Here is a 56,538-nt window from a genome sequence, read left to right on the forward strand (position 1 = left end):
TCTGCCGCAGTGCCGGTGAGGTCGTCGGTTTCTACAGCCTCGCGGTAGGCAGCGTTGATCCCGAGTCGGCACCTGCGCGGGTGATGAAAGGCCTCGCTCGACACCCTGTCCCGGTGATGATTCTGGCAAGGCTGGCGGTGGACAAAAATCATCAGGGCAAAGGGCTGGGTCAAGCGCTGCTCAAGGACGCCCTGCAGCGCACCGCCCAGGCGGCCGACATCGCGGGCATTCGATGCTTGCTGGTGCACGCGAAGGACAACGCGGCGCGGCAGTGGTACGAGTCCTGGGAGTTCGAGCCGAGCCAGACCGACTCTTATCATTTATTCTTGATGCTCAAGGACTTGAAGGCTTTGTTAACGTGAAGACCCCCGAATCAGGCGAAATACCCCAAGCAGCGAGGGACTATCTGCCGGACGCCGCGGACGGACTCCACAGCGGATCTCGCCCCGCCGAACCGTGAGGCGATCGCTACGCGATGCTCTTCGCGATCGACGCGACGGTTTCGTCGATGAGCCGGCGCGCGATGCTGAAAGGATGGGGCAGGCGCGGCAGGCGGTCGATGCCGAACCAGTCGGCGGCTTCGATCTCGCCCGGCTGCGGGACGATCTCGCCACTGACGTAGTCGGCGACGAAAGCGATCATCAGCGAGTGCGGGAAAGGCCACGGCTGGCTGTCGAAATAGCGCAGGTTCGTGATCTCGACGCCGACCTCTTCGCGCACTTCGCGCTGCAGCGTCTGTTCGAGCGTTTCGCCCGGCTCGACGAAACCGGCGAGCGCGCTGTACATGCCTTCCGGAAAATGCGGCGAGCGCGCGAGCAGCAGTTCGCGTCCGCGCCGCACCAGCCCCATCACCGCCGGCGACAGGCATGGATAGCCCGCCAGCCCGCAGTCCGGGCACACGCGCGCCCGCTCCCCCTGTTTCAGGCCCGTGGCCGACCCGCAGCGGCCGCAATATCGGTGCGTGTCGTCCCACTCGATGATCTGGACCGCGCGCCCGGCGATCGCCAGTACCGTTTCGTCGATCCGCCCGAAAAGCCTGCGCAGGCCCTGCCATTCGGCGCGCTCGGGCAGCTCTGGCGATGCTTCGAATGCAGCCGTGAAGCAGTCCCGCTCGCCGAGCCGGCCGAGATAGTGGCGGCAACGCCCGGCGGCGACACCCAGTTCCTCCAGTTCGCCGCGACTCGGGACGCGCGCTGACTCGCCTTCGCCGATCACGAGCAGGCGGTCCGCGTTGAACACGAACCACAGGTCGCTGTCGCTCGCCTGCGAAGGTTCGGTGATTCCCGGCACAAAAATATCCATGCACATTGGTCGATTCCCGCTGTTCGTCGTCGTTCGGCGACAGTCTCCACGCTTTGCGCGGCCGCTGGAAGTGCCGGAGCATCTTCAGCGCGGGACAGGCTCGCGCGGCAGAAACATGCCGAACGTCGTGACGCCGTCGATCGACTCGGCGCTCATCGTTCCGCCGTGCGCCTCGACGATCGTGCGCGTGATCGCGAGCCCGAGCCCCGCCCCTTCGCCGTGGCGCTGCCGGTCGGCACTGGCGCGATGGAAGCGCTCGAAGACCCGCGACAGCTGGTCGGACGGAATCGTGTCGCCGTGGTTGCGCACGCGCAGCGCGACCTGCGGGCCTTCGTCCGCGATCGTGATCTCGATCATCCCGCCCGCCTGCGTGTGACGGATCGCGTTCGACAGCAGGTTCGAGATCGCGCGGCGCAGCATCAGCGCGTCACCGCGCACCCGGGCGTCGCCGCGCACGTCCAGCGTCACGCCGCGCTCCTCCGCGAGCGCTTCGTAGAACTCGACGAGGGCGCGGGCCTCGGCGGCAAGCTCGACGGTTTCGTCAGGATGCGGCAGGCGGCCGTTCTCCGCTTTCGCGATGAACAGCATGTCGCCGACCATGCGCGCGATGCGCTCGTATTCCTCGAGGTTCGACGCCAGCACGTCGCGGTATTCGTCGGCGTTGCACGGCCGAGACAGGCACACCGCGGTCTGCGTCATCAGATTCGAGACAGGCGTGCGCAGCTCGTGCGCGATGTCGGCGGAAAAATCGGAAAGACGCTGGAACGCGGACTCGAGACGGTCGAGCATGCCGTTGAGCGCTTCGACGAGCTCATGCACTTCGGCCGGCGCATCGGCATCGTCGAGACGCTCGCCGAGCCGCGCGGCCGACAATGCACCGGCAGTCGCCGTCACGCGGCGCAACGGCGCCAGGCCGTGATGCGCCGCCCACCAGCCGAGCATCGCCGCGACTGCCGCCGCGACCGAGATGCCAAGCCACAACCCGCGCCGGGTCGCATCGAGGAATCGCGCGTGGTGCGTGATGTCGAGGCCGACCAGCGCGGTGACGCGGCTCGCCTCTCCCGCCCCCGGCAGCGCGAACGTCCTTTCCCTGCCGACGTAATGGCGCCCGTCCTTTTCCCAGCTCGCGACGCCCGCCGGAAGGCGCTGCCCCGCGAGCTGCGGCGCACTGAAGAGGCCCGGATGGACGGCGTAAATGACGCTGCCTTCGGCGTCGCGCAGCAGCACACCGACCATGTCGTGGCCGACGAACGCGTCATCGAGGCGCTGCCCGAGCGTGTCCCTGGCCTCGGGCGCCGCCGACGTCAGCAGGTGGTTCTCGATCAGCGCGAACTTGCCGTGCAGCTCGTGGTTGTCGAGTTCGATGAAATGCGCCTCGACCGCGCGCCCGAGCACCACGCCGACGACGATCAGCAGGGTCGCAGTCATCGCCGCGAACAGCAGCGCGAGCCGCGCGGTCAGCGACAGCGGCCGTTTCACCGCGGCTGCGGCGCTTCGAGCACGTAGCCCATGCCGCGCACCGTGCGGATCAGCTTCGGCTCGAACGGGTCGTCGACTTTCGCGCGCAGCCGCCGCACCGCGACTTCGATGACGTTGGTGTCGCTGTCGAAGTTCATGTCCCATACCTGCGACGCGATCAGCGAGCGCAGCAGCACTTCGCCCTGGCGCCGCAACAACAGCTCGAGCAACGCGAACTCCTTCGACGTCAGGTCGATCTTCACGCCGGCGCGCGTCACCCGTCTACGCAGCAGGTCGAGTTCGAGGTCTCCCGCGCTATAAACCTCCGGCTCCTTCGCCTTACCGCGGCGCAGCAGCGTGCGCACGCGCGCGAGCAGCTCGGAAAACGCGAACGGCTTGACGAGGTAGTCGTCGGCGCCAAGCTCGAGCCCCCGCACGCGGTCCTCGACCTGATCGCGCGCGGTCAGGAACAGCACCGGCATGTCGCGTCCGCTGCGCCGCACCGTCTGCAACACGCCCCAGCCATCGAGCGACGGCAGCATCACGTCGAGCACCATCAGATCGTAGTCGCCGTCGAGCGCGAGATGCAGGCCGTCGAGCCCGTCGCGCGCGAGATCAACGACGAAGCCCGCCTCGGCCAGCCCCTGGCGCAGGTAATCACCGGTTTTCGGCTCGTCCTCGACGATCAGGATTTTCATTGCTCGTGTCCCCGCTCTATCCGCCGCTGCGCGACCGCGAGCACATTCTGCCTTGGCACACGTCTGCTGATGCGGAGATTACAAAGATGTAATCGCCGCGTCAGCATCCCGACTGCTGCCGTCGTGCCGGCGCGACGAACGCGAACGCGCCAAGGTGGCGTCGCCGGTCGCCGGCACGCTGCAGCCCCCGTCCGGGTATATCTCGTGCCGAGGCGTCCGCCGCGCGCCAACGAGGCGCGAGACACACCCGGACGGGGGCGGGCAGAAACCGGCGATGCCGAAAAGGGAAGGATCCGCCGCTACTCGATGATCCCCAGCAGCCGCGCGCGATCCACCGCATGCCGGCGGTTCGCGGCGTTGAGCTTGGCGAGGAGGTTCTTCATGTGCCACTTGATCGTCTCGGCGCCGACATCGAGCATTTTCGCGATTTCCTTGTTCGAGCGGCCGAGCGACAGCGCGCCGAGGATTTCCATCTCGCGCGCGGAAAGCTGCGCCGGGCGGTTTTTCGGGTCCGCGGTCTTCTGCCCCGTCGCTTCCGGCACCCAGCCGAAGCGGCAGCGTTCAGCGGCGCGCTCGACGAACGCCGGCGTGATGCCGGCGCCCTTCGCGAGGCCGGACCGGTCGAGCTCCGGCAGGCATTCGAGCGCCGCCGGCCAGTCGTCGGCGATGACGCGCACGAGCCGGAAGGATTCAGCAAGGCTCAGCGCCTCGGCGAAGAGCCGCGCCGCGGCATCGTCGCCCGACCCCTCGCAGCACGCGGCGAGCAGCTTGACGGTGAGCTGGTCGCGCCCGCGCCGCAGCCGGGCGGCGATTCCACCCGCGCGCTCCAGCGCGAGCACGGCCCCCTCGTCGTTGAAATCGAGCAGCGCGACGCGCGTGGCGGCGATCTCGCGGACCAGGCGCAGCTCCGCCTCCAGCCCATGATCCGGGCGGTCCGCGCCGGCGACGATCTCGTCGATCGCCCCGAGCAGCATGCGGCACGACACGATCCGGTTGCGGATCGCGTGCTGGCGGAGCTGCTCGCCGAGGCTCGCGACGACGAGGCGCGGCTGGCCGCGCAGCTCGCCGATCGCGGCGAGGCTGTTCAGCGCGTCGAACGCCTTCCCTTCGCGCCCTTTCTGGTTCTCGTAACGCGCGAGCGTCAGGTAGGCGAGCATCACCGCGTCCGGTAGCGCCGCCTGCTCGATCAGATCGAGCCGGTTCGCGAGCAGCGCGCGCGCTTCGTCTTCGGCGCCGAGCTCCCAGCACGCCGCCGCGAGCCCCGCCGCCTGCACCGCTGCCGGCAGCGAGCGCCAGCCAGTGCTCGCCTCGGCGCGCTCGAGCGCAGCGCGGAAAACGCCTGCCGCCTCGCTCGCCTGGCCTTCGATCAGGTAGCTCAGGCCGACTGCGAACGCGCCGTACATCGCGTCGTAGAAGTTGCGCACGCCGCGACCGCGACCGTCGGAAATCTGCTGGTAATAGCGCGCGCGGTCGGGGAAGCCGGTATGGATCGCGACGAACGACAGGGTATTGCAGTACAGCGGCCCGAGCTCCGGGTCGTAGCTCTCGATGCAGCCGCGCGCGCGCGTGTAGTCGTCGCAGTGGATCGCGACCGCCGAGCGCACGATGTTCGCCTGCAGCGCGATCTCGGGCGTGACGCCCGGCCGCGCGAGGATCACGTCGGCCAGGCGCTCGGCGTCCTGCGGGCGGTAGCACAGCGCGCACGCCCACGCGGCCGTCAGCTGGATGCCTTCGCGCCGGGTGATTTCCTCCGGCGGCAGGCGGTCGAGCCACGCGAGGACTTCGACGATGCGGCCCTGCACGCCGAGGTGGCGCAGGCGCTTCTCGATCCAGTCCATCGCCTGCGTGCGCATGCCGGCGACGAACGCGTGGTCGGCCGCCTGCTCGAGCATGTTGTGCGCGGCGAACCACTCGGCCGCGGTCGCGTGCAGCACCCGCAGCTCTTCGGCCGGCAGCGCGTCGAGGAGGCTGTGCAGGTACTCGATGAACAGCGGGTGCATGCGGTAGTTGTCGCCGTCTCCGCCGACCGACGTCACGAGCCCGGTGTTCTGCTCGAGCCGCGACAGGATTTCGCCGCTGTCGGCGACGCCGCTCAGCGCCGCGCACAGCTCGGGGTGCTGCGTCTTCAGGATCGACGCGCGCACGAGCATCGCGACGGCATCCGGCTCCAGGCTTTCGAGCACGAACTGCGAGAAATAGCGCGCGATGTCGCCCGTCGCGCCCGAAAGTCCCGCAACCGTGCCCGCGATGTCGCTTTTCCGCGCCATCGCGGCGGTGACGATCTGCAACGCCATCGGCCACCCTTCGGTGCGCTCGTGCAGCCGCGCGCACGTCTCGATGTCGATGTCTTCGCCGAGGCGCCGGCGCAGGAAACCGATCGTGTCGTCGAGCCGCAGGCGCAGGTCCTCGGTGACGAACTGGGTGTACAGGCCGTGGGCGTTCAGCTCCTCGACCGGGAACGGCGGGTCGGCGCGCGAAGTGGCGACGACATGGAAATTCGGCGGCGCGTTGCGGATCAGGTAATAGACGAACTCGACCGCATGCTCGTCGGACAGCTGGTGCAGGTCATCGATGAGGACGTAGGTCGGGCGCGCGAGTTCGTGGATCTGCACGAGGACTTCGCTCGCGATCCACAGGTCCGCGCCCGACTGGCCGAGCTGGTCGAACGCGCGCGCCGGCACGTCGAGCCCGACTGCGACGCGGATCGACGCGACCAGCGCCGGGATGAACGTCGCGCTGTCGTCGCTCGCGTCGACCGTCAGCCACGCGACGGCGGCGCCGGTCGCGAGCAGCTCGCGGCGCCACTGCACGAGGAGCGACGTCTTGCCGAAGCCCGCCAGCGACGTGACGACGACCAGCGGCTGTTCGGCCGTCTCGCGCAGGCGCTCGAGCAGGCGCGCCGGCGCGAGCGCCTGCTTCGCCGAATGCGGCGGCATCGTCTTGAGGGCAAAACGATACGGGATTGCCTCGGTGGTCTTGTTCCTCATGCAGCGTCCGGGCGTCGGTGAGGCGAGAGAACGCCACGATACCAGCGCTTCCCTCCGGGCCGAAGCTTCACGCGTCGGCGGGCGGCTTCGCTCCCGGCACGGCTGCCGACCCTTCCTGGCCGGCATTTTTCGCCCAGAACGCCTGCAGCGCCCGGTCGAACTCGGCGATCGCTTCGGCGGGAACCTGGCTGCCGCATTCGTAGCACGTGCCATGCATGCGATCGAACCAGCGGCAGCCGCACTGCTCGCACGCGAGCTCCGGGGCGCCGGACGGGTTGTGGAAAATCATCGGCACGCTCCGAGGAAAGCCAGGCCGAGCGTGTCGAGGAACTCCTCGTAGCCCGCGTCCTGCAGTTCGAACTTCGTGCGCAGCACGAAGAACATGATGTTGCCCTGGCGGATCAGGCGCTTGATCGACGACAGCGTGTCGCCGTCGAGCGAGGCGTGCATCACCGCGAGCGCGACGTCGTCGGCGACGAACAGCAGGTCTACTCGCGCGCCCTGGAAGCCCGGGTAAGGCTCGACGCTCGCGACCATGCCGCTGCCATCGGCCATCCAGCGCATCATCGCGACGTCGCTGCCGCTGTCGACGAGCCCGGCGACGTGCTTGCCCGGCTGGATGCCGGACCCCGTGCGCGGCACGAAGCCGACTGCCGAGCCCGGGATCATCTCGGTGAAAAGTTCGCAATGCCGGTCGAGCATCGCCTGCCATACCGGCGGTTCTGCGAACACGCGCGACGCGGTCGCGGGCGGCGCCTCCAGTTCAATCTGCATCTGAACCTCCATGCCTCATCGGGACAATTGCCTTCATCACCCTTTCCCCTCGCTCGAACAGCCGTTGCGGCAGTAGCGCGCGAGGCTGGCGCGGATCTCCGGCGGGATCGGGACCGATTTCATCGTTTCCAGGCAGCACATCACGAGCGTCTGCCGGGCTTTCAGCCGTATTTCGTCGCCGACGCGCCCCTGCACGTCGAGGTCGATCGCGCTGTTGCCGATCTTCGTCACCGTCAGCCCGAGCACCAGCCGGTCGCCGAGACGGCTCGGGCGGGAAAACGTACAGTCCATCCTGGCCGTCGGGGTTCCCATCTTGCGCACCGTCACGAGTTCCGCGGAATCCGCCCCCAGCCCGTCGGTGAACCAGTCCTCGACGAGGCCGTTGAGGAGGACGAAATACTGCGGATAGAACACGATCCCGGCCGGATCGCAGTGCGCGAACCGGATCAGCTCCTCGCGCTCGAACATCGCCGACACGGCGTACGGTTCGACGCCCGGCTGCACGTCCGGCTGCACGTCCCGCTGCGGCGCCGCGGCAGGCGTCGCTGCCGGCACGAACGGCAGGAAACCGAGCAGCGTCTTCCACACCGACGTCATCACTGCCGCTGCCGGTTTGGCGCCGGCGTCCGCAAAACGCTCTCCACCCCGCGCGTTGCGCGCCGCCCCTTCGGGCACGACTCCCGTCGCCATCGCGTTGCCCAAAGCTGTCATGGTTTTCCTCCTTGCACGAGCCACCGGGAGACCGGGGCTGCTGAACATGGAGTGAATATAACGACGCGCCGTCGCCGCCACCCCCCCCACCCGGGAGGGGTGAAGCGTGCCCGGGGCGAATGCTCCGTCGCGCCTCAGTGACGGGGGTGCTATCCTTCGCCCCATGAGCACGATCACCTTCGATACGCACAAGTTCGTCAAGCAGCTTGAATCGGCGGGTATTCCGGCCGCGCAAGCGGAGGCGTTCGTCAACGCCCAGCGCGACATCCTTGCCGAGGCGCTCGATTCCGCGTTGGCGACCAAAGCCGACGTAGCAGATCTCAGATCCGACTTGAAGTTGGAGGCAGCCGGTCTGCGCGGAGAACTGGGGACGATCCGCTGGATGATCGCCGCGCTCATCGCTCTGGCTGTCGCCAATTTCGCCAAGCAGTTCTTCTGACGTAATTGTTTCTCGCACGTTCATGCGCGACTATGCATTAGCGTATTACGGCGTCTTCGTGAAGTCCGGCTTGCGCTTTTCCTGGAACGCGGTAATGCCTTCGCGCGCGGCGTGGGTGCAGGCGCTCTCGCCGAACGCGCGATAGCCGACTTCCAGCGCCTCGTCGAGCGTGCGGGCCGAGGCCGCTTCGTGAATCGCGGATTCCATCAGGCGGATGACTTCGGCGCTCAGCACCTGGCCGTTCGCAGCTTTCGGCTCGATGCGGTCGAGCGGCGCGATGTCGATCGCACCGCTCGGAATCCCCGCCACTTTGCCCGACAGCCCTCTGACTCGCGCGACCGCTGCGCGCACCAGCCCCGGGTAGTCGGCGGCGAGTTCGTCGATGACGCCAAGTTCGAGCGCGCGGGCGGCCTTGAGGCGCTCGGCGCGGCGCAGCATGCCGTTGAACTCGCTCGACGCCTGCGGCCAGCGCCGGTACGGCACGACCATCGCGCCGATGCCGTGCACGATGCCGAGCGTGACTTCGGGCAGCTGCATCCACGCGTCCTGCAGCGCGACGATGCCGTGGCAGCGGATCGCCAGTTCGAAGCCGCCGCCGAGCACCATGCCGTTGAGCGCGGCGACGACCGGCTTCTTCATGCTGTCCAGATACACCAGGAGGCGCGAGCAATCGCGCGCGTACTGCGCGGCGCCCGCTGCGTCACCCAAGAGGCGCGGGAAGCGGCCGATGTCGGCGCCGGCGCAAAACGCGCGGTTGCCGTAGCCGGTGATGACGAAACCGGTGACTTCCGGGTCGTGTTCATGCCGGCGGATCACCGACAGGATCTCGTCCGTCATCTCGTCGTGCAGCGCGTTCATCGCCTCGGGGCGGCGCAGCGTGATGACCTTGACGCCGTCGACATCGTCGACGAGCACGTGGCGCAGGAAGGCTTGGTACGCGGCAAACGAGCGTCGCGGCTCGGGCATTCCCGGCCGCTCCGCGCAGAAGCGTTCGACGATGCGCCCGGTCGTGTCGTCTCCGAGGTCGCGCATCAGATCGAGCGGTCCCTTGCGGAATCCGAGCGCCTGGCGGCAACCGAAATCCAGATCCGCCGGTTCGCCGATGCCGCGGTCGAGGATGTCCGCGCTCTGCGAGAACAGCACGCCGAGCAGGCGCTCGCGCACCGCCGCGGCGGTTTCGGGCGACACCGGCACCGACTTGCCGGGCGCCACCGTGAGCCAGCGATCGACCGAGCGGAAGACCGGCGCAGGTCGGTAGTGCGGGCCTTCGATCTCGGCCTGCAGCGTGTTCGTCTCGGTGATGATCGGGTTGCCGTTCGCAAGGTTCAGCACGAAGAACGGCCCGGCGTGGACGAACTCGGCGGCGACGCTGTCGATCTCGGCCGCGCTCGCACGCTCGAGCAGCAGCGCGGACTCGTTGCACCAGTTGTCGAAAATCCGGTCGAGCATGAAGCACACGACGTCGTCGGTGACGAGCGGCACTTTGCCGGTGCTGCAGAAGAGCCACCGCAGGTATTCGACGACTGCCGGCTCGGCCTTCTCCCAGCGCACGACTTCGACGACCGGGTTGCGCCACGCCGGGGCGAAGAAGTGCGTCACGGTGGCGCGCTCGGGGTGCCGCAGCTCGGCGAAAATCTGCGCGGCCGGCAGCGAACTGGTGTTCGACGTGATCAGTGCGTCAGGGCGCACAACCGCTTCGACGTCGGCGAAAATCCGGCGCTTCAGCGCGATGTTCTCGGTTGCCGCCTCGAGCACCCAGTCGGCATCGGCGATGTCGCCGTAATCGAGCGTGCCGGCGAGGTTCGCCGTCACCGCTCGGGCTTCGGCTTCGCTCATCTTGCCCTTCGCGACCGCCTTGGCCGCGTAATCGTGGAAGCGCTGCAGCGCGCGGTCGAGCGCCGCCTGCGACACATCGACGAGCGTGAGCTTCAGCTCCGGCAGCGCGCTCTTGAGGTAATAGCCGATGTCCGGCCCGATCGTGCCGGCCCCGATGACGGCGACCGCGCGCGGCATGGGGCGGGACGAGCCCGCGAGCAAGGGATTGGCGAACGGGAGTGCCATGCGTGGGTTCCTTTGGTGTCGAGTGGGTCCGTGACCGGATCGCGGCGATGCGAGCCGCTTCCAGCTTTTTGTGTATACAGTATCCCGTACTCTTCCGCGAAAACGCAACTTCGATGTATGCCGGCAATCGCTGCGGCAGATCCTCTGCTCGCTCGCGCCCGCCTGCCGTATGGCCAAACGGCTAGGCGTCGCGCCGCTATGGCGCTCGCTCGACGCCGTGGCGCAGCATGTCCACCATCGCGTCGGCGATCTCCTTCGGCGAGCGCCGGCCTTCGCGATACCAGATGTACACCCAGTTCATGCCGCTGAGCAGCAGCAGGCGCAGCAGCGTGCGGTCGGTGCCGGGTGCGAGCGGCAGCGCGTCGATGAGTTCGCGGTAGATGTTTTCGTAGGCTTCGCGCACCGGACGGATTTTCGCGAACAGCCCGTGGTGGCGGATCATCGCGAGGTTGTGACCGGTGACGCGATCGACCGGAGAGCCGGTCGCGATGCCGCCGACATGGACTTCGCAGGCTCGCATGAGGCGTTCCCACGGGTCGCGCGTTTCGCCGATCGCCGCCGTGACCGCTACCGTCAGGCGGCGGAAGCCTTCGCCGTGCACCGCCAGATAGAGCTCATCCTTCGATGAAAAATAGTGATAGACCGAGCCGGGCAGGAGCCCGACTTTGCGCGCGATGTCGCGGATCGAGCTGCGGTCGTAGCCCTGCTCCGCGAACAGCTCGGCGGCCGCATTGAGGATCACCTGGCGGCGGTCGATCGGTTGGTCGACCGCATCTCCCGCTTCCCGGGACGAGGCACCGCGGACGAGCCGTGCGGTGAGCGCGCCGCGTTCGAGCAGCCCGCGCTGCGTGTCGGTCAGCGCCGCGAGCCCTTCGCCCGAACTGCCGGCAAGCGCCCGCAGACGCTTGACCGCAGTCTCGAGGCCGTGCTTCTGCCAGATATAGCGCACACCGGACGGCGAGATCGGCAGCCCGGCCTGGCGCAGCCGCTCGGCAACCGCCGCCTGCCCTAGCGCCGGCTCATCGCGCGACAGCCGCAGGATCTCGGCTTCGACCGGGGAAGGCTGCGCGGCGCTGTGTTCGGAAACGGTCGGGGGCTCAGTCATCGAAACCGGGGCATGGGAAGTCGGATTGGGACAGGATCATAGCGAGCGCCGCATCCCGGCGCAGCAAATCGCGCAACAGTCCCGGGATAAGGCCTGCCGGGAGCCCTGCCGAACCGGCGCCCGTTTCGGCCTCCGCAGCGATTGCGCCTATTCGTCCGCCGCCTCGACTTTACACGCAAAAAAATACTGTATACAGTATTCATTCATCGGCCTTCGGCCCCGCATTTGCCCTACAAGGTTCTGCCCATGGTTCCGTCACTCAAACCTGTCGAACGCCCCCTCGCACTCGGCGAGCAGGTGTATCACAAACTGCGTTCGCACCTGCGCAACGGCATGATCGTCGCCGGCCAGCCGCTGCAGGAAGTCCAGCTCGCCGAGCAGCTCGGCGTGTCACGCACACCGGTGCGCGAAGCGCTGCGGCGCCTGTCGAGCGAAGGCCTGCTGGTTTCCGACGGGCGCAGTTTCGTCGTCCCGGCGCTGACCCTCGACGACGTCAACGACATCTACGAGATCCGTTTCCTCGTCGAAACGGCGGCGATCCGCCGCATCGCCGCCTTCACGCAATCACCGGCGATGCGCCGCTCGATCGATGACGCACTCGCCGCGGCAATGCGCGCGCACGAGGCGAACGACGCCGATGCCTTCCGCGAAGCCAACATCAGCTTTCGCGCCGCGTGGCTCGCGCTGGTGCCCAATCCGCGCCTCGTGCGGATCGTCGAACAGTACGCCGACCACATGCAGCGCATCCGCACGCTGACGCTCGGCGATGCGCAGATCCGCACGATCGTGCTGCGCGGGCTGAACCGCATCACCGCGGCGCTCGCCGTCGGCGATGGCGACACGGCGGCGGCGGCGATGCTCGAACATCTCGGCGAAGCCAAACGCTCGTTCATCGCCGCGGTCGGCCTCGCCGACGAAGACCCGCAGCACCGGTAACGGGAACGCCCCAGAGGTCAGCCGCACGAACGGCGCCCGGGGACGTGAAACATACAGGAGGAGACAGACGATGCACAGCAACCGCACCCGCGCCCCGAAGCGCGCGCAAACATGAGCTACAAGGCCGAAATTCCGTACGGCGCGTACTGGAGCACGCCGTTCGCGCGCTGGCAGGGCAGCTTCGCGAATCTCCACAGCGTGCGCTTCGCGGCGCACGTCGCGCGCGAGGAGCTGGGCCGGCGCGCGATCGACCCCGCGCTGTTCGACTACGGCGTGCTCGGTTTCTCGGTGCCGCAACAGCACGCGTTCTACGGCCTGCCGTGGCTGACCGGCATGATCGGCGCGACCCGCGCCGGCGGCCCGACGATGATGCAGGCCTGCGCGACGGGCGTGCGCACGCTGCTCGCGGCGGCGCAGGAAATCGAGTCGGACATGGCGAGCGTCGCGCTCGCGATCAACTGCGACCGCACGTCGAACGGACCGCACCTCTACTACCCGAATCCGCGCGCTCCCGGCGGCACCGGCAGCGCCGAGAACTGGGTCATGGACAACTTCGGTTGCGACCCGCTCGGCGGCCATTCGATGCTCGCCACTGCCGAGAACGTCGCGTCCAAACACAATGTCACGACCGCGCAGCAGCACGAACTGGTGTTGCGGCGCGAGCAGCAGTACGGCGACGCGCTGCGCGACGATTCGGCGTTCCTCAGGCGCTTCATGACGCTGCCTTTCGCAGTGCCGTGCGCGGACTTCCGCAAGACGGCGGCGACGCTCGACGGCGACGAAGGGACGTCCCGGTCGACGGCCGACGGGCTGGCGAAACTGCGGCCCGTCGTCGACGGCGGCAGCGTGACGTTCGGCGCGCAGACGCACCCGGCCGACGGCAACGCCGCGATCGTCGTCACGACACCGGACAAGGCGCGCGAGCTGTCGGCGGACCCGAAGATCGCGATCCGCCTGCACGGCTTCGGCCTCGCCCGGGCGGAACTCGCGTACATGCCCGAAGCGATGATCCCGGCTGCGCGCCGCGCGCTCGACCAGGCCGGACGCAGCATTGCCGACCTCGCCGCGATCAAGACGCACAACCCGTTCGCGGTGAACGACATCGTCTTCGCCCGCGAGACCGGCGCGGACCTCGCTTTGATGAACAACTACGGCTGCTCGCTCGTCTGGGGTCATCCGCAGGCGCCGATGGGCACGCGCGCGATCATCGAGCTGATCGAGGAGCTCGCGCTGCGCGGCGGCGGCTTCGGCCTTTTCACCGGTTGCGCGGCCGGCGACACGGCGATGGCGGTGGTGATCGAAGTATGTGACGCATAGGCAACGAAAGCTGCACGAGCTCCCCCGACGGGGAGCCGCGAGAGGCGCAAAAGCGCCCGGACAGACGTGTATCCCCGACCAGAGTGAAAGCGTGTTTATAGAGGCGCAAAAAGCGCCCGTGACGAGACAACTGGAGGAGGAGTGGGCATGGAGCTGTCCGAATGGATAGACCGCCACGCCGGGCTCGAGCCCGGCAAGACGGCAATCCGGTTCCCGGAGCGCGACCTGTCGTACGCGCAGCTGGCCGGGCTGGTCGAGCGGCTCGCGTCGGCGCTCAAGGCGTCCGGCGTGGCGCATCGCAGCTGCGTCGCGTATCTCGGCTACAACAGCCCGGAGATGCTCGCGACGCTGTTCGCCTGCGCGCGGCTCGGCGCGCTGTTCATGCCGTTGAACTGGCGCCTGGCCGGGCCGGAGCACCGGCAGCTGCTCGCGGACTGTCCGCCGTCGGTGCTGTTTGTCGAGCCGCGCTTCGTTGCGCAGATCGACGCGTTCCGCGACGCGCTGGCGGACGTGACGCTGGTCGCGTTCGACGCACCGCCGCAAGGCTGGATCTCGTACGAGGCGCTGCTCGAGCGCAGCGGTGACGCAGTGCCGCGCGATCCGCAGGTCGGGCCGCAGACGCCGCTACTGATCTGCTACACGTCGGGCACGACCGGCAAGCCGAAAGGGGCGCTGCTGTCGCAAGGCGCGCTGGCGTGGAACGCCGTGAACAGTATCGACCTGCACGAGCTGAGCGCCGACGACCGGATCCTGACGACGCTGCCGCTGTTCCACGTCGGCGGGCTCAACAACCAGACGACGCCGGCGCTCTCGGCCGGCGCGACCGTCGTGCTGCATCCGAAGTTCGACGCCGACGCGACTTTCGACGCGATCGAACAGGAACGCATCACGCTGACCGTGCTCGTGCCGGCGCAACTCGAGATGATGATCGCCCGGCCGCGCTGGCAGAGCGCCGACCTGTCGAGCCTGCGCATGATCACGACCGGCTCGACGATCGTCCCCGAGCGGCTGATCCGCGAAGTGCACCGGCGCGGCGTGCCGCTCGTGCAGATCTACGGCTCGACCGAGACTTGCCCGATCGCGGCGTACGTCAAGCCCGCAGACGCGCAACGCAAGGCCGGTTCGGCCGGTCGCGCGGCGCCGCACTGCAGCCTGCGCATCGTCGGCGATGACGGTCACGACGTGAAGCCGGGCGCGACCGGCGAAATCCTCGTGCGCGGCCCGAACGTCATGAACGCTTACTGGAACGACCTGCAGGCGAGCGCCGCGGTGCTCAAGGACGGGTGGTTCCGTACCGGCGACATGGGCCACCAGGACGGCGAAGGCTATCTGTGGGTCGACGGGCGCAAGAAGGAAATGATCATCTCCGGCGGCGAGAACATCTATCCCGCCGAGATCGAGAACCTGCTCGGCGAGTCGCCCGACATCGCCGAAGTGGCGGTCGTCGGCCGGCTCGACGAGCGCTGGGGCGAAGTCGTCGTCGCCGTCGTCGTGCCGCTCGAAGGCCGCACGCTCGACGCGGGGCACGTGCTGCAGCTGCTGGAAGGCCGCATCGCCCGCTACAAGCTGCCGAAAGAGGTGGTGTTCCTCGACGAACTGCCGCGCACCGCGCTCGGCAAGGTCAGGAAGGATGACGTGCGCCAGCTGGTCGCACGGAAAACGTTCATGGAGCAGACCTGATGACATTGAAGATCGGAATCGACGTCGGCGGCACCTTCACCGATTTCGTCGTCACGCGCGACGGCGCCGAGCCGGCGATATTCAAGTCGCTGTCGACGCCGGCCGACCCGTCGATCGCGGTCGTGAACGGTCTCGCCGACATCGCCGCAAGCATGGACCCGCCGCTGTCGCTCGAAGCTTTCGCACCGCTGATCGACACGATCGTCCACGGCACGACGGTGACGACGAACGCGACGCTGACCGGCTCCGGCGCGAAATGCGGTCTGCTGACGACCGAAGGCGTGCGCGACGCGCTCGAGATGCGCCGCGGCGTGCGCGAGGAGCAATACAACAACCGCCATACGAACGTGAAGCCGCTCGTGCCGCGTTATCTGCGCGCCGGCATTCCGGGACGGCTCGACCGCGACGGCCAACAGACCACGGCCCTCGACCTCGATGCAGTCGCGCAGGCGATCGAACTGTTCCGCCGCGAAGGCGTCGAGGCGGTGTCGATCTGCTTCATGAATTCGTTCGCGAACCCGGCGCACGAACAGGCCGCAGCCGAGCTCGTGCGCCGCGAACTGCCCGACGCGTATCTGTCGGTATCGACCGACTTGCTGCCGTCGATCCGCTTCTACGAGCGCGTCAGCACGACCGCGCTCAATTCCTACGTCGGCCCGAAGCTCAACCACTACCTCGACCAGCTCGTCGGCCGCTTGAAAGGCATCGGCTTCGACGGCCTGCTGCTGATCATGCAGTCCAACGGCGGCGTGATCTCGCCGCAGCTCGCGCGCGAAAAAGCGGCGCTGACGCTGCTGTCGGGCCCGGCCGGCGGACCCGGGGCCGGCCTTTTCTACGTCCGCACGCACGGCCAGGACCGCTGCATCATCACCGACATGGGCGGCACGAGCTTCGAAGCGTCGGTCGCGGTCGGCACGCCGATGATCAAGAACGACGGCGAGATCGCGCGCCACAAGATCGCGCTGCCGATGCTCGACATCCACACCATCGGCGCGGGCGGCGGCTCGATCGGCTGGCTCGACGAAGGCGGCCTGTTGCGCATGGGCCCGCAGAGCGCCGGCGCCGATCCGGGACCGGCCTGCTACGGCAAAGGCGGAAAGCTGCCGGCGACGACCGACGCGAACGTCGTGCTCGGCTACCTCGACCCGGAGTTCTTCGCAGGCGGAAAAATGAAGCTCGACGTCGCCGCCGCGCGCGCCGCGATCGAGGAGCACATCGCGACGCCGATGGGGCTCACGGTCGAGGAAGCTGCAGCCGGCATGTATCGCGTCGCGTGCAACAACATGGCGCAGGGCGTGCGCGAAGTGACGATCAAGCGCGGCTTCGACCCGCGCGAGTTCCCGTTCATCCCGGCCGGCGGCGCCGGCCCGATCCACTCGTGCCTGATCTGCGACGAACTCGAGATTCCGCTGCAGATCGTGCCGCGTGAGTCGTCCGTGCTGTGCGCGTTCGGCATGCTGATGAGCGAACTCAAGCACGATTTCGTGCGCACTTTCGTGGCGCGCCTCGACGCGCTCGACTGGCCGAAGCTCGGCGCCATCATCGACGAGATGGCGCTCGACGGCGCGGGCCAGCTGACCGAAGAGCGCATCCCGGACGCGCGCCGCCGCTTCGACGTCAAGCTCGACTGCCGCTACGTCAAGCAGTACCACGAGGTGTCGTTCATCGTGCCGCACCGGCTGATCCAGGCGGGCGACGCGGCAGCGATCGCGGCGGCGTTCCACACCGAGCACAACCGGCTGTACGGCTACTCGCTCGAGCAGGAGGCGACGCCGGTCGAAGTCATCAACGTACGCGTGCAGGCGATCGGTGTCACCGACAAACCGGTCGCGCGCGAGGAACCGTGGGCCGGCGACGACGCGGCGCACGCGCTGAAAGGCCGGCGCGCCGTGTATATCCCCGAGACGAAGACGTTCCGCGACGTGCCGGTCTATGACGGCCATCGCATGCGCCACGGCAACCGCATCGACGGTCCCGCGATGATCGAGCAGGAAACCACTGCGATCTTCGTCAGCGCGGCGTACGACTGCGTGGTGGACGCGCTCGGCTCGTTCGCGCTGTTCAGCAAGGGGCGCGAGGACCTCGTGAAGTCTTGCATTCAGGAAAAGGAGGCTCTGGCATGAGCCCAACGGCTTTCGGCACTTGCTCGAGCGGCTGTTCCGCGACCCCAGCCGTAGGGCGGATGAGCCGCGTAGCGGCGTTATCCGCCGGATGCGATTCGGCGGAAGGCGCCTGCGGCTTTTCCGCCCTACGTTCTCTGTTCAGGAAAGGCCGCGAGGACCTCGTGAAATCGTGCATCAAGGACAAGAAGGAGGCCCTGGCATGAGCGCCGCAACTATCGATCCCATCCTGCTCTCGGTCTATGCGCGGACGTTCCGCTCGATCACCGACGAGATGAGCATCTCGATGGAGCAGACGACGCGCTCGCCGATCCTGTGCGAAGCGAAGGACTACGTCACCGGGCTGTACGACGGCGACGGCAACATGCTCGAGCAGACCGAGAACCTGCCGATCCTCGCGTTCTCGCTCGCGCCGGTGTGCAAGTACATCAAGGAATATTTCGGCGACGAGATCTACCCCGGCGACGTGATCTTCCACAACGACGTGTTCAGCCTCGGCAACCAGAACAACGACGTCGCGGTGTTCAAGCCGGTGTTCTTCGAAGGCCGGCTCGTCGCCTGGACTGCGGTCAAAGGCCACCAGGCCGACATCGGCGGCAACGTCGCCGGCGGCTACAACCCGAACGCGGTCGAAGTGTGGCAGGAAGCGCTGCGCATACCGCCGGTGAAAGTCGTCGAGAAAGGCAAGCTGCGCAAGGACGTGTGGAACCTGATTTTCGCCAACGTGCGGCTCGACATCGTGCAGCACGACATGAAAGCCGAGATGGGCGCCTGCACGGTCGGCGAGCGGCGGCTGCTCGAGTTGCTCGCCAAGTACGGCGTGCCGAGCTACGAGGCGCACAAAGAGGCGCTGTTCGACGCGACGCGCAAGATGATGGAAGCCGAGATCGCGAAGATCCCGAACGGCAGCTACTCGGGCGAAGGCAAGGTGTTCTACGACGGCCGCCACGTCGGCTCCGAATTCACGATCCGCGTCGACATCGAGGTCAAGGACAAGTCGATCCGCTTCGACTATTCGCGCACCGACCCGCAGACCAATGGCTTCGTCAATGGCACGTTCACGTCGAGCGCGTCGGCGACGATCCTCACCTTGCTGCAGATGGTGAACCCGGACATCCCGCACAACGAAGGCATGGTGCAACCGATCGAGATCGTGATCCCGGAAGGCACGATCCTGAACGCCGCGTACCCGAAAGCGACGACGTTCGGCAACCACCTGTGCCCGCCTAACGCCGATGCGATCCAGCGTGCGCTGGCGCCGGTGATGCCCGAGCGCGTGACCGCCGGCTGGAACAACCTGCTCGCGAGCCTCACGACCGGCATCGATCCGAAGACCAACGAGAAATACGTCGACATCGGCTTCATGGGGCTCAAGGGCGGCTCGGGCGCGATGCTTGGCACCGACGGCTACGACCACATCGGCATGATCGACGCGTCCGGCGGCGTGCTCGACCAGGACTACGAGATGTTCGAGCAGCAGACGCCGCACCGGCTGATCCGCCACGAACTGCTGACGGACTCGGCCGGCGCTGGCGAATGGCGCGGCGGGCTCGGCGTCGAGACGATCTTCGAGATCGGCTCCGACGACACGCAGCTCGTGACGTTCGGCGACGGCGACTTCGAACCCGCGTTCGGTCTCTTCGGCGGCGGCAGCGGCGGGCTGAACTTCATCCGCCTGCACTACCCGGACGGCACGACCGTCGTGCCGAAGAACAAGGATCTCATCACCGGCGTGCCGCGCGGCACCGTCTACCACCAGGTCGCGAGCGGCGGCGGCGGCTATGGCGACCCGCAGCGGCGCAGCCGCAAGCTGCTCGCCGAGGAGATCCGCAACGGCGTGATCTCGGAGCAGGCCGCGCGCGAGAAATACGGCTACGAAGCGCAAGAGGTCGCCTGATGGACTTCGATCTCACCGACGAACAGCGCGCGATCCAGGACACGTTCGCGCGCTTCAGCGACGAGCGCATCGCGCCGCAGGCGGCCGCGCTCGACGAGGCGCGCGCGTTCCCGCGGGCGCTGTTCCGCGAGCTCGCCGAGCTCGGCTTCTTCGGCATGCGCTATCCCGAGTCGGTCGGCGGCTCGGGGCTCGCGCTGAGCGAGTTCTGCCTCGCGCTGAGCGAAGTCGCGCGCGGCTCGATGTCGCTCGCCGGCGCGGTCGCGATGCAGTCGCTGATGGGGACGAAGTTCCTGCAACTCCTCGGCAACGCCGACATCGTCGAGCGCCTCTTCAAGCCGGCGCTTCGCGGCGACAGGATAGGCGCAATCTGCATGACCGAGCCGAATGCAGGCTCCGACCTCGAATCGATTGCGACGACGGCGACCCGGGTCGACGGCGGTTATGTCATCAACGGCCAGAAGACGTGGATCACCTCCGCCCCGGTCGCGGACTTCTTCACCGTGTTCGCACGCGCCGGCGATGAGAAAAAGCTGACGATCTTCCTCGTCGAGAAGGACGTCCCGGGCATCACCGTCGGGCGCGAAATCCACAAGATGGGCGTGTGGGCGCTGCCGACGTCCGAAGTCGCGTTCGACGGCTGCTTCGTGCCGGACAGCCACCGCCTGTCGAAAGAGGAAGGCGACGGCGAAGGACATTTGAAGAAGACGCTCGCCGAGATCCGCATCATCACCGGCGCGATGGCGCTCGGCGTCGCGCGCGCGGCGCTCTTTGCTGCGGTGCGCTACGCCGGCGAGCGGAAACAGTTCGGCAAGCCGATCAACCGCTTCCAGGCGATCCAGCTCAAGCTCGCCGACATGGCGACCGGGCTCGAAGCGGCGACCACCCTCGTCCACCGCGCCGCGTGGCTGTGCGACATGAAGCGCCCGCATCACAAGGAAGCCGCGATGGCGAAGCTGTTCGCGACCGAAACGGCGGCGGGCATCTGCGACGACGCGGCGCGCGTGCTGGCGTCGTACGGCTACGCGATGGAATACCCGGTGCAGCGGTATCTGCGCGACGTGCGCTTCACGCTGATCGGCGGCGGCACCAGTGAAATCCTGAAACTCGTCATTGCGAAGGAAGTGAGCTCATGAACGACACAGGACAGCAACGCAGGATCAAGGTCCTGCTCGCGAAGCCCGGCCTCGACGGCCACGACCAGGGCGCGAAGATCGTCGCCCGCGCGATGATGGACGCGGGCTTCGAAGTCATCTACACGGGCCTGCGCCAGACGCCCGAACAGGTCGGGCGAATCGCGCTCGAGGAGGACGTGGACGTCATCGCGCTCTCCAGCATGGCGGGGTCGCACCTGCCGTTCTGCCGCAAGTTGAAACCGCTGCTCGAAGAGAACGGCCTGCACGACAAGCTGTGGCTGATCGGCGGCAACCTGCCGGCGCAGGACCACGACGCGTTGCGCGAGCTCGGCTTCAGGGGCATTTTCCCGACCGGCTCGAAGCTCGACGCGATCGTCGCTTATATCCGTGAGAACGTCCGGGAGCACGTCGCATGAACGACCGCGCGCAATCGACGCTGAAAATCGTCACGAACGAATCCGGGCTCGAAGTCAAGCCGCTCTACACCGCGGCGGACGTCGAGGAGAGCGGCGGCACGACGATGCTCGGCGAGCCGGGCGAATACCCTTTCACGCGCGGCATCCACCACGAGATGTACCGCAAGCAGCCCTGGACGATGCGCCAGTACGCCGGCTTCGGCAATCCGCATGACACGAACCAGCGCTTCAAGTACCTGATCGCGAACGGCCAGACCGGCCTGAACGTCGCGTTCGACCTGCCGACGCAGATCGGCCTCGACTCGGACGACCCGCTCGCCGCCGGCGAGATCGGCCGCGTCGGCATGTCGATCGACACGCTGCGCGACTTCGAGATCGCGTTCGACGGCATCGACCTCGATAAGATCACCGTCTCGATGACGATCAACGGCGCAGCGGCGATCGCGATCGCGATGTACCTCGCGATGGCCGAGAAACGCGGCTACGACGTGAAGAAGCTGCGCGGCACCGCGCAGAACGACATCCTCAAGGAGTTCATCGGCCGCGGTACGTGGATCTTCCCGGTCGAGCCGTCGATCAAGCTCGTCGGCGACACGATCGAGTACTGCGCCGAGCACGCGCCGAAATACAGCCCGGTGTCGGTGTGCGGCTACCACATCCGCGAATCCGGGGCGACCCCGGCGCAGGAGATGGCCTACGCGTTCTGCATCGCGAAGGCCTACGCTGACGAAGTCATCGCGCGCGGCCTGGCGGTCGACGAGTTCGCCGGGCGGCTGTCGTACAACTTCAACATCTTCGGCAACCTGTTCGAGCAGGTGTGCAAGTTCCGCGCCGGCCGCAGCCTGTGGGCGAAGATCATGAAGGAGGAGTACCACGCCGAAAAACCCGGCTCGATGTGGCTGCGCATGATCGCGGCCGGCGGCGGCGGCGGGCTGACCTTCGAGCAGCCGGAGCTGAATATCGTGCGCGGCGCGTACTACGCGCTGATCAGTGCATTGTCCGGCACGCAGACGATGGCGCTGTGCTCGTACGACGAGGCCTACACGATCCCGACCGAGTATTCGGCGCGCATCTCGCTGCGCACGATGCAGATCCTCATCGAGGAGATGGGGATGACCGAGACCGTCGACCCGCTCGGCGGCTCGTACTACGTCGAGACGATGACGAACCGCATGCGCGACAAGATGGAAGAGATCATCGCCGAGACCGACGCCCAGGGCGGCATCGTCAAGCTCGTGTCCGAAGGGATCATCCAGGCGAAAGTCTCGGCGCAGGCGTACCAGATGCAGCGCGACATCGAGTCGGGCAAGTTCCCGAAAGTCGGCGTCAACCGCTACCGCAACGACAACGAGGAAGACCACCCGGTCGAGTTCCACCCGTACAACGAGGACGACGCGCGCGTGCAGGTGGACGGGCTGAACAAGGTGCGCGCCGAGCGCGACAGCGAGCACGTCGCGCGCACGCTCGCAGCCGTCAGCGAGGCCGCCCGGGCCGGGGCCAACGTCATGCCGGCGATCGTCGAGGCGGTCAAGGCCTACGCCAGCGTCGGCGAAATCACGAAGGAACTGGTGAAGGTCTATGGCCGCTACCAGGAACCGATCCGCTTCTGAGGAATTGCGAATGACCCCAATCGAACAATATCTCGCGCCGGCCACTCTCGACGAGGCGGTCGGCATCCTGCAGCAGGGCGAAGTCACGATCCTCGCCGGCGGCACCGACGTGATGCCGCAGAGCAAGGCGGGACGGCTCGCGATCAAACGCACGCTGATGAACATCCGCCGCATCCCGGAACTGAAAGGCATCGCGCTCGACAATGACGCGATCCGCATCGGCGCGCTCACGACGATCACCGAGATCCTCAACGACCCGCTCGTCAAGGAATACCTGCCGGTGCTCGCCGAGGCCTGTGACCACTTCGCGAGCGACCAGATCCGCAACGCGGGCACGCTCGGCGGCAACATCGGCAACGCCTCGCCCGCCGGCGACACGCTGGTGCCGCTGATCGTGCTCGACGCGGAGGTCGAGCTCGCATCGAAGCCGAATGGTTCGGTGACGACGCGCCGCATGCCGCTCGCCGAATTTTTCACCGGCCCCGGGAAGACGAAGCGTGCGGCCAACGAACTGCTGACCGCGGTGCGCATCCCGCTGCCGAAGCCGGGCCACGTCGCGCGCTTCTTCAAGTTCGGCACGCGCCCCGCGCTCGACATCTCGGCGATCTCGATCGGCATCGCCGGCGTGATCGACAACGGCGTGATCTCGCAGGCGCGCGTCGCGTTCGGCGCCGTCGCGCCGACGCCGATCCGCGCGGCGCGCACCGAAGAGGCGCTCGAAGGCCGGCGCCTCGACGAGGCGACGATCGAAGCGGTCGCGAGCGCCGCGCGCGACGAGGTCAACCCGATCGACGACGTGCGCGCGACCGCGTGGTACCGCAAGGAACTGATCCACAACATGACGAAAAGGATGCTCGACCATGTCGCTCAAGCATGACATCGGCTTTACCCTGAACGGCGTGAAGAAGCGCGTCACCGTCGACGTCGGCATGACCGCGCTCGACATGCTGCGCGACGTCGTCGGGCTCACCGGCACGAAATACGGCTGCGGCGAAGGCGAATGCGGCGCGTGCACGATCCAGGTCGACGGCCTGTCGATGAACTCGTGCCTGATGTTCGCGGTGGACTGCGACGGCCGCAGCCTCGTCACGATCGAAGGTCTTGCCGCCGACCCGCGCGCCGACGCGCTGCGCGAAGCGTTCGTCGAGCACGGCGCGGTGCAGTGCGGCTTCTGCACGCCGGGCATGGTCGTGCAGGCCGCCCACATCCTCGCGACGCATCCCGACGCGGACGCCGAGACGATCAAGCGCGGCATCGAAGGCAACCTGTGCCGCTGCACCGGCTACAAGAAGATCGTCGACGCGATCGAATCCGCGTGCTGCGGCGGAAAATGAGGAGCGACGCGATGAATGTTGCAGAGAAGACCCATTTCATCGAGGCCGACACGCTGATCGGCAAGCGCATCCAGAAAAAGGACGCGCCCGAGAAGGCGGCCGGCAAGACGCGCTACATCCAGGACATGGTGCTGCCGGGCCAGCTGCACGCGAAGATCCTGCGCTCGGCGCGCGTGCATGCGCGCATCGTCTCGATCGACACGTCCGCGGCGAAAGCGCTGCCCGGCGTGCATGTCGTGCTGACCGCAGCGGACGTGCCGGACCAGCAGCCGATCGGCGTCGCGCGCGACCACCTGCCGCTCAAAGGCGAGCGCGTGCGCAGCCTGCGCGACGAGATCGCCGCGGTCGCCGCCGACTCCGAGGAGATCGCCGAAGCCGCGCTGAAACTGATCCGCGTCGAATACGAGGATCTGCCGATCATCAGCGACCCGCAGGACGCGCTGAAGCCCGGCGCGCCGCTGATCCATCCGGAACCGCACGGCCCCGACGGCAAGCATCTTCATCTGAAGCCGAACGCGCCGATCGCATTCGCCGGCAAGCCCGACAACATCGCGATGCAGTTCGACTACACGCACGGCGACATCGCGCAGGCCGAAGCCGAGTCCGACGTGGTGTTCGAGGACACGTTCAAGCTGCATTACGTGACGCATTGCTGCATGGGCGTGTCGGGCATCATCGCCGAGTTCGACGCGTCCGGGAATCTCCTGATGTACTCGAACACGCAGGTGCCGTTCCTGCACAAGCGCGAGTTCGCCGAATACCTGCACATGGACCCGAGCCGCATCCGCATCATCCAGCCGCCGATCGGTGGCGGCTTCGGCTCGAAGCTCGACATCTACCCGTTCGAAGTCATCTGCATCTTCCTCGCGCGCGCCGCGCAGCGGCCGGTGAAGATGGTGTTCTCGCGCGAAGAGGAGTTCCTCGCGTCGCCGACGCGCCAGCCGGTGCTGCTGACGCTGCGCTCGGGCTGCAAGAAGGATGGCACGCTGACGTTCCGCCAGGTGCACACGCTGCACGACAACGGCGCCTACACGTCGTGGGGCGCGACGACGCCGTTCGTCATGATGCAGACGTTCTCGTCGCTGTATCGCGTGCCGGCATGCGACTACCACACCACCGCGGTGTACACGAACAACCCGTACGCCGGGTCGTTCCGCGGCTACGGCAACCTGCAGGCGACGTTCGCGATCGAGCAGCACATGGACATGCTCGCCGAAGCGATCCAGATGGATCCGCTCGAGTTCCGCCTGAAGAACGCGCAGGACGCCGGCGAAGTCACCGGCCAGGGCATGGTGTTCAAGAGCTGCGGCTTCAAGGAATGCCTGACGACCGCGGCCGAACGCAGCGACTACCAGGCGAAGCACCGCGACAACATCGCGCATCGCGGCGACGCCGGCCCGATCAAGCGCGGCATCGGCATCGCGTCGATGCTGCACGTCGGCGGCGGCGCGAAGATTTATCCGTCGGACGGCTGCGGCACGATCCTGAAGCTCGACGACTTCGCGAACGTCACGCTGATCACCGGCGCGTCCGAGATCGGCCAAGGCTCGGAGACGGTGCTGTCGCAGCTCGTCTGCGAGGAGCTCGGCCTGCCGATCTCGGCGGTCACGGTCGTCAACAACGACACCGCGATCACGCCGTGGGACGTCGGCGTGCATGCGAGCCGCACGACTTTCATCGCCGGCAATTCGGCGATCGGCGCGGCGAAGAAGGCGAAAGCGAAGATCCTCGCGGCGGCGGCGAAGAAGCACGGCTGTGACGAGACCTCGCTCGACCTGCGCGGCGGCTTTGTCATCCACGCCGATACCGGCGAGCCGGTCGTCGAGCTTGCGCGGCTGATGCGCAACCTGCACTTCTCCGACAAGGCCGAGCTCGTCATGACGACGTTCTACTACGAGCCGCCCAGCGTGCATCAGGACAAGGGCTTCAAGGGCGACGTGTCGGCGGCGTACGCGTGGGCGACGCAGGTCGTCGAAGTCGAGGTCGACACCGACACCGGCATCGTGAAGATGACGAAAGTCACCGGCGCGCACGACGTCGGCCGCGTGCTGAACCGCCTCGGCATCGAAGGCCAGATCGAAGGCGGCGTCGTCATGGGCCAGGGCTACGCGCTGACCGAGAACCTGATCGTCGACAACGGCGTCACGCGCAATCCGAACTTCCGCGACTACAAGCTCGTCACCGCGCCGGAAATCCCCGAGATGGACATCTCGTTCATCGAGTCGATGGACGGCGAAGGCCCGCAGGGCGCGAAAGGCGTCGGCGAAGCGCCGTCGATCTGCATCGCCGCAGCTGCCGCGAACGCGATCTACAACGCGACCGGCGTGCGCATCTTCGCGCTGCCTTTCACGCCGGAAGCGGTCTACCGGGCATTGCGCGGCAAAACACCGAAACCCCATTGGCAAGCGTGGAGACCGGCATGAGCGTCGATCACCATGGGGCAACCGTAGGGCGGATGAGCCGCGCAGCGGCGTTATCCGCCGTATGCCATTCGGCGGAAGGCGCTTCGCTTTTCCGCCCTACGTCCTGCGGTGCCCGGGCAAGCTCCAACGAATGGAAGGCAGTCGAATGAAGCGCAGAACGGTCCTCTCGATGGAGCAGGCGCTGTCGATGCCGTACGCGACGCTGCGCTTCGCACAGCTCGGCTGGCGCGTGATCCGCCTCGAATCGACGCCCTCCCGTGGCGGCCTGCCCGGCGACCCGAACCGCTACATCGGCGCGAACGTCGTCGATGACGACCGGCGCACGTATTTCATCGCGCCCAACGTCGGCAAGGAGGCGATCGCGATCAACCTGAAGGAGCCCGACGGCCAGGCGCTGTTGCGGCGCCTCCTCGTCGAGCTCGACGTCGACGTGTTCTGCTGCAACACCGTGCCGCGCCGCTATGAGCAGCTCGGCATCGACTACGAGACGCTGAGCCGCACGAAGCCCGACCTGATCTGGGCCGGCATCTCGGCGATGGGCCCGGACTACCCGGACGCGCCGGGCTACGACCCGGTGCTGCAGGCGATGGCAGGCTACATGGAGCTCACCGGCGACGCCGACGGCCCGCCGACGCTCGCCGGCGTGCCGATCGTCGACCTCAAGGCGGGCGACGAAGTGTTCGCCAACGTCATGCTCGCGCTGCTCGAACGCGCCGAGACGGGCAAAGGCAGCCGCATCGACGTGTCGATGCTGCAGGCCGCGGCGTCGTGGCTCATCACGACGCTGCCCTTGCTCGACTTCGACTGCCAGCCGGCGGAGATCACGCGCTGCGGCAACGCGCACCGCAAGTTCATCCCGACCAACGTCTACCCGACTGCGGACGGCTTCATCTACATGGCGATCGGCAGCGACGTGCAGTGGCGCCGGCTCACCGAGATCCCGAAGTTCGCCTCGCTCGGCGCGGCCCCCCGCGCGACGAACGAAGGGCGCCACAAAGAGCGCGACGCGATCCACCGCGACATGGCGGCCGTGACGACGCGCTTCGCGACGGCGGAGATCGCCGCGGATTTTCGCGACGCGACGATCCCGCACGCGCCGATCCACGACATTCCGGCGGTGCGCGACATGGAAGCGGTGCGCCGCCGCCTGACGACGACGCGCACCCCCGACGGCCGGCTCGTGCACATGCAGCCGATGGCCGTCGACGTCGCCGGTGCGAGCGGGGAACTGGCGTTTCCGGCGAAGTACGGGCAGGACACCTGCGCGGTGCTGCGCGAAGCGGGCTACGCGGACGAGGCGATCGCGCAGCTGCGCGAACGGGGCATCGTCGCGGGGTGAGCGTGCCGCAACGCGCGGCACGCAGCGAAAGGCGGCTCGACTGCAGCGTGTCGGGCCGGCGCGGGCGCTGCACCGGGAGAGGCAGCTCGCGCCGTATTTCCCATGCATCCCGGAAAGCATTTTCCAGCGACAGCGAGGTAAGTCTTCCGAACCCTGAGTTCTTCACGCGCAGCAGCAATCCGGTCTTTTTGGTCCACACCGCAGGAGACAAGAAAACATGAAAATGAAAACGATGCTGATGGTCCTGTCAGGCCTTTTCCTGACAGCGTCCCTGCCGGCCCACGCGCAGGTCAGAATCGGCGTGGTTTCATCCGCGACCGGCCCGACAGCGCTGGTCGGCATTCCGCAGAAGAACACGGTGGCGCTGCTGCCGGCGAAGATCGGCGACCTCACCGTCGAGTACATCGCGCTCGACGACGCGAGCGACCCGACTGCGTCGGTGACCGCGGTCAAGAAGCTGATCTCGGAACAGAACGTCGACGCGATCATCGGGCCCTCCGGCTCGCCGAACGCGATGGGCGTGATCCAGTTCATCGCCGAGGCCGGCGTGCCGCTGCTCGCGCCGGTCGGCACCGCGGCGGTCGTCACGCCGATGGACGACAAGAAGAAATGGGTGTTCAAGACCACCCAGAACGACGACATCATCGCCAGGGCGCTGATGGAGCACATGGTCAAGAGCGGCGTGAAGACGGTCGGCTTCATCGGCGTCGGCGACCCGTACGGCGAAAACTGGTACAAGGTGTTCTCGGCGCTCGCCGCGGCGAACGACATCAAGATCACCGCGAACGAGCGCTTCCAGCGCCAGGACGCGTCGGTCACCGGGCAGAGCCTGAAGGTCCTCGGCGCGAACCCTGACGCGGTGCTCGTCGCCGCCGCCGGCGGGCCTGCAGTGCTGCCGCAGACGACGCTGCGCGACCAGGGCTACACCGGCCGGATCTACCAGACCCACGGCGCCGCGCTGCCGGACTTCCTCAAGCTCGGCGGCAAGAAGGTCGAAGGCACGATCCTCGCCGCGAGCCTGATGCTGGTGCTGCCCGAGATCGCCGACAGCAACCCGTCGAAGAAGGTCGCGACCGAGTACATCGCCGCGTACGAAAAGGCGTACGGCTCGCGGCCGGCGACCTTCGGCGCCAACGTCTATGACGCCGGCCTGCTGCTGCAGCAGGCGATCCCGCTCGCGGCAAAAACCGCGAAGCCCGGCACGAAAGCGTTCCGCGCGGCGCTGCGCGACAGCCTCGAACAGACCACCGAGCTGATCGGCACGCAGGGCGTCTACAACATGACGAAGGACGACCACAGCGGCTTCGACGAACGCGGCCGCGTGCTGATCGCCGTCAAGGACGGCGGCTGGACGCTGGCGAAGTAAGCGCCAACGGGGCCGCGCCGTCGCACAGGTGCCGTGCCCCCGTTGGAAAGGCAGCATCGGCGGGGAATGGCGGTTGCAGGCGCACAGCGGCACTGCGCAAAGGAAATCCCGCTCGATGTTCGGCCAGACGGAAGAATGGGTGCGTACCGGCGTCGAGTGGCACGGGCAGGCACGACGCCAAACCGCACGCCATGACGACTGCGCCCCTCATCCGTCGCTCACGGATAGCCCGCGCTGCGCGCGACCTCGTCCCGCGTCATCGTCAGCCGCACCCGCCCCTCGCCCCAGTCGATGCGATCCAGCGCTTCGACGGGGATCAGGACGTGCCCGCTCCCCACCCAGGGGCGCTTGTCGACGAGCAGGTAGCTGACGCGCCAGTCCTCGTCGTCGATGAGGAAGTCCTCGACGATGCCGATCGTGCCATCGGTCGCCTCGATGTCGTATGCGATCACTTCCGCGCCGCTGCGCAGATGGGAGCGTTCAGCGGCTTCGATCTCGCGTTCGGCAATCGCTTCCAGCTGGCTCACTTCGTTCCCGGGGCGCAGCTGCGCCGTTCCGAGCAGCATGCCGAACGAGCCGCCGACCCGGCTGGGCGGGTCGTTCCGGTAATGGTCATCGCGATAATGGGCACCATGCGCCATTTCGTAATATCTCGAGACGGGGTGGCCGTTGGCGACAGGCGGGCTCTTTTCGATCTGCTCGCGCGTCAGCTTCGTCAGAATCGCTTCGTCGCTCCAGGCTCCCGGACGAATCGCCCGCGGCGAGATCAGCACCTCGCGCTTGCGCAGCCAGTTCGCGGACCGGACGACAAAATAGCGCACACCCCACCCTTCGGCGTCGAAGTACACATCCTCGACGCAGCCGATCGTGCCGTCAGTGGCATCGATCGGGTAACCCTGCAACTTCGTGAGTCGATAGAACATCGCGGTCTCCTTTGGCCCGCCAGTTACAGCGAAAACCGCTCCGCCCGGCGGTCACGGTCCGTCATTCGCGGTGTCGGCTCCTTCAGCGTCCTTTCGCCGCGCCGGCTCGCACCATGGTGTCCGATTGGCAAGCCCCATGCCTGCCCGGGGCGGCACGCGGCTTGCATGGGCTTCGCCCCGAGCGGGCGAGGAGACGAGACCATGACAGATTCCGACATCACGCCGACAGTGGCGCGCAGCACCCGGCATGACTTGCGAAAGGGAACGGTGCCTGGCGCCTGGCCGGTAGCGGCGCCCGCCTTGGGCCGTCCTCCCGGCCGCCCGGCGCTCCTGGCCCTGCTGTGCTCGCTGAGCCTCGCCGCGTGCACCGAGACTGCGCGGCTGCCCCCTTCCGCGAGCCTCGGCCCCGACCCGGTGCTGCCGCCACCGGCGAAGTCGCTGATCCCGACTGTCGATATTGCCCCGGCGGTCGGCTGGCCGTCGGGCGCGCAGCCCGTCGGCGCGCCCGGCGCGCGCGTCCAGGCTTTTGCCGGCGACCTCGACCATCCGCGCTGGCTGTACGTGCTGCCCAACGGCGACGTGCTGGTCGCCGAGACCAACGCGCCGCCGCGCCCGAAAGACAGGCAGGGCATCAAAGGCTGGGTCATGGCGCAGGTGATGAAGCGTGCCGGCGCGGCAGTGCCGAGCGCGAACCGCATCACGCTGTTGCGCGATGCCGATGGCGACGGCGTCGCCGAAGGGCGGTTCGCGTTTCTCGAAGGGCTCAACTCGCCGTTCGGCATGACGCTCGTCGGCAGCGACCTGTACGTCGCAAACACCGATGCGCTGGTGCGCTTTCCGTACCGCGACGGCGACACGACAATCGCCGCCGCCGGCGTCCCGGTCGTCGCGCTGCCGGGCGGGCCGCGCAACCACCACTGGACGAAGAACGTCATCGCCAGCCCGGACGGCGCGCGGCTCTACGTGACGGTCGGCTCGAACAGCAACGTCGCCGAGCACGGCATCGACGCCGAGGCCGGCCGCGCGGCGATCTGGGAAGTCGACCCGGCGACTGGGGCGCACCGCATTTTCGCGAGCGGCCTGCGCAACCCCAACGGCCTCGACTGGGAGCCGCACACCGGCCGGTTGTGGACCGTCGTCAACGAGCGCGACGAGCTCGGCAGCGACCTCGTGCCGGACTTCCTGACATCGGTCGTCGACGGCGGCTTCTACGGCTGGCCATACAGCTACTTCGGCGCGCACGTCGATGAGCGGGTCAAACCGGCGCGCCCCGAACTCGTTGCCCGCGCGATCAAGCCGGACTACGCGCTGGTGCCGCACAGCGCGGCGCTCGGGCTCGTGTTCGGCGAAAAAAGCGCGCTGCCGCCGCCACTTCGCGACGGCGCCTTCATCGGCCTGCACGGCTCGTGGAACCGCCGGCCGCCGAGCGGCTACAAAGTCGTCTTCGTCCCGTTCTCCGCCGGCGCTCCAGCCGGCGAGCCGATCGACGTGCTGACCGGCTTCGTCAATGACGACGGCGAGGCCCAGGGGCGGCCGGTCGGCGTCGCGATCGACAGCCGCGGCGCACTGCTCGTCGCGGACGACGTCGGCAATGTCGTCTGGCGCGTGTCGGCCAGCGGTGACGCAACAGGCGCCGCGACGCGCGGAAGCGCGCAGTGAAGTTCTTTCAAGGCGGGTGTAGTTCTTGCCGGGGTGCCGGGTCCAGCGAGTTTCTGCACCCCACCGGCGCAGAACGTCTACGCCTTCGATGCCTTCTCGACCTCTGCACGCGCAATATTCAGGCGCACTTCGCGCGTCGCCCAATCGACTTTCGCCACGGCGCTGGTCGGCAGCCGCAGGTGGTCGCTCGGCAGCCACGTGCGCGTATCGATGACGATGTCCGTGATCCGCCAGTCGCTGTCGTCGATGACGAAGTCCTCGATGTGTCCGGCCGGCCCGTCGGTTGCGACGAGCCGGTAGCCGATCACTTCCTCGCTGCTGCGCAGATGCGACTCGCGGGCGCGCTGCTCGGCTTCCTTCAGCTCGCGCACGCGCTCGCCGGGAGCCACTCCGCCAGGAGGCGTGGTCACCGACGGTTCACCGCTGATCGGGTGCTGCGACGCGCCCCACAGGTAAGGCCCGTCCCAGTAGAAGGGGTAACCGTAGTAGTTTGCGTGCGCTTCCTCGAACTGGCGTGACACCGGCATGTCCTGGTCCGCCCCGGGGCTGTTGCGCACCTGCTCGCGAGTCAGCGCGACCGCGATCTCCCGCTCGCTGCCGGCGTCACGCCGGATCGAGGACGGCGAGATCAGCACCTTGCGTCCGCCGATCCCCTCGTCGCCCGCTTCGACTTCGAGGTAGCGCACGACCCAGCGCGCGTCGTCCAGATACACGTCGCGCACCGCGCCGATCCTGCCGTCCGTCGCGACGAGATGCCGATCGAACAATTCGCCCTTCGCCCTGAGAAGCATGGCTGCCTCCGTGAATTAGGTCGTCATGGCGGGTGATCAGCAAACAGCGTTCCGCGCAGCGCGGGCGGCTGGTATCTGACCACCGGGCGACGGTCGGGAAAGCCCTGCACGAACCTGGCTGCCGTTCGCCCCCCTTCACGGCGCCGGGCAACGGCATCGCCGACTCGAACAAGGTTGTCGATGCGAGGCGCGCGGCGCCGAATAGAATGAAGCCCCTTGACGAATTTCCCGCTCCGCCGATGCCTCCGCCGCCATTCCCGTCCCTGTCGGCCCCCGTGTGGGCAAGCGCTTTCCGGCCGTTCTACCTGCTCGGCGCGCTCTATGCGCCGCTGTTGATGGTGGTCTGGGCGGGCGCGTACCTCGGCGCGTGGGATGTGCCGGTTTCGGCCGCGACGCCGCTCGCGCTGTGGCACGGCCACGAAATGCTCTTCGGTTTCGCCGCCGCGATCATCACCGGCATCGTGCTGACCGCCTTGCCGAGCTGGGCCGGCACGCCGGAAATCCGCGGCGGCCGGCTCGCGCTGCTGGTCGCGCTGTGGCTTGCCGGCCGGCTCGCGTGCTGGGCGACGCCGTGGCTGCCGCCGCTGTTGGTCACTGTCGCCGACAGCCTGCTTTTCCCCGCGCTGTTCGTCCTACTCGCGCCGCAACTGTGGCGCGCGGCGAACCCGCTCTACCTGCTGCTGCTGCCGATCCTCGCCGCGCTCTCTGGCGCCAACCTCGCCTATCACGCGGGAATTGCCGCGGCCGACCCGGCCCTGGGCGGCCTCGGCCTGCGCGCCGGCGTCTATGCGGTGATCGTGCTGTACGTGCTCAAAGGCGGCCTCCTCACGCCGATCTTCACCGGCAACGCGCTGCGCGAAAAAGGCCGCGGCGACCAGGCGCCGTTCCGCGCCGGACTCGATGCCGCGGCAGTCGTCGTCGTCGTCGTGCTCGCCGTGCTCGATCTGGCCGCAGTGCCGGCACACTGGACCGGCGCCGCGGCATTCGCGTGCGCCTCGATCCACGCGTGGCGGGTCACGCGCTGGCAGGGCTGGCGCGTCGCCGACGTGCCGCTCGTCCTCGTCATGCACCTCGGCTTCGCGTGGCTGATCTTCGCGTTCGCGCTGAAAGCCGCCGCGGAACTGGCCGGCGTCGTCGCGGAAGCCGCGTGGCTGCACGCGTTCACCGTCGGCAGCCTCGGCATGATGATGGTCGGCCTGATGGTGCGCGTGAGCCTGCGCCACACCGGCCGCCCGCTCGCGCTGCCGCACGCGATGCGCTTCGCCGCCCTGCTGCTGTTCGCTGCGGCCCTGGTCCGGCTCGCGGTGACGGTCCACGAGCTCGGCGCGTGGGCGGTCGCGATTGCCGCGCTGCTGTGGAGCGTCGCGTTCGTGCTCTACCTCGCGCGCTTCGGCACGATCCTGGTGGGTCCGAGCGTGCCACGGGCCCGCGCAAAACAACACGTCTGAGCGACGCCGCACAAACCGCGCGTCAGTATTCGAGCATGCGAGGCAGCGTCTTGGCCTCTTCCACCCATCTTGCGATCTCGGTCTGAGCCGGCATCCGTCGAGTGAGCTTCATTTTTTCGTTTGCCGCCTGCATCGCCTCGGTGAGATTGGCGACGTTTCGTCGCGACAGCTCCGGCACGGTATCCACACCGGCCGCTTCGAGGAGCTCGGAATACTCCGACCCCACCCCTTTGATCCGGAACAGATCCGCCATGTTGGCGAATTTCAGAATCTGATCTTCAGGAATTTTCGTTTTTTCAGCCAGCTCTTTCCGCTGCTGCGGCGTACGACAATGCGCCAGTAGCGACGCCGCACTTCCGATACCGGCGCCACGAAATTTTTCCGCTGTCACCGCGCCGATGCCTTCCACCTCTTCGATTTTTGCGTTTGGCATTTCATGCCCCCTTTGCCGATTGACTGCGCTGCCTGTCGTTGAAAACCTGTCACTGGAAGCAAGCCGGCTTTGATACCCCACTCGCCGATCGATTCGGCGGAATCGTTCTTATGTCCGCCGCCGGCTGCTTTCCCTTTTTCCGGCCGTGGGCGCGTGAATGTCGGCAGCACCTGAAGAACCTCCCCGGCATCGCCTTCCTCTCCGTCCGGCACCGGAGCCGCAGCACGAGTTATGCCAGTGAGCTTCAAAGGCCTGATTTTTCAGGATTCGTGGTTATCGATTCGGGGAAAATGTAACGGAGTTGTAAATTTTTACGACACGCGTTCGCTGTTGCTGCCGAAACAACCGCCGAAGTGTTCGATTCAATCGAACAGAACGTCGAAAAGTGATCGAATGCTCTCGCCAGCTTTGCCCGGAAAACCGCAACGGAATCCGCAAGAACAATATTCCGTCAATATTTTCAAATGCTTAATTGGCGCGCGCGACCTTGCGACCTATTGGCATGCGTCGTGCTGAAGTCCGATCGAGCGCAGCACCGGCTCAGTGGAAACTTCAATGACGCGGACGAGGAGAAATATCATGTCAAAGCTGACCATCAGGGACCTGCCCGTCACGCAGGGACGGAAAGGCGAGGAAGGCAAGGCGATCCGTGCGTTGTCCCGCGAGGAACGGCGCGAAATCCGGGGCGGCCGCTCCGTGGCGGTGACCGTCGATGGGACGGGCACCGGAACCGTGGACGACTTCGGAATCAACATCGCGATCTTCGAAGGTCGCATCAACGGCTCGTACATCCTGTAAGGGGCGAGCTCACAGCCGCGACAGGCGCAGGAACGCCCCTGCCGACAGGCCAACGCAGGCAGGCCGGTCAGGGCAGCCGGACCTGCTCCCCGTCAGGGCGATACATCAGCAGATGGCTGACCAGGCCGCCCTGGATCGACTTGATCATGGATTCCAGCGCTTTCTGCGTCGCCTCGTCGCTCGGCTCCCGGTCTCCCTGCCCGCCCAGGCAGCCGACGAACACCATGTCCCAGGGTTGTCCCAGGCGATGTGATTCCTCGACCAGCTCGGCGAAGCTGTGGATTTCGTCGGTCTTCTTGTCCACGTACATCACCGGGGCGAGCGCGCCGCCCTGGCCGTTTTCGAAGCGACGCTTCTCTTCCGGCGTCGCGCCTTCGGGCAGTTCCGCCCGGGCGAAAACGAACAGCAGCCGCTGCGGTTCGGGCTGCTGCCGCGCAGCCTCGAGGAGGCTTTCAAACCCTGAAATGACCATTTTCCTGCCCTTGCTGTGATGGGAACGAAGCGCATTCTGTCACAGCGCGCCGGGCGGGTCTGTCGTCCGCGCCGCTTCCTCACCCCTCGGCGACGGCCTTCGCGAGGGCTTCGAATGGGATCAGCACGCAGCCGTGGCGGCTGCGGTGCTGGCGCACCGGCTCGAACACCGCCAGTTCGGTCCAGCCGTCCGGCCGCTCGCCGCCGGCGAGCATCGCCGCGACTCCGGCGCGCAGCGCCTCGGAGTCGGCCGCGGACAGGCCGACACCGTGCAGGCCGATCACCGACGCTGCGGCGCGGCACAGCAGGCAGCCTTTCACCTCGTGGGCGAGCGCGACGATGCGACCGTCGGCGACGCGGACTTCCATGCGCACGCGGTCGCCGCACACCGGGCTGTCGCGCATCGCCGAGCCCGACGGCGCGTCGAGCCTGCCGGCGCCGCACGCGGCCGCGGCGAGTTCCTTGATGCGCTGGTTGTAGAGGGCCTCGATCACGTGACCGGCTCCTCGATGATGCCGCTGCCGGACTGGGGGACGAGCGACGCTTCGGCCTGCGCGAGATCGCCGGGCCGGTCGACATCGACGAAGATCGCGTCGTCGTCGATCGCGATCCGCTTCACGCGGTCGGCGTTATGTTCGATGAGGCCGCGCGCGCCCTGGTCGCCGCAGATGCCCGCCATCGCGGCGAAGAACTCGCGCGGCCACAGGATCGGATTGCCGCGGCGGCCGTCCTTCTCGGGCGTGACGATCGACGGGGCCGCGGGGTCGAAGGCCGCGATGACGCGATCGACATGTTCGGCGGTGATCCGCGGCATGTCGCCGAGCAGCACGATCACCGCGTCGATGTCGTCCGGCAGCGCCGCGATGCCGTGGCGCAGCGAGCTCGACATGCCCTGCGCGTGGTCCGGATTATCGACGAGCGTCGCCCCGCTCGCCGCGAGCACCGTCCCGACCGCTTCGGCCTCATGGCCGACGACGACTGTCACCGACTCGGCACACGACGCGCGAGCCGCATTGACGGCGCGCAGCACCATCGGTACGCCGCCGACTTCGATCAGCAGCTTGTTCGGGGCGCCCATGCGCGAGGACCGTCCGGCTGCCAGCACGAGCGCGGCAACGCGGGGCGCGCCCGGCCGGCGCGGCGCTGCGGAACTTTCGCCGTCGCCGTCCTCCGCATCTTCTGCCGCGTCGTCTTCAGCTTCGAGCGGACTGCGGATCAGGCCGCCGACGCCCAGTCGCATGATGTCTTCGCGCGTCGGGACTAGCCCGGCGAGCAGCCGCTGCAGCACCCAGTCGAGTCCGTTCGTGCGCCGCGAGCGGCCGCAGCCGGGCATGATCACGACCGGCACGCTGCCGAGATGCGCCAGCACGAGCATGTTGCCCGGCTCGACCGGCATGCCGAAATGGTCGATCCGCCCGCCGGCCGCGGTGACGGCCGCCGGCGCGATGTCGTGGCGGTCCTTCGCGACCGTCGCGCCCGACACGAGCACGAGGTCGCAGCCGGCCGCGAGCGCCTGGCGCACCATCGCTTCGAGCGCTGCGCGCTCGTGCGCGCAGCGCAGCACCAGCGCGAGACGGCTGCCGAGCGCGTCGAGGCGGTGGCGCGTCGCGGCGACGGTTCCGGCGAAGACGCTTTCCTTCATGCCGGGCAGCTCGCTCAGGATCAGCGCGACGCGATGCGGCTTCAGTTCGGCGACGCGCAGCAGCGGGCCGGCCGACGCGATCTCGCGGCACGCGTCGATGAGGCGCGCCGGCACCGCGAACGGGATGATCTTGACGGTCGCGACGACCTGGCCGGCGCGCGCGACCGCGTGCTGCGGCAGCGTGCCGATCGCGACCGCTTCGTCGAGCAGGTTCAGGCGGTCGATGCGCTCGCGGTCCACCTGCACGATGCCGCGCAGCGACGCGTGCAGGTTGCAGCGGCCGGTGTAGGGCGGGCGCGTCGCGGCATTCGTGTCCGCCCCGGTCAGCAGCGCCGCGATCTGCGCTGCTGCGGCGTCTTCGGCGACGTCGCCGGGCGCGAGGCGCGCGCCGAGGACGGTATTGATGCCCGCGTCGCGCAGCCACGCGAGATCGGCCGCGGCGAGCGTGCGGCCTTTTTTCAGCGTCCTGCCGCCGACTTTCAGCGTATGCGCGAGCATCACGCCGGCGGCCGCGTCCGTGTCGAATTCACCGAAAATCATGGGAGTCTCCAGGACCGTCGCCGGTCCGCTGCGGGAATGCCGTCATGTCGGGCGATGCCTCGCCTGCACGACCTCGGCGAGGATCGCGACGGCGATCTCGGCCGGCGCGCGCCCGCCCAGGTCGAGCCCGACCGGCGAGTGGATGCGGGGAACCGCGTTTTCCAGCCCCGCCTCGCTGAGCCGCGCGACGCGCTTCGCGTGGGTGCGCGTGCTGCCGAGCGAACCGATGTAGAACGCGTCGCTGTGCAGCGCGACGATCAGCGCCGGATCGTCGAGCTTCGGGTCGTGCGACAGCGTGACGACGGCGGTCTGCGCGTCGATGCCGAGCCGCTCCAGCGCCTCGTCGGGCCATTCAGTCATCACGCTGACGCCCGGCAGGCGCTGCGGCGTCGCGAACGCGCGCCGGGGGTCGACGACGATCACTTCGAAGCCGGCGATCGCGGCCATCGGCGCGAGCGCCTGCGCGATGTGCACTGCGCCGACGATGACGAGCCGCGGCGCGCCGACGTGGCAGCGCGCGAACAGCGCGCCGTCGGCCGACGCGAGCGCGCCGCTGCGGTTCGCCCGCAGGCGCTGGCGCGTCTCGGCGAGCTGCTCCGGCGTCAGCGCCAGCGCGCCGGAAAACCCGTCCTGGTTCTCGTTTGCGCTTTCCTCTTCGTGCACCAGCGCCGCTTCGCCATCGGCAAGCCGCGTGACCACCGCCACCGGCCGCTTCGCGCGGCGATCGGCGAGAAGCTGCTCGAACATCGCCGCTTTCATTCGATCCGCTCCACGAGAACCTGCACCCGGCCGCCGCACGCGAGACCGACCTCCCACGCCTGCTCGTCGCTGACGCCAAACTCGAGCAGGCGCGGCCTGCCGTCGGTGATGACCTCTTGCGCTTCGCCGATCACCGCGCCCTCGATGCAGCCGCCGGACACCGAACCCAGGAACGCCCCGCTCTCCTCGACCGCGAGATGGCTGCCTTCGGGGCGCGGCGACGAACCCCAGGTCCGCACCACGGTCGCGAGGGCGACGCCACGGCCCACCGCACGCCAGCGCCGCAGCTGCTCGAAAAGTTCGTCGTCGGTCGCGGGCGCCGCCGGCATCGCGTCGCTCGCCGCCGAAGGGGTCGCGGCGCGCAGCCGCCGCCCGATGCCGGTGACGCCTGTGTGGGCGTCGATCCGCTCCACGAGCTCGGCGATCCCTTCGCCGCTCGTCGCGACCGTGCGCAGCACCGGCACCGTCCAGTGTTCGTCGCGCTGCAGTCCGCCGCTCGTCTGCAGGTCGAGCATCGTGCGCGCGGCGAGCGGCGAGTCGCCCTTGTTCACGACGAGGATGTCGGCGATCTCGAGGATGCCCGCCTTGATCGCCTGCACTTCGTCGCCGAGTCCCGGCGGACACACGACGACGTTCGTGTCGGCGACGCGGCCGATCTCGACTTCGGACTGCCCGACGCCGACCGTCTCGACGACGACGACATCGAAGCCCGCGGCGTCGAACACATCGACGAGTTGCGCGGTCGTGCGCGACAGGCCGCCGAGGTGGCCGCGCGACGACAGCGACCGGATGAAGACGCGCTCGTCGGCGCCGTGCCCGCCCATCCGCACGCGGTCGCCGAGCAGCGCACCGCCGGTGACCGGGCTCGACGGATCGACGGCGACGACCGCAATGCGCCGGCCGCGCGCGAGCAACTCACCGAGGAGCGCGTTGATCAGCGTCGATTTGCCGGCTCCCGGCGCACCGGTGATGCCGACGATGTGGGCACGGCCGCGGTGCGACGCGAGGCTCACGAGGAGCTCGGCCGCACCGGGGCGGCCGTTTTCGACCGCAGTCAGCGCGCGCGCCAGCGCGGGACGCGAGCCGCCGAGGACTGCCGCCGGATCGATGTCTGCGGAAAAGCTCATCGCTGCAGTGACATTTGTTTGACGTCCAACCATCTTGCCCGTGTGCGCCCGCTCGCGCAACCGCCCACGCGGCGTCAGTGCCGCGGAAACACGAGCCCGAAGTCCTCGACGAAATCGGACAGGCCGGCGTCTTCAAGGTCTTCGAGCGTCCTCAGCATGTAAGGATGCAGCTTGCCGCGGCGCACGAGCGGCGCGACCTGCGCGAGGCCGTCGGCGAGCACCGCGGCGAGCGCGTCGCGGTCGGCGACGAGCAGCATCGCGACGTCCGCGTCGAAGTCGCCGCGGTAGCTGCGCAGCGTCACGTTCGCGCCTTCAAACGTGCCGCGCCACACGAGCACGCGGCCGTGGCGCGCGGCGAAATCCTCCTTCGTCAGCACGCCGATCGACGCGTCGGCCGCGGGCACGCCGTCGCGGTCGAGCATCGCTTTCCACGCGGCGCAGTCGAGAAGCCCGTCGCTCATCGCGTCGTCCGCGCAGTCGTCACGACGCCGTTCAGGCCGGCAGCATCGCCGTGACCTCGATCTCGACTTTCGCGCCCTTCTCGACGAAGCCGGCGACCTGCAGCGCCGTCATCACCGGGAAATGCTTGCCGATCAGCTCGCGGTACACGGCGCCGATTTCAGCCAGACGGGCGTTGTACTCGACGCTGTCGGCGAGATACCAGTTCATCCGCACGATGTGGGCCGGGCGCGCGTCGGCTGCGGCGAGGACCGCGACGATGTTGCCCAGGGCCTGGCGGACCTGGGCGACGAGATCGTCGCTGCGGAACTGCTCCTGTTCATCCCAGCCGACCTGGCCGGCGACGAACACCATGCGCCCGCTGGCGACAATGCCGTTTGAATAGCCCTTGGGGCGTGCCCATCCGGGCGGTTGCAGAAATTGCATCGGTTCGGTCTCCTTGCGTTTTCGAGTGGGCAGTGCAACCGCGCCTGCTTCCTGCGCGCGGTGCGGCTGCACTGCCGTTTGCGTGACGGCGCCGGCTCAGATCCGCACGCCGAGCCGGTAGCCTTCGTGGATCGCGGCGTCGAGCCCGCGCGCGATGACCGCGTCGCCAGCACCGTGCAGCTCATCGACCATCCACTGGAATTCGTGGAACAGGTCGTGGTTCGCCTTGCGCGGCCCGGACACGATGACGGTGTCGGCTTCGACGAAAATCTCCTCGCCTTTGCCGTTCTTCACTGTCGCGCCTTCGACCGTGACTTTCGTCAGCACCGACGACGTCAGCGTGCGGATGCCGAGTTCCTCGATCCACGCCGAGTGGCGCCACTTGAACGACGGCATGACGTCGCCGGCGATGCGCTTGTCTTCCTCGACGAGCACGACTTCGTGGCCCTGCTTGCACAGCGATTCGGCCAGCGTCAGGCCGATCTTGCCGGCGCCGACCATGACGATGCGCTTGCCCGGAGTCACTTTGCCGGTCGCAACGTCGAGCGCATCGACGAGCTGCTCATGGCCTTCAATGTGACGATAGGCTTTCATGTCGGTGCGCGAGCCGGCCGCGACGATGCACACGTCGAACTGGTGCAGGATGCTGCGCATGAACTTCGCGTTCGCCTCGGTGTTGAAGCGCACGTCGATCTCCATCTTGCGCGCCATCGTCTCGTAGTACTTGATCACCGAGATCAGGTCGTCGGGCCGCGCGAGATCGTTCGCCGCATAGCCGGCGAGGCTGCCGCCGATGCGGTCGCCTTTCTCGAACACGGTCACCTCGTGGCCGCGGCGCTTCGCGGTGATCGCCGCTTCCATGCCGGCGGGGCCGGCGCCGATGATCATGATCTTCTTCTTCACCGCAGCGGGCGTGACGTGGTATTCGGGCTCGACTTCGTGGCCGAGCGCCGGGTTCATCGCGCAGGTGTAAGGCAGGTCGCGGAACAGGCGCGACAGGCAGTTCAGCGAGCCGATGCAGCGGCGCACCTCGTCGAGCCGGTCTTCGGCCGCCTTGTGCAAGAGCTCCGGGTCGGCGAGCATCGGGCGGCACACTTCCCAGTAGTCGAACACGCCGTCGGCGATGCACTGGTTCGCCATCACCGGGTCGGGCAGGCGGTTGCCGAACGTGATCAAGGTGTTCGGGAAAAGTTTCTTCGCTTTCGCCGACAGGTAGTTCCAGTGCCCCGGCGCGACGTCGCGGCCGATCGACGATTCCGGCGCTTCCTGCCAGCCGACGGTCACCGAAATCATGTCGACGCCCGAATCGACCGCCTGCTGCATCAGCTCGAAGCACTCGTCTTCGCTGTTGCCGCCCCAGCGGTCCATCAGCTCGGCACCGTTCAGGCGCACGACGAGCGGATGCTCGGGAGTGGCCTGCTTGATCGAGTCGATCAGTTCGCGCATGAAGCGGCCGCGGTTCTCGATCGAGCCGCCGTATTCGTCGGTGCGCTGGTTCGTGAAGCGCGAGTTGAAGTTCGCCAGCAGATAGCCCATGAAGCTGGTCACTTCGGTGCCGTCGAAGCCCGCGCGGATCGCGCGTTTCGCGGCATCCGCGTGTTGGCCGATGATCGCGCGGATCTGCTCCTTCGTGACTTCCCTCGGCGGGCGGAAATGCGGCAGCGTCTGCGGCACGACCGACGGCTGGATGCAGTAGCCCAGGTCGATGCCCCCGTAGCGCCCGGCGTGCAGGATCTGCTGGATTGCGACCGCGCCGCCGTCGTGGATGTACTGCGCGATGGTCTCGAATTGCGGCAGGAACTTGTCGTCGAACAGCGCCACCTGGCGGAAGTACGATTTGCCTTCGCCGAGCGGGTCCGGGTATGCGCCCTGGTTCGTGATGATGCCGGCGCCGGTCGCGGCGATGACGCGCATGCGGGCGAGTTCGCGCGGCGTGATGTAGCCGTCGCGCGTGTTGTAGTTCGACACGCAGCACGCGCCGTACTTGACCATGTTCTTGGTCGGATACTTGCCGATCTGGCCGGGTTTGAACAGATGGGGGAGCTTGAGCTCGCCGGGTCGGGTCATGCGGGTCTCCAGTGGATTTCGTTGCTCATGAACGAAGCGTTGCAGGGATATGGGTAAAAACGGGGGTAAAAACGGGTCGGCGGGCCGGAGCGGGGAGCGCGCGGGAACTGCGCGACGCCCACCGCTCCATGCCGATTGCGTAGCAGCCTCACGCGGCGACGGTCGCGGTCTTTCGTCCTTTCACCGGCGGAAGGGAGTCCATGAACGCCCTCAGGCTGTCGCCCTGCATCTCGCGGATGAGCGCGACGACTTCGCCCAGCGACGAGGCGCACACGCACGAACAGACCGCGGGGAAGTCGCCCCTGCTGCGCGCCTCCGGCGCGGGCGCGTCGGCGGCCGCGTCCTCTTGCTCCAGTTCCTGAATGAGCGTCATCACATTGCCCAGTGCTGTCATGGCCTTTCCTCCTTCCACGAATCCACCTCGTCATCGAGGCGGCTGAATATGGATTCAATATAACCATGCACTGTTTGCGGCACCCCCCCCATGCGGGAGGGGTTTGCGTCGCCGATAGCCGCATTCCGGCGGCACTGCAATCACCGCTCGAGAGGGATTGATCGACGTCAAGGAAGCGGCTGTCGCTTCCGCCAGCATGCAGTTCGATACACAGTGGATGAACATTCCCGCAACAGACCAGGAGGACATCATGACGGAACATTCGAAACTCACCACGGCTGCGGGTTGCCCCGTCGTCGATAACCAGAACGTCATGACCGCCGGACCGCGCGGCCCGCAGTTGTTGCAGGACGTGTGGTTTCTCGAAAAGCTCGCCCACTTCGATCGCGAAGTGATTCCCGAGCGCCGCATGCATGCGAAAGGCTCCGGCGCCTACGGCACTTTCACCGTCACCAACGACATCACGCGGTACACGCGCGCGAAGCTCTTCTCCGAACTCGGCAAGAAAACCGATCTGTTCGTGCGGTTTTCCACCGTCGCGGGCGAACGCGGGGCGGCGGACGCGGAGCGGGACATCCGGGGCTTCGCGGTGAAGTTCTACACCGAGGAGGGAAACTGGGATCTCGTGGGCAACAACACGCCGGTGTTCTTCATGCGCGATCCGCTCAAGTTCCCGGACCTCAATCACGCGGTCAAGCGCGACCCGCGGACGAACCTGCGCAGCGCACGCAACAACTGGGATTTCTGGACTTCGCTCCCGGAGGCCCTGCACCAGGTCACCATCGTGATGAGCGACCGCGGCATCCCCGCGTCCTACCGCGAGATGCACGGATTCGGCTCGCACACCTTCAGCCTCATCAATGCGAACAACGAGCGCTACTGGGTCAAGTTCCACATGGAGTCGCTGCAGGGGATCCGCAACCTTACCGACGCGGAAGCCGAAGCGGCGATCGGCAAATGCCGCGAGACGCACCAGCGCGACCTGTTCGACGCGATCGAAAGGGGCGACTTCCCGAAGTGGAAGTTCTGCGTGCAGGTGATGCCCGAAGCGGACGCCGCGAAGGTTCCGTACCATCCGTTCGATCTCACGAAAGTCTGGCCGCACAAGGACTACCCGCTGATCGAGGTCGGCATCCTCGAACTCAATCGCAACCCGGCCAACTACTTCGCGGAAGTCGAGCAGGCGGCATTCAACCCGGCCAACGTCGTGCCCGGCATCGGCTTCTCGCCCGACAAGATGCTGCAGGGCCGGCTTTTTTCGTACGGCGATGCGCAGCGCTACCGCCTCGGCGTCAATCACGTGCACATCCCGGTCAATGCGCCGCGTTGCCCGGCGCACAGCTATCACCGCGATGGCGCGATGCGCGTGGATGCCAATTACGGCGCGACTCTCGGCTACGAGCCCAACAGCTACGGCGAGTGGCAGGAGCAGCCCGATTTCCGCGAGCCGCCGCTCGCGCTCGGCGGGGCGGCCGACCACTGGGACTTTCGAAAGGACGACGACGACTACTATTCGCAGCCGCGCGCGCTGTTCCGGCTGATGACGCCGGAGCAACGCCAGACGTTGTTCGAAAACACCGCCCGGGCGATGGGCGACGCCCCGCTCGAAATCAAGCAGCGCCATGTCGAGAACTGCTCACGGTGCGATCCGGCGTATGGCGCGGGCGTCGCGAAAGCGCTCGATCTCGGCTGAGTCCCGAACCGCCGCTCGCGGCGCCGCGGCATAAACTCGCGGCGTCCGGCGGTCGGCCTTCGAGGGCAAATTCCTTGACGTTCAGGTCATCCCACGGCTTCGCGCACTTGTCGGCGGCATCCCAGACGTAGATCTTGCCGTCGGCGTTGCGGACGAAATAGCCGTCCGGGCCGACGAGATGCGGCGCGTTCGTGTCCTTCTCCAGGAACTCCGCGTCGTAGAGCTCGTTGACCAGCACATGACACAGGCCCAGCGCGAACTGCCGGTCGGCCGCCGGGCGGAAGACCCCGGAAGAACGCGGCGCGAAGAATGCAGGCCTGGGCATCTGGCAGCGTCGGGATCGCGCTTCCACTGCCGCAGTTGCCTGCAGTTGCCAATCCGTTCGCTCGCCGGCAGCATGCAGGCGGGCACCAGGACCTTTCCGCCCGCTTTTCTGACGCTCCCTGAATCACTCCTTCCAACCCGGCTGCTCCCGCCCGATGAACCACCGCGAACGCCTTCTCGAACTGCAGTCGGTGCTGCTGCAATACCAGTCGCTATGGCGGCCGCAGCCTTTTCACGTCCGGCGCCCTGAATGGTGCGATCAGTGGCCGATGCTGGCCGAAGCGGTGCTCGGGTTCGACGAACCCGCGCTCGAGCGATTCACCGCCGATCCCGCCGCGTGCCGCGCGTGGCTCACGCTCCGGCTGCCGGCAGCTGCCACGCTCGAGCTGTTGTGCGACATACCGGCGCTCGTCCCGCGCGTGCTGCCGCCTGTCGACACCCGGTTCGACTGGTCGATTCCCGGACGCAAGCGCGAGCAGGTCGAAGCTTTCGCCGCGCACGGGCATGCCGCACAGGCGCCGTTGCTCGAATGGTGTGCCGGCAAAGGGCACTTGGGAAGGCGCCTCGCGCTCGCCGACCGGGTGCCGGTCCGCTCGCTGGAACTCGACCCGACGCTGTGCGAAGCGGCGCAACGCCTCGCACAGCGCGCCGGCGTCCAGCAGACCGTGCTGTGCGCAGACGCGCTCGCGCCGGGGTCGCGAACACACGTTCGCGGCCACACCGTCGTCGCGCTGCATGCGTGCGGCGAACTGCACCGCACGCTGGTGCGCTCCGCCGCCGCCGACCGCGCGCACAGCTACCGCATCGCGCCCTGCTGCTATCACCTCGGCGCCGACGGCGGCTACCGCCCGCTCAGTTCAGAAGCTTCGCTGCCGCTCGACGCCGCCGCGCTGCGCCTCGCGGTGACCGAGACCGTCACTGCGCCCCGCCACGTGCGCCAACGCCTCGCCCGCGACCAGGCGTGGAAGCTCGGCTTCATCGCGCTGCGCAACGCGCTCGAAGGCGAGGCGGCCCGCCTTTTCCGCCCGGTGCCGTCATCCTGGCTGTCGGGCGACTTCGCCGGCTTCTGCGCAGCCCTCGCGCAGCGCGAGCGCGTGCATCTCCCGGCCGCAATCGACTGGACGCACTGGCTCACAACCGGCGAGCGCCGCCGCGCCGAAGTGCGGCGCTTCGAGCTCGTTCGTCACGCGTTCCGGCGCGGGCTGGAGACGTGGCTCGTCATGGATATCGCGCTGGGATTCGAAGAGGCGGGGTTCGACGTCGAAGTCGGCACCTTCTGCGCTCGCGCGCTGACGCCGCGAAATCTGTTGGTGCTCGCCCGGCGGCGGGAGATGTAGCGTTTCCGATCCGATGCCGGTCCGTCACGTTCTTTCTTGAACGTCGATTTCACAGGCGGGGCGGCCGACGCTGTAGCGGCCCCTGATCAACAATGCGTATTCCCTTTAAGACCCGGTTTGAGCTATGTTGAAGGACGATTTCAAGGTGCTGCTGCCCGGGACCACGAGGAGAACGCAATGAAAGGCGACAATCAAGTAATTGATCATTTGAACGCGTTGCTGTCGGGCGAAATGACGTCGGTAGATCAGTATTTCATCCATTCAAGGATGTACGACAACTGGGGGCTGCCCAAGCTGCACGAACGGATTGCCCATGAAATGTCGGAGGAACTCGAACATGCCTCGGGCCTCATCGCGCGCATCCTTTTCCTGGAAGGCACGCCGGATCTATCCAAGCGCGACCCTCTGCAGATCGGCCAGACTGTCCCCGAGATGCTGAAGAACGACCTCGCTCTGGAATTGAAGGTCGTCGCCCACCTGAAGGACGTGATCGCCTACTGCGAAACGGTCAAGGATTACCAGACGCGCGAGATCCTTGAAGGCATGCTGGCTGACACTGAAGAGGATCACACCTACTGGCTGGAAAAACAGCTCGGTCTGATCGACAAGGTAGGGTTGGAGAATTATCTGCAGTCGCAAATGTGATCCCGTCTTGCGACGAGGGGCGTTGCTCGGCCGGGCGCGCGTGCACCCGGACCCGCTCTGCCGTGTGGCCGCCTCCCGCGCGGATCGGAATCTCAGCACGTCTGCGCCATTGCGCCCGTTTCGCCATGGAAAGCGATCACGTGGTCGGCATCCAGGCGGATTCCGATGTTCTCGCCGATGGGGTGGTCGTGGTGGCTAGAAACGAGGGAAAACACTCGTGCCCCGCTCTTCAGTTTCAAGGTGTAGAGAAATTCTGCACCACGGAAAGCCTTGCCCACCACCTGCGCTTTGACGTCGCTCACGTCATCGAGCACGACGTCGTCCGGGCGTAGCAGGACGTGTACCGGACAGCCGCAGGGACAACCGGCGATGCATTCTTCGGGGACGCATCCGTCGAGGACGCCGAGTTCGATTTTCACCTGACGTGGGCCGCGCACCTCGCCCGGCAAGAACACGCCTTCACCGATAAAATCGGCGACGAAACGATTCACCGGGCGATGGTAAAGGTTGTACGGCGAGTCCCATTGCTGAATATGGCCTTCGTGCATGACCCCGATTTCGTCTGCGACGGCAAAGGCCTCGTTCTGATCGTGCGTGACGAGAATCGCCGTGGTGCCGGTCACCCTGAGGATTTCGCGCACCTCGCGCGATAGTCTCTCGCGCAAATTCACGTCCAGATTCGAGAACGGTTCATCGAGCAGCAGAATCTGCGGCTTCGCGGCGAGTGCCCGCGCCAACGCCACGCGCTGCTGCTGGCCGCCCGAAAGCTCGTGCGGAAACGCCCGCCCCAGCGCGCCCAGGCCGACGATTGCAAGCGCCTCCGAGACCCGCGCGGCTCGCACTCGGGCGGACTGCCGATGCAGTCCAAATCCCACGTTCTCGGCGACCGAGAGATGCGGGAAAAGGGCATAGTCCTGGAACACCATGCCGACACCCCGCAGCTCAGGAGGTATGTGGCGCCCAGGACTGCTGACTACCACGCCGCTCAGGGCGATTTCCCCTTCAGCGATCCGTTCGAACCCCGCGATGCAGCGCAGCACAGTGGTCTTGCCGCAGCCGGAGGGGCCCAGCAGACACGCAATGCTTCCTTGATCGAGCGAGAACGATAACGATCTTACGACCGGCCGATTGCCGTAAGCGCAAGAGACGTTTCTCAGGTCCAGGAGTGGCATGGGAACCGATGTGTCCTACAGGACGAAGTGACGGGTTTGCACAAGATGAGATCAATTATAATTCTCATTCTCAAAAACGCGACAATTCCGGCCCACCGAATTGAAGAGACGCGGACCGGACGGTCGAGTCAGGAGAGGCGCCGGAGTGGCTTTCCCGTTGCGCTGCGGGTGCGGCCAACCAAGGCAGGGCTCTGTAGTCGCAGCGTTGCAGCGCGTCAGCTGCCGTCCGGGGTCGGCGGCGGCCCTTCGCAGCCGACCCCGCCGTTCGCGCGTGCGCGGACGAAGAGCGGCGCGAGGTAAGCGCAGCACAGCGCAAACGCCAATACCCACGCGACGCTTGCGGCGCTCATCCACGCAACACCATGGCTGCCCGCTCCCCCGGCGACAGCGCGCATGACGGCGGCGGCAACGAGCAACGCGGCGCTGGCCGGAATCCACCGGCGTTCGTCGAGCGGGTAGCCGCCATGCGTACGACCGGCGATGCAGACGACGACGAATACGCTCAGGCCGAGCGCCCCCACGGTCAATAGGTGACGCCCGCTGCTGACGGCGCCGTCGCCGCCGATCAGCGCGAACCCGATCAGGCCGAAGCCGCTCGCCATCAGGACATACACCAGATACAGCATCAATGGCCAGCGCCGGAAAAGCGGGCGGCCGACGTGCCAGTCGTTGAGCAGATTGAAGAGCGCCGCCGACGCCGCGAGGGCCAGCCAGCCGCCGAGCCGCACGCCGGGCGCGACGAACTCGACGGCGGTGTACAGACCGATGCAGACAATCGCCAGATTGCGCCGCGGCGGACGGGCGCGATATTCATCCCGCAACGTGCCGCCTTTTTCGCGCCACGTGTCAATCGACGCATTGACGATGCGCATCGAGATGCGACTCAGCGCGACGACGATCAGGATCATCAGCACGCCGAGCGTCGCGTGGAGCCAGCGCGCGGGCGACGCGCCGCTCAACGCGTCGGCGTAGAAGCCGGCGACCAGCAGCGTCAGCGCGATCAGCGCCCAGAGAAAAGATAGGTGGCGTCGCTCGGGGTGACGCCACAGTCGCGGGGCGAGCAGAAAAATCAGGCCGGCGAGCAGCGCGAGATGGGCGAGCGCCGAGACGATCAACGCGGCCGTGCCAACGGCCCCCGACGCCCAGAACGCCACACGCCCCGTCAGCCACGACAGCGCGAGCAGCCGCACCGCGCGCGGGCCGACCGCAGGGCTGCGGGTGAACTCGGGCACCGCGGTGAGCGCGAAGCCCGCTACCGCCGCGAGTCCGAAGCCGAACAGCAGTTCGTGCGCGTGCCAGACGAAGGCTCCGCCGGGAGTGGCGGGCAGCGGCACGCCCCAGGCGATGAAGGCGCCCCACGCAAGAACGAGCAGCGGCGCGGACAGCACGGCGAACAGGAAGAAGGAGCGGAAACCGCACAGCCAGACAGGATGATCGAGGGACCACAGGCGCCGCAGCGTCAACATGAGCTTGCCCTCTTTGCCTTTACCATCGGCACCCGCCCGCCGTGGGGCAGATCGGCGACATGCAGCGCCGGCTCCGCCGCAGGCATGTGAACCGCCCTGCCGTCCGCCGGAGGCACGGGCCCGAGGCCGAAACTCTGCCGCACCGCCGGCACGCGCAGCAGTTCGGCCGTCCGGTGATACGTGTGCGCTTCGTCGCGCGCGCAGGCGGGAGTCGGCAGATCGACGCGGTACACGATGCGGCCGGGCTCGGGCGCCATGACGAGAATCGTGTCGGCGAGCCGGACCGCTTCCATCAGGTCGTGAGTGATCATCAGCACCGCGAGCCCGTGCTCGCGCTGGTGGTCGAGAAGCAGGCGGTGCAACTGGCCTTTCAGGCCGATGTCGAGCGCCGAAAAAGGTTCGTCCATGAGCAGCAGGTCGGGCGCGAGCACCAGCGCGCGGGCCAGCGCAACCCGGCTCTGCATGCCGCCCGAGAGCGCGTGCGGAAACTGGTCCAGCGCGAGGTCGTCGAGACCGACCGCATCGGCAATCATCGCGCTGCGCCGGATTCGCTCGGCGCCCGGGACGCCGGCGGCTTTCAGGCCGAGCGCGATGTTGTCCCGCGCCGTCTTCCATGGCAACAGCCGAGGTTGCTGGAACATCACGGCCGGACGCGCGAAGCTGTTTTCGAGCTGGCCGCGCTGCACCGGCACGAGCCCCGCGCACAGGTGCAGCAGCGTCGTCTTGCCGCAACCCGAAGGGCCGACCAGCGCCATCACTCGCCCCGCTTCGAGAGTGAGGTCGATGTCTTCGAGCACCGTTTTCAGCGCGTACGCGTGAGCGAGTTCGGTGACTGCAAGACGAGGGTTCATGCAGCGTTCTCCCGCCAGCGCTCGACTTCCCGCTTGACCGGTTCGAGCATGAGGTATTCGACTGCCAGCAGGCTGCCGACGACCGCACAGATCCACGCCAGCGTGCCGGCCGTGTCGAGATGCGAGCGGGTCACTGCGAGCGCGGCGCCGACGCCGTCGCTCGACGACAGCAGCTCGGCCATGACGACGACTTTCCACGCGGTGCCGAGCGCGGTGATCCACGCCGGGAAAAGATACGAGACGACGTGCGGCAGATAGAGATCGAAGAATTTCATCCGTGCGGGCAGCCGGAACGCATGCGCCATGTCCTTCAGGTGGTGGTCGAGCGTGCGCGTGCCCTGCAACGCGCCGACGAAGATCACCGGAAAGCACGCGACGACGACGGTGAACACCGGCGTACCGTCCGAAGCGCCGAACCACAGCATCGCGAGCACCAGCCACGCGATCGGCGGCGTGCCGAGCAATACCGTGACGAGCGGCCGCGACATCATCGACGCGGTCACCGACACGCCGGCGGCGAGCCCCAGCGCAGTGCCGATCGCGACTGCAATCGCGAGCCCGATCAGCGCGCGTCGCGCGGTCACGGCAAGCTCCGGCCACGCGGCTCCGGTCGTGACGAGGTCGGCGAGTGTGGCGAACGTCGTCAGCGGATCCGGCAGGATCAGCGAACCGTAGATCGCGCTGCCGCCTTCCCATGCCGCGAGCAGCAGCAGCAGGCTCGCGATCGCGCCCCATCCGCTCCACAGATAGGCCGGCAAGCCGCCGATCCACGCTCGCAGCAGCATCATGACCACACGCTCACGGCTTGCAATCCGCGCATTTACCGCCGTAGAACGCGTCGCCCGGCAGCTTGCCGCCGATCAGCGCGGGGTTGCGCGCCTTGAGCTGTTCGAAGAAGAACGCGAGCGCCTCGCGCGCCTGCGTCGCCGGCACCGCGTCGAGCTGGCTCACGCCGATCGCGTCGGACACCGCTTCCGCGCTGAGGATGTCGATGTGCTTGGCGACCATGCGGCCGCATTCGAGGGCATGCGTCCGGCACCATGCGAGCGACGCGGCATAGGCCGCCTCGATGCGCGCGAGGATCTCGGGCTGCTCGCGCACCGCACCGACTGCGGCAATCCCGGCCTGCGGGATGCGGGTGCTGCGCGCGTACAGGCGTCCCCATTCCTGCTGGAAATCGACGCTACGGTGCAGTTCCGGCGCGACGAGGCCGAGCGGGAACGACTTCGTCTTGCGCAACGCCATCGACACTGCCGGCTCGGCCAGCAGCGCGTGGTCGACGCGCTGCATCACGAGCAGCTGCATCGCGTCGACCGGGGTCGCGACGTAGCGCAGGCGAAAATCCTTGCGCACGTCGAGGCCCTGACGCGCGGCGAGGAGCTGGAACATGATGTCCGGCATGTCGCCGCGGAACGGCATCGCGATCTCCTCGCCGCGGAAGTCAGCGAGCGTCTTCCTGTCCGGCGAGCGCGACACCATCCACAGCGCCCCCCACGTCGACACGTTGAGAAGCGTGACCGGGGCGCCGCGGTTGTGCAGGTTCGCGGCGACGTTGGTTGGCATCGCCAGGACGTCGGCCTTGCCATCGAGCGCCATCGCGCGCAACTGGTCCGGGTCGCGCCACTGGACGAAGCTCACGGATTCGGCGAGATCGGCGAGCGCGCCGGTCTCGACCATGTGGATCAGCGGCGCCGACACGACCGCGCCGGGGCCGCCGAGGACGAGGCGCGGCAGCTTGTCCGCGTGCGCGGCAAGCGGTGACAGCAGCGCGGCGACCAGGCCGAGGATGTGGAAGAAGCGCCGGATGCCCATCAGAACTGCCCCTGCCACGACACCATCAGGCTGCGGCCCGGCGAGTCGATCTCCATCCCGGACACGCCTTCGGTCAGGTGCTCGTGGTACGGCTTGTCGAACGCGTTCTTGAGCGCGACGCGCACGCGCTGGCGCTGACCGTGCCAAGTCGCGCCGAAGTCCGCAGTCGCGAAGCCCGACGTCTCGTTCTCGGTGCCGGCGGCAAACACGGTCGCGACGCGGTCCTGCTTGCGCACGAGGCGCAGCGTCGCATCCGCGGTCCACGCCGCAGCCACCCTGCCCTCCCAACCCAACGACATTTCGTCGGCCGGCATCTGGAACAGCGGCTCGTCGAGATCCTCGTTCTCGCCGCGCACGCGCGAGTACGCCGCCGTCAGCCATTGCCCCCGCACGGCCTGCCAGCGCGCCTCGGCTTCGACGCCGACCAGCGTCGCGCGGCCGAGATTGAACGTTTCCTTGCAGGCGCTGGCGTTCGCGGCCGGGCAACGGTTCGTGCCGGGCGCACCGGAGACGTTGCGCCCCGTGATGTAGTCGGTGATGCGCGTGCGATACGCGGACAGCGCGTAGCTAAGGTCGTCGTCGGCGCCTTTCAGGCCGATTTCGAACTGGGTGGCGATCTCCGGCTCGATGCGCGGATTGCCGACGTAGTAGTAGCCGTCGCTGCGCGGCGAGGACTCGAAGCGCTCGCGCATCTCGCCGGCGCGAAACGCGCGCGAAACGTTCGCATACGGCCGCAGCAGCTTCGACACCTCAAAAATCGCGCCGAGACTGCCCGAAGTCGCGCTGTCGCTGCGCTCGAGGCCGCGCGTGATCGCGCCGTTGTTCACCGAATCCGCGTCGCCTTCGACCCAGTCGCGGCGCAGCCCGGCGAGCACGTTGAGGCGGCCGAAGCGCATGTCGTCCTGCATGAAAACGCCGATCGCCTCGATGCGCCCGTCGTCGAAAGGATCGTTGCGGCCTCTCGCGAACGTCGGCGGGCTGCTGAGGAAACGCTCGGGCGACGCTTCCATTTGCCACGCATTGACGCCGAACGACAGCAGATGGTCCGGGTGGGCGAGCCAGTCGGCGCGGGCATCGAGTCCGTCGGTCGCGAACGTGACTTCGGTATCGGAGAAGTCGCGCCCGAACGGCCCTTTCGCGCGCGCGGCGATCTCGCGCTCCATCTCCTGCCGATATACGCGAACGTCGACATTCACCGGCGTGTCGCCCGAGCCGCGCCGGCTGTAGCCGACTTCGACAAGCTCGCGCGTTTGAGACGGCGAGTGGATGATCGAGCTGCGGATCTGCGGATGCGGATGCGGCTTGATCGAGCCCGGGTACGACACGTCACGGTCCTCGTGCTGCTGCAGCGACAGCCGCAATTGCTGCGAATCATCGAGGCGAAAGCGGTACTGTGCGATGAAACTGTCCGAATCGTAGTCGGTGTGATCGACTTCGCCGTCGGAGGCGCGGTAGTCGCCGATGCGCGCGAGCGACGCTCCGAGCATCAATGCGTGATCGCCGCCGGAGGCATTCATCACCGCGGTGCCGCGCACCCCGTCGTTCGCGGTTTCGAACTCGGCGCCGGCGCGGGTCTGCACCCCGGCTTCGAAGCGCGCCTGCGGGAGAAGGACGTTGATCGCGCCGCCGAGCGCCCCGGTCCCGTACAGGACCGAAGCGGGGCCGCGCACGACTTCGATGCGCTCGGCAAGTCCGAGCGACATGAAAGACGCGATCGCGCCGGCAGGCTGCGCCGAGTTGAGCCGCATGCCGTCGACGAGAAGGACGACGCTTTCCTTCTTCAGCCCGCGGATCACGGGATTCTGCCCCTGCGCACCATCGCTCGCGACCGCCAGGCCAGGCTGGCCACGCAACGCTTCGCCGACATTGTCTGCGCCGCGGTCGAGCCACTCCTCGCGCTCGACCGCCGTCACCGACGCCGGAGTTTCGACGTTCGCCGAAGCGTAGCCCTTGGCCGTCACGGTCACCTCGGAGAGGTGCGCCGCTTCATCGGCGTGCGAAAGGGAGGAAAAAGCGCAGGCGAGCGCGGCGTACACTACGCTCGGACGGAGAGTCGGCATGGAGGATTCCGGTTGGAAACGGTGCTGGCTCGCATCCTGCTGGCTGACCGTGTGTTGCAAAGAGTTGCGACCACTCTACAGAAACGCCAATCATTCTCATTTGATTTGTATCAAAAATCGCCCTTCGCCTCGACATTGCGTTGCCCGGCTTACCCCACTCCTCTCGTGCGCGTCGACGGCACGGTGCAGTTCGTGAATCCGTAGTCCTTCATCGATGCGGGCGTCTATGGTTACGGCAGTGAGTGAAATCTGTGCGTACGGGGCACCACTTCAAGACGTTCGACGAGCGTTGCCTGGAAGCGGGTAAAACGCTCGAACTGCAAATTTTCGACGTCGGCCTCGCCGGCGGACACGATGAGTGGGGGCCGGCCTGTTCGAATTCGTCACCGCGCTTGACAAGCCATCATGCGTATCTACAATTGCGAACAATTCTCATTCGTGAATACCCATAACATGTCCGTGATTAGCCTGCCCCACTCTGCCTTCCCCGATCAGCTGGCCCTCCTTGCCGGCACGCTGGCCCACTTGTCGAACTATATGCATACCGGCTGCCCGCGCTCCGCCCATCGCGCACGCCTGTTACTCCACAGGATGGATCACCAGCCGACATTCGATCCCAGCTTGCTCGACTCCTGCCGAATGCTCGAACAGGAAATCACCAGGACATTGGCGGTCCCGCAGCAAGCATGAAGCGGAAGCCCCGGGCGATGCTCGTGCCTGATTTCGAGACCGCCTCGGTGGCGCTGTTTCGCGAGCTTGCCCGGCGAATCGGGAACCCAAACCCAATTGACATTCATCTAGCGCAACCACTGCGAGGAGCGACAAGGGGCGCAGGATTCCCGCCGCGGTCGAATCTCCCGCCGAGCCCGCTCTCGCGCGTCCGGAATGAGTGCTAGCATGAATGCGACTTACTTTCATTACGCGCAAAATCCTGGGAGCAAAGAATGAAGAAATCCGCAGTCATCGCAGCGAGCATCGCCCTCCTCGCGTTCGTTCCGACCGCCTTCGCCTCCGGAACGGGCGAACCTGCCAGACATTACAAAGGCGAGCCGGCAAAGACGCTTCCTGAAGCCGTAAAGAACTTTTCCGTGCGCATTCCGACGAACGTGACCGCCTGCACCGACGAACGTGACCGGTGGGGGCGCGCGCAAGCGTGGGGTTCAGATTCTAACCGTGTCGGTCACGATCACGGTCAATTCGGGGCACGGCGCAGGCTTATCCACAGGCGGCCGCCAGCGCGCCTCATACGCTGGCGGGCGGGCGCCTGTGGGTAAGGCGTCTCGCGCGCACGGCCTCATGCCTTTTCCTTTCTCCTCATCGACTCGCCCTTGAGGGCGAGCTTGTGCGCGGCGTGCACGACGCGATCGAGGATCGCATCGGCGAAGGTCGGGTCGCCCAGGTAGGTGTGCCAGTGCTCGATCGGCAGCTGGCTGGTGATCACGGTCGAACGCGTGCCGACGCGGTCGTCGAGCAGCTCCAGCAGGTCGCTTCGCTCCTGCGCCGACGGCGCGGCCAGGCCCCAATCGTCGATGACGATGAGATCCATGCGCGCGAGCTGCATCAGGCGTCGGCTGAAGCTGCCATCGGCATGCGCGATGCGCAGCTCTTCGAAGAGCCGCGGCAGACGCACGTAGTAGGCCGCGAGGCCCTGCCGGCACGCCGCGTTGGCGAGCGCGCAGGCGAGCCACGTCTTGCCGCTGCCGGTGGGGCCCGTGATGAGGCAGTTCTGGTGGTGGCGAATCCACTGGCCGGTTCCGAGCGCGGCGATCTGACTGCGCTCGAGGCCCCGGCCGGCGCGGTAGTCGACGTCCTCCAGGCAGGCGGCAGCGGCTTTGATGCGGGCGGCCTTGAGCAGCCGATCGATGCGTTTGCCGTCGCGCAGCAGGATCTCGCGATCGATGAGCTGGGCGAAACGCTCCTCGAAGCTGAGCGCGGTGATGGCGGGCTGGGTGAGCTGCTCCTCGAAGGCGCGGGCCATGCCTTCCAGGCGCAGGGTGCGCAGTTGTTGCAGGCTGTGTTGCATCAGCATCGATGTTCTCCGGTGGGTGGAATCAGTGGTAGTAGCGCGCCCCGCGCAGGTTCTCGTGCACGGCGGGGAGCGCCAGTTCGGTTTGGCTAGCGGCAGTGGGAGTGGG

The 56,538-nt window shown here is 67.3% G+C and carries 53 protein-coding genes (2 of these 53 running past the window's edge); 23 read left to right on the plus strand and 30 right to left on the minus strand.

Annotation, left to right across the window (positions count from 1 at the left end; genetic code table 11):
- On the plus strand, positions 1-362 hold the 3' portion of the coding sequence (locus tag EBN1_RS05695; protein WP_011236966.1) for a GNAT family N-acetyltransferase. 142 nt of this gene lie to the left of the window's left edge; 362 of the gene's 504 nt are visible here — the last part of the coding sequence; the start codon falls outside the window, past its left edge; its stop codon occupies positions 360-362.
- Between the two features lie 106 nt (positions 363-468).
- On the opposite strand, the gene nudC is transcribed toward EBN1_RS05695, so the two are convergent.
- The 7 genes from nudC to EBN1_RS05730 form a co-directional block, all read right to left on the minus strand.
- On the minus strand, positions 469-1,302 hold the full coding sequence (nudC, locus tag EBN1_RS05700; protein WP_157866583.1) for an NAD(+) diphosphatase: 834 nt from the start codon (positions 1,300-1,302) through the stop codon (positions 469-471).
- Positions 1,303-1,386: 84 nt separating this feature from the next.
- Positions 1,387-2,781 (minus strand): heavy metal sensor histidine kinase, encoded by a 1,395-nt coding sequence (locus EBN1_RS05705; RefSeq protein WP_011236968.1) that lies wholly within the window; start codon positions 2,779-2,781, stop codon positions 1,387-1,389.
- A complete protein-coding gene (locus tag EBN1_RS05710) occupies positions 2,778-3,458 on the minus strand; it encodes a heavy metal response regulator transcription factor (RefSeq protein WP_011236969.1) in 681 nt (226 codons plus the stop codon). Before EBN1_RS05710 ends, EBN1_RS05705 begins: the two co-directional genes overlap by 4 nt.
- A 299-nt stretch (positions 3,459-3,757) precedes the next feature.
- Positions 3,758-6,445 carry a winged helix-turn-helix domain-containing protein gene (locus tag EBN1_RS05715; RefSeq protein ID WP_011236970.1) on the minus strand — a complete coding sequence of 896 codons (2,688 nt, stop codon included), beginning with the start codon at positions 6,443-6,445 and terminating at the stop codon, positions 3,758-3,760.
- 67 nt (positions 6,446-6,512) lie between these two features.
- Positions 6,513-6,734: a hypothetical protein gene (locus EBN1_RS05720; protein WP_011236971.1), complete on the minus strand. Its 222-nt coding sequence runs from the start codon at positions 6,732-6,734 to the stop codon at positions 6,513-6,515.
- Complete coding sequence (locus EBN1_RS05725; RefSeq protein WP_011236972.1) at positions 6,731-7,219, minus strand: hypothetical protein; 489 nt, start codon at positions 7,217-7,219, stop codon at positions 6,731-6,733. Before EBN1_RS05725 ends, EBN1_RS05720 begins: the two co-directional genes overlap by 4 nt.
- 36 nt (positions 7,220-7,255) lie before the next feature.
- Entirely contained in the window at positions 7,256-7,930 is a 675-nt protein-coding gene (locus EBN1_RS05730; RefSeq protein WP_011236973.1) for an acyl-CoA thioesterase, read from the minus strand.
- Positions 7,931-8,093: 163 nt separating this feature from the next.
- On the opposite strand from EBN1_RS05730, the gene EBN1_RS05735 reads away from it, so the two are divergent.
- Positions 8,094-8,369, plus strand: a complete 276-nt coding sequence (locus tag EBN1_RS05735) for a coiled-coil domain-containing protein (RefSeq protein WP_041645868.1) — start codon at positions 8,094-8,096, stop codon at positions 8,367-8,369.
- Positions 8,370-8,414: 45 nt separating this feature from the next.
- Here EBN1_RS05735 and EBN1_RS05740 read toward each other — a convergent pair whose 3' ends face one another.
- Positions 8,415-10,430 (minus strand): 3-hydroxyacyl-CoA dehydrogenase/enoyl-CoA hydratase family protein, encoded by a 2,016-nt coding sequence (locus EBN1_RS05740; protein WP_011236975.1) that lies wholly within the window; start codon positions 10,428-10,430, stop codon positions 8,415-8,417.
- A 196-nt stretch (positions 10,431-10,626) separates the two neighbouring features.
- On the minus strand, positions 10,627-11,535 hold the full coding sequence (locus tag EBN1_RS05745; RefSeq protein WP_011236976.1) for a TetR/AcrR family transcriptional regulator: 909 nt from the start codon (positions 11,533-11,535) through the stop codon (positions 10,627-10,629).
- 246 nt (positions 11,536-11,781) lie between these two features.
- On the opposite strand from EBN1_RS05745, the gene EBN1_RS05750 reads away from it, so the two are divergent.
- The 13 genes from EBN1_RS05750 to EBN1_RS05810 all read left to right on the plus strand — a co-directional run bounded on the left by EBN1_RS05750 (position 11,782) and on the right by EBN1_RS05810 (position 29,106).
- Complete coding sequence (locus EBN1_RS05750) at positions 11,782-12,471, plus strand: GntR family transcriptional regulator (protein WP_011236977.1); 690 nt, start codon at positions 11,782-11,784, stop codon at positions 12,469-12,471.
- 111 nt (positions 12,472-12,582) lie between these two features.
- Positions 12,583-13,788, plus strand: a complete 1,206-nt coding sequence (locus tag EBN1_RS05755; RefSeq protein ID WP_011236978.1) for a thiolase family protein — start codon at positions 12,583-12,585, stop codon at positions 13,786-13,788.
- Between the two features lie 147 nt (positions 13,789-13,935).
- Positions 13,936-15,468 carry an acyl-CoA synthetase gene (locus EBN1_RS05760; RefSeq protein WP_011236979.1) on the plus strand — a complete coding sequence of 511 codons (1,533 nt, stop codon included), beginning with the start codon at positions 13,936-13,938 and terminating at the stop codon, positions 15,466-15,468.
- On the plus strand, positions 15,468-17,591 hold the full coding sequence (locus EBN1_RS05765; RefSeq protein ID WP_011236980.1) for a hydantoinase/oxoprolinase family protein: 2,124 nt from the start codon (positions 15,468-15,470) through the stop codon (positions 17,589-17,591). The genes EBN1_RS05760 and EBN1_RS05765 overlap by 1 nt, the downstream gene beginning before the upstream one ends.
- Positions 17,592-17,790: 199 nt before the next feature.
- A complete protein-coding gene (locus tag EBN1_RS05770; RefSeq protein WP_011236982.1) occupies positions 17,791-19,485 on the plus strand; it encodes a hydantoinase B/oxoprolinase family protein in 1,695 nt (564 codons plus the stop codon).
- The gene (gene iaaF / locus EBN1_RS05775; RefSeq protein WP_011236983.1) at positions 19,485-20,618 is read left to right on the plus strand and encodes a benzylmalonyl-CoA dehydrogenase; all 1,134 of its coding nucleotides are present in this window, start codon (positions 19,485-19,487) and stop codon (positions 20,616-20,618) included. The genes EBN1_RS05770 and iaaF overlap by 1 nt, the downstream gene beginning before the upstream one ends.
- Complete coding sequence (locus EBN1_RS05780; protein ID WP_011236984.1) at positions 20,615-21,034, plus strand: cobalamin B12-binding domain-containing protein; 420 nt, start codon at positions 20,615-20,617, stop codon at positions 21,032-21,034. Before iaaF ends, EBN1_RS05780 begins: the two co-directional genes overlap by 4 nt.
- Positions 21,031-22,644, plus strand: coding sequence for an acyl-CoA mutase large subunit family protein (locus EBN1_RS05785; RefSeq protein WP_011236985.1), 1,614 nt, complete (start codon positions 21,031-21,033; stop codon positions 22,642-22,644). The genes EBN1_RS05780 and EBN1_RS05785 overlap by 4 nt, the downstream gene beginning before the upstream one ends.
- A gap of 10 nt (positions 22,645-22,654) precedes the next feature.
- On the plus strand, positions 22,655-23,521 hold the full coding sequence (locus EBN1_RS05790; RefSeq protein ID WP_011236986.1) for an FAD binding domain-containing protein: 867 nt from the start codon (positions 22,655-22,657) through the stop codon (positions 23,519-23,521).
- Positions 23,505-23,978, plus strand: coding sequence for a (2Fe-2S)-binding protein (locus EBN1_RS05795; protein WP_011236987.1), 474 nt, complete (start codon positions 23,505-23,507; stop codon positions 23,976-23,978). The genes EBN1_RS05790 and EBN1_RS05795 overlap by 17 nt, the downstream gene beginning before the upstream one ends.
- 11 nt (positions 23,979-23,989) lie before the next feature.
- Entirely contained in the window at positions 23,990-26,401 is a 2,412-nt protein-coding gene (locus EBN1_RS05800; protein WP_011236988.1) for a xanthine dehydrogenase family protein molybdopterin-binding subunit, read from the plus strand.
- Positions 26,402-26,546: 145 nt separating this feature from the next.
- Positions 26,547-27,740, plus strand: coding sequence for a CaiB/BaiF CoA transferase family protein (locus EBN1_RS05805; RefSeq protein WP_011236989.1), 1,194 nt, complete (start codon positions 26,547-26,549; stop codon positions 27,738-27,740).
- A 217-nt stretch (positions 27,741-27,957) separates the two neighbouring features.
- Positions 27,958-29,106 (plus strand): ABC transporter substrate-binding protein, encoded by a 1,149-nt coding sequence (locus tag EBN1_RS05810; RefSeq protein WP_011236990.1) that lies wholly within the window; start codon positions 27,958-27,960, stop codon positions 29,104-29,106.
- A 218-nt stretch (positions 29,107-29,324) separates the two neighbouring features.
- On the opposite strand, the gene EBN1_RS05815 is transcribed toward EBN1_RS05810, so the two are convergent.
- The gene (locus EBN1_RS05815) at positions 29,325-30,029 is read right to left on the minus strand and encodes a PRC-barrel domain-containing protein (protein WP_011236991.1); all 705 of its coding nucleotides are present in this window, start codon (positions 30,027-30,029) and stop codon (positions 29,325-29,327) included.
- Between the two features lie 201 nt (positions 30,030-30,230).
- On the opposite strand from EBN1_RS05815, the gene EBN1_RS05820 reads away from it, so the two are divergent.
- Entirely contained in the window at positions 30,231-31,688 is a 1,458-nt protein-coding gene (locus EBN1_RS05820) for a PQQ-dependent sugar dehydrogenase (protein WP_083782939.1), read from the plus strand.
- A 77-nt stretch (positions 31,689-31,765) separates the two neighbouring features.
- Here the strand turns inward: EBN1_RS05820 and EBN1_RS05825 are convergent, their stop codons facing one another.
- Positions 31,766-32,479, minus strand: a complete 714-nt coding sequence (locus EBN1_RS05825) for a PRC-barrel domain-containing protein (RefSeq protein ID WP_011236993.1) — start codon at positions 32,477-32,479, stop codon at positions 31,766-31,768.
- 206 nt (positions 32,480-32,685) lie between these two features.
- Here EBN1_RS05825 and EBN1_RS05830 point away from each other — a divergent pair, with 206 nt between their 5' ends.
- Positions 32,686-33,927, plus strand: coding sequence for an NnrS family protein (locus EBN1_RS05830; RefSeq protein WP_011236994.1), 1,242 nt, complete (start codon positions 32,686-32,688; stop codon positions 33,925-33,927).
- 22 nt (positions 33,928-33,949) lie between these two features.
- Here the strand turns inward: EBN1_RS05830 and EBN1_RS05835 are convergent, their stop codons facing one another.
- Complete coding sequence (locus EBN1_RS05835; RefSeq protein WP_011236995.1) at positions 33,950-34,360, minus strand: DUF4332 domain-containing protein; 411 nt, start codon at positions 34,358-34,360, stop codon at positions 33,950-33,952.
- A gap of 579 nt (positions 34,361-34,939) precedes the next feature.
- Here EBN1_RS05835 and EBN1_RS05840 point away from each other — a divergent pair.
- A complete protein-coding gene (locus EBN1_RS05840) occupies positions 34,940-35,158 on the plus strand; it encodes a hypothetical protein (protein WP_197531848.1) in 219 nt (72 codons plus the stop codon).
- Positions 35,159-35,225: 67 nt separating this feature from the next.
- Here EBN1_RS05840 and EBN1_RS05845 read toward each other — a convergent pair whose 3' ends face one another.
- From EBN1_RS05845 to EBN1_RS05885, 9 genes are all read right to left on the minus strand, one after another.
- Positions 35,226-35,630, minus strand: coding sequence for a ribonucleotide reductase subunit alpha (locus EBN1_RS05845; RefSeq protein WP_041645871.1), 405 nt, complete (start codon positions 35,628-35,630; stop codon positions 35,226-35,228).
- 79 nt (positions 35,631-35,709) lie between these two features.
- Entirely contained in the window at positions 35,710-36,123 is a 414-nt protein-coding gene (locus EBN1_RS05850; RefSeq protein ID WP_011236998.1) for an iron-sulfur cluster assembly scaffold protein, read from the minus strand.
- On the minus strand, positions 36,120-37,811 hold the full coding sequence (locus EBN1_RS05855) for an NTP transferase domain-containing protein (RefSeq protein ID WP_011236999.1): 1,692 nt from the start codon (positions 37,809-37,811) through the stop codon (positions 36,120-36,122). The genes EBN1_RS05850 and EBN1_RS05855 overlap by 4 nt, the downstream gene beginning before the upstream one ends.
- A gap of 42 nt (positions 37,812-37,853) precedes the next feature.
- Complete coding sequence (locus EBN1_RS05860; protein WP_011237000.1) at positions 37,854-38,570, minus strand: XdhC family protein; 717 nt, start codon at positions 38,568-38,570, stop codon at positions 37,854-37,856.
- A complete protein-coding gene (gene meaB, locus EBN1_RS05865) occupies positions 38,567-39,697 on the minus strand; it encodes a methylmalonyl Co-A mutase-associated GTPase MeaB (protein WP_049780198.1) in 1,131 nt (376 codons plus the stop codon). The genes EBN1_RS05860 and meaB overlap by 4 nt, the downstream gene beginning before the upstream one ends.
- A gap of 74 nt (positions 39,698-39,771) precedes the next feature.
- The gene (locus EBN1_RS05870; protein WP_011237002.1) at positions 39,772-40,158 is read right to left on the minus strand and encodes a hypothetical protein; all 387 of its coding nucleotides are present in this window, start codon (positions 40,156-40,158) and stop codon (positions 39,772-39,774) included.
- A gap of 31 nt (positions 40,159-40,189) precedes the next feature.
- The gene (locus tag EBN1_RS05875; protein ID WP_011237003.1) at positions 40,190-40,582 is read right to left on the minus strand and encodes a RidA family protein; all 393 of its coding nucleotides are present in this window, start codon (positions 40,580-40,582) and stop codon (positions 40,190-40,192) included.
- A gap of 96 nt (positions 40,583-40,678) precedes the next feature.
- Entirely contained in the window at positions 40,679-42,649 is a 1,971-nt protein-coding gene (locus EBN1_RS05880) for an oxidoreductase (RefSeq protein WP_011237004.1), read from the minus strand.
- A gap of 148 nt (positions 42,650-42,797) precedes the next feature.
- A complete protein-coding gene (locus tag EBN1_RS05885; RefSeq protein ID WP_041645873.1) occupies positions 42,798-43,043 on the minus strand; it encodes a hypothetical protein in 246 nt (81 codons plus the stop codon).
- 250 nt (positions 43,044-43,293) lie between these two features.
- Between EBN1_RS05885 and EBN1_RS05890 the strand changes: the two genes are divergently transcribed.
- On the plus strand, positions 43,294-44,736 hold the full coding sequence (locus EBN1_RS05890; RefSeq protein WP_011237006.1) for a catalase: 1,443 nt from the start codon (positions 43,294-43,296) through the stop codon (positions 44,734-44,736).
- Here EBN1_RS05890 and EBN1_RS05895 read toward each other — a convergent pair.
- Positions 44,654-45,061 (minus strand): hypothetical protein, encoded by a 408-nt coding sequence (locus EBN1_RS05895; RefSeq protein ID WP_041645875.1) that lies wholly within the window; start codon positions 45,059-45,061, stop codon positions 44,654-44,656. The genes EBN1_RS05890 and EBN1_RS05895 overlap by 83 nt on opposite strands.
- A gap of 154 nt (positions 45,062-45,215) precedes the next feature.
- On the opposite strand from EBN1_RS05895, the gene EBN1_RS05900 reads away from it, so the two are divergent.
- Together EBN1_RS05900 and bfr are read left to right on the plus strand one after the other, a co-directional pair.
- A complete protein-coding gene (locus EBN1_RS05900) occupies positions 45,216-46,397 on the plus strand; it encodes a methyltransferase (RefSeq protein WP_011237008.1) in 1,182 nt (393 codons plus the stop codon).
- A gap of 177 nt (positions 46,398-46,574) precedes the next feature.
- Positions 46,575-47,042 (plus strand): bacterioferritin, encoded by a 468-nt coding sequence (bfr, locus tag EBN1_RS05905; RefSeq protein ID WP_011237009.1) that lies wholly within the window; start codon positions 46,575-46,577, stop codon positions 47,040-47,042.
- Between the two features lie 92 nt (positions 47,043-47,134).
- On the opposite strand, the gene EBN1_RS05910 is transcribed toward bfr, so the two are convergent.
- From EBN1_RS05910 to EBN1_RS05935, 6 genes are all read right to left on the minus strand, one after another.
- The gene (locus EBN1_RS05910) at positions 47,135-48,214 is read right to left on the minus strand and encodes an ABC transporter ATP-binding protein (RefSeq protein WP_011237010.1); all 1,080 of its coding nucleotides are present in this window, start codon (positions 48,212-48,214) and stop codon (positions 47,135-47,137) included.
- Between the two features lie 215 nt (positions 48,215-48,429).
- Entirely contained in the window at positions 48,430-49,680 is a 1,251-nt protein-coding gene (locus EBN1_RS05915; RefSeq protein ID WP_011237011.1) for an NnrS family protein, read from the minus strand.
- Positions 49,674-50,531 carry an ABC transporter ATP-binding protein gene (locus EBN1_RS05920; protein WP_011237012.1) on the minus strand — a complete coding sequence of 286 codons (858 nt, stop codon included), beginning with the start codon at positions 50,529-50,531 and terminating at the stop codon, positions 49,674-49,676. The genes EBN1_RS05915 and EBN1_RS05920 overlap by 7 nt, the downstream gene beginning before the upstream one ends.
- The gene (locus tag EBN1_RS05925; RefSeq protein ID WP_041645877.1) at positions 50,528-51,319 is read right to left on the minus strand and encodes an ABC transporter permease; all 792 of its coding nucleotides are present in this window, start codon (positions 51,317-51,319) and stop codon (positions 50,528-50,530) included. The genes EBN1_RS05920 and EBN1_RS05925 overlap by 4 nt, the downstream gene beginning before the upstream one ends.
- 10 nt (positions 51,320-51,329) lie before the next feature.
- On the minus strand, positions 51,330-52,343 hold the full coding sequence (locus EBN1_RS05930; RefSeq protein WP_011237014.1) for an ABC transporter substrate-binding protein: 1,014 nt from the start codon (positions 52,341-52,343) through the stop codon (positions 51,330-51,332).
- Positions 52,343-54,403, minus strand: coding sequence for a TonB-dependent receptor (locus tag EBN1_RS05935; RefSeq protein WP_011237015.1), 2,061 nt, complete (start codon positions 54,401-54,403; stop codon positions 52,343-52,345). Before EBN1_RS05935 ends, EBN1_RS05930 begins: the two co-directional genes overlap by 1 nt.
- A 12-nt stretch (positions 54,404-54,415) precedes the next feature.
- Here EBN1_RS05935 and EBN1_RS05940 point away from each other — a divergent pair, with 12 nt between their 5' ends.
- Together EBN1_RS05940 and EBN1_RS05945 are read left to right on the plus strand one after the other, a co-directional pair.
- Positions 54,416-54,607 (plus strand): hypothetical protein, encoded by a 192-nt coding sequence (locus EBN1_RS05940; RefSeq protein WP_157866584.1) that lies wholly within the window; start codon positions 54,416-54,418, stop codon positions 54,605-54,607.
- 201 nt (positions 54,608-54,808) lie between these two features.
- Positions 54,809-55,093 carry a hypothetical protein gene (locus EBN1_RS05945; RefSeq protein ID WP_157866585.1) on the plus strand — a complete coding sequence of 95 codons (285 nt, stop codon included), beginning with the start codon at positions 54,809-54,811 and terminating at the stop codon, positions 55,091-55,093.
- A 604-nt stretch (positions 55,094-55,697) separates the two neighbouring features.
- On the opposite strand, the gene istB is transcribed toward EBN1_RS05945, so the two are convergent.
- Complete coding sequence (istB, locus tag EBN1_RS05950; RefSeq protein WP_011236010.1) at positions 55,698-56,432, minus strand: IS21-like element ISAzo4 family helper ATPase IstB; 735 nt, start codon at positions 56,430-56,432, stop codon at positions 55,698-55,700.
- A gap of 22 nt (positions 56,433-56,454) precedes the next feature.
- Positions 56,455-56,538 carry the 3' end of an IS21 family transposase gene (gene istA, locus EBN1_RS05955; RefSeq protein WP_011237019.1) on the minus strand. 1,479 nt of this gene lie beyond the right edge of the window, so 84 of the gene's 1,563 nt are visible here — the last part of the coding sequence; its start codon lies off the right edge, out of view — the gene reads right to left on this strand; its stop codon occupies positions 56,455-56,457.

Origin of the sequence: Aromatoleum aromaticum EbN1 (assembly GCF_000025965.1) — a bacterium.
Lineage (GTDB): Bacteria > Pseudomonadota > Gammaproteobacteria > Burkholderiales > Rhodocyclaceae > Aromatoleum > Aromatoleum aromaticum.

Bases quoted from the DNA above. Each gene is read 5' to 3' on its own strand.
- nudC (WP_157866583.1), bottom strand. From the start codon at position 1,302: ATGGATATTTTTGTGCCGGGAATCACCGAACCTTCGCAGGCGAGCGAC.
- EBN1_RS05710 (WP_011236969.1), bottom strand. From the start codon at position 3,458: ATGAAAATCCTGATCGTCGAGGACGAGCCGAAAACCGGTGATTACCTG.
- EBN1_RS05715 (WP_011236970.1), bottom strand. From the start codon at position 6,445: ATGAGGAACAAGACCACCGAGGCAATCCCGTATCGTTTTGCCCTCAAG.
- EBN1_RS05720 (WP_011236971.1), bottom strand. From the start codon at position 6,734: ATGATTTTCCACAACCCGTCCGGCGCCCCGGAGCTCGCGTGCGAGCAG.
- EBN1_RS05725 (WP_011236972.1), bottom strand. From the start codon at position 7,219: ATGCAGATTGAACTGGAGGCGCCGCCCGCGACCGCGTCGCGCGTGTTC.
- EBN1_RS05730 (WP_011236973.1), bottom strand. From the start codon at position 7,930: ATGACAGCTTTGGGCAACGCGATGGCGACGGGAGTCGTGCCCGAAGGG.
- EBN1_RS05735 (WP_041645868.1), top strand. From the start codon at position 8,094: ATGAGCACGATCACCTTCGATACGCACAAGTTCGTCAAGCAGCTTGAA.
- EBN1_RS05740 (WP_011236975.1), bottom strand. From the start codon at position 10,430: ATGGCACTCCCGTTCGCCAATCCCTTGCTCGCGGGCTCGTCCCGCCCC.
- EBN1_RS05745 (WP_011236976.1), bottom strand. From the start codon at position 11,535: ATGACTGAGCCCCCGACCGTTTCCGAACACAGCGCCGCGCAGCCTTCC.
- EBN1_RS05750 (WP_011236977.1), top strand. From the start codon at position 11,782: ATGGTTCCGTCACTCAAACCTGTCGAACGCCCCCTCGCACTCGGCGAG.
- EBN1_RS05755 (WP_011236978.1), top strand. From the start codon at position 12,583: ATGAGCTACAAGGCCGAAATTCCGTACGGCGCGTACTGGAGCACGCCG.
- EBN1_RS05760 (WP_011236979.1), top strand. From the start codon at position 13,936: ATGGAGCTGTCCGAATGGATAGACCGCCACGCCGGGCTCGAGCCCGGC.
- EBN1_RS05765 (WP_011236980.1), top strand. From the start codon at position 15,468: ATGACATTGAAGATCGGAATCGACGTCGGCGGCACCTTCACCGATTTC.
- EBN1_RS05770 (WP_011236982.1), top strand. From the start codon at position 17,791: ATGAGCGCCGCAACTATCGATCCCATCCTGCTCTCGGTCTATGCGCGG.
- iaaF (WP_011236983.1), top strand. From the start codon at position 19,485: ATGGACTTCGATCTCACCGACGAACAGCGCGCGATCCAGGACACGTTC.
- EBN1_RS05780 (WP_011236984.1), top strand. From the start codon at position 20,615: ATGAACGACACAGGACAGCAACGCAGGATCAAGGTCCTGCTCGCGAAG.
- EBN1_RS05785 (WP_011236985.1), top strand. From the start codon at position 21,031: ATGAACGACCGCGCGCAATCGACGCTGAAAATCGTCACGAACGAATCC.
- EBN1_RS05790 (WP_011236986.1), top strand. From the start codon at position 22,655: ATGACCCCAATCGAACAATATCTCGCGCCGGCCACTCTCGACGAGGCG.
- EBN1_RS05795 (WP_011236987.1), top strand. From the start codon at position 23,505: ATGTCGCTCAAGCATGACATCGGCTTTACCCTGAACGGCGTGAAGAAG.
- EBN1_RS05800 (WP_011236988.1), top strand. From the start codon at position 23,990: ATGAATGTTGCAGAGAAGACCCATTTCATCGAGGCCGACACGCTGATC.
- EBN1_RS05805 (WP_011236989.1), top strand. From the start codon at position 26,547: ATGAAGCGCAGAACGGTCCTCTCGATGGAGCAGGCGCTGTCGATGCCG.
- EBN1_RS05810 (WP_011236990.1), top strand. From the start codon at position 27,958: ATGAAAATGAAAACGATGCTGATGGTCCTGTCAGGCCTTTTCCTGACA.
- EBN1_RS05815 (WP_011236991.1), bottom strand. From the start codon at position 30,029: ATGTTCTATCGACTCACGAAGTTGCAGGGTTACCCGATCGATGCCACT.
- EBN1_RS05820 (WP_083782939.1), top strand. From the start codon at position 30,231: ATGACAGATTCCGACATCACGCCGACAGTGGCGCGCAGCACCCGGCAT.
- EBN1_RS05825 (WP_011236993.1), bottom strand. From the start codon at position 32,479: ATGCTTCTCAGGGCGAAGGGCGAATTGTTCGATCGGCATCTCGTCGCG.
- EBN1_RS05830 (WP_011236994.1), top strand. From the start codon at position 32,686: ATGAAGCCCCTTGACGAATTTCCCGCTCCGCCGATGCCTCCGCCGCCA.
- EBN1_RS05835 (WP_011236995.1), bottom strand. From the start codon at position 34,360: ATGCCAAACGCAAAAATCGAAGAGGTGGAAGGCATCGGCGCGGTGACA.
- EBN1_RS05840 (WP_197531848.1), top strand. From the start codon at position 34,940: ATGTCAAAGCTGACCATCAGGGACCTGCCCGTCACGCAGGGACGGAAA.
- EBN1_RS05845 (WP_041645871.1), bottom strand. From the start codon at position 35,630: ATGGTCATTTCAGGGTTTGAAAGCCTCCTCGAGGCTGCGCGGCAGCAG.
- EBN1_RS05855 (WP_011236999.1), bottom strand. From the start codon at position 37,811: ATGATTTTCGGTGAATTCGACACGGACGCGGCCGCCGGCGTGATGCTC.
- EBN1_RS05860 (WP_011237000.1), bottom strand. From the start codon at position 38,570: ATGAAAGCGGCGATGTTCGAGCAGCTTCTCGCCGATCGCCGCGCGAAG.
- meaB (WP_049780198.1), bottom strand. From the start codon at position 39,697: ATGAGCTTTTCCGCAGACATCGATCCGGCGGCAGTCCTCGGCGGCTCG.
- EBN1_RS05870 (WP_011237002.1), bottom strand. From the start codon at position 40,158: ATGAGCGACGGGCTTCTCGACTGCGCCGCGTGGAAAGCGATGCTCGAC.
- EBN1_RS05875 (WP_011237003.1), bottom strand. From the start codon at position 40,582: ATGCAATTTCTGCAACCGCCCGGATGGGCACGCCCCAAGGGCTATTCA.
- EBN1_RS05880 (WP_011237004.1), bottom strand. From the start codon at position 42,649: ATGACCCGACCCGGCGAGCTCAAGCTCCCCCATCTGTTCAAACCCGGC.
- EBN1_RS05885 (WP_041645873.1), bottom strand. From the start codon at position 43,043: ATGACAGCACTGGGCAATGTGATGACGCTCATTCAGGAACTGGAGCAA.
- EBN1_RS05890 (WP_011237006.1), top strand. From the start codon at position 43,294: ATGACGGAACATTCGAAACTCACCACGGCTGCGGGTTGCCCCGTCGTC.
- EBN1_RS05895 (WP_041645875.1), bottom strand. From the start codon at position 45,061: ATGCCCAGGCCTGCATTCTTCGCGCCGCGTTCTTCCGGGGTCTTCCGC.
- EBN1_RS05900 (WP_011237008.1), top strand. From the start codon at position 45,216: ATGAACCACCGCGAACGCCTTCTCGAACTGCAGTCGGTGCTGCTGCAA.
- bfr (WP_011237009.1), top strand. From the start codon at position 46,575: ATGAAAGGCGACAATCAAGTAATTGATCATTTGAACGCGTTGCTGTCG.
- EBN1_RS05910 (WP_011237010.1), bottom strand. From the start codon at position 48,214: ATGCCACTCCTGGACCTGAGAAACGTCTCTTGCGCTTACGGCAATCGG.
- EBN1_RS05915 (WP_011237011.1), bottom strand. From the start codon at position 49,680: ATGTTGACGCTGCGGCGCCTGTGGTCCCTCGATCATCCTGTCTGGCTG.
- EBN1_RS05920 (WP_011237012.1), bottom strand. From the start codon at position 50,531: ATGAACCCTCGTCTTGCAGTCACCGAACTCGCTCACGCGTACGCGCTG.
- EBN1_RS05925 (WP_041645877.1), bottom strand. From the start codon at position 51,319: ATGATGCTGCTGCGAGCGTGGATCGGCGGCTTGCCGGCCTATCTGTGG.
- EBN1_RS05930 (WP_011237014.1), bottom strand. From the start codon at position 52,343: ATGGGCATCCGGCGCTTCTTCCACATCCTCGGCCTGGTCGCCGCGCTG.
- EBN1_RS05935 (WP_011237015.1), bottom strand. From the start codon at position 54,403: ATGCCGACTCTCCGTCCGAGCGTAGTGTACGCCGCGCTCGCCTGCGCT.
- EBN1_RS05945 (WP_157866585.1), top strand. From the start codon at position 54,809: ATGCGTATCTACAATTGCGAACAATTCTCATTCGTGAATACCCATAAC.
- istB (WP_011236010.1), bottom strand. From the start codon at position 56,432: ATGCTGATGCAACACAGCCTGCAACAACTGCGCACCCTGCGCCTGGAA.